This window comes from Thalassobellus sediminis (assembly GCF_044386045.1).
GTDB lineage: Bacteria > Bacteroidota > Bacteroidia > Flavobacteriales > Flavobacteriaceae > Thalassobellus > Thalassobellus sediminis.
The window spans coordinates 1-57,671 of record NZ_JBISCD010000035.1; the positions used below are offsets into that span (position 1 = coordinate 1).

Sequence of the window (57,671 nt, forward strand, 5' to 3'; positions counted from 1 at the left end):
ACAACGGTTGTGTATAAGGATAGTGCGGTTTTGTGTCCGAGGATTTTCCGCAGGAAAATCAGAGTGACTAAAAAAGCACTAACCTTTAGATTTAGGAATAAATTTAAGCATTATTCCTTATACTTTGTTGCCCACAGTAGATTATTTTCAGAGTTTTCTTATTCAGTTTTCAGAGATTGAGTGAGTTCAGTTGTTTTTTTAATCCACAAACTTATTCAATTCCGTTTGAGTGAGAAATTCCGCAACTTGCTAAATTCCGCAAATACTTTAGTTTTTAAATTCAGATTTAGATTCCGCAAACTTGCTAAAAAGTCCGATGTGATTTTTATTCCGATTTGAGTGAGAATTCAGCGCAATTAATTCAGCGTTTTATTCTGCGAAATTTTGTTTTTTTTTATTCCGATTTACTTCCTGCTGAGTGCGTTTCGCTATTGTGGGCAACGGTTGTGTATAAGAATAGTGCGTTTTTGTGTCCGAGGATTTTCCGCAGGAAAATCAGAGTGACTAAAAAAGCACTAACTTCTTGATTAAGAAATAAATTTAAGCATTATTTCTTATACTTTGTTACCTACAGTTGTTTTTTCCGTTTTATAGCAAAAATCAAAGTCGAATTCGGCATCAATTTAATTGATTTCCTGACTTGACTTTTATAGCTATTCTTTAATTCAATTTCTTTAGTTACTCGCAAAATCAGATATTCAGTACTCTTTTCAGATTCGTAAGAGTATTCAAGTCCGTTTATAATTAAGTCACAAGCTCCGTCAATTAGAGACAATTCGTAAAACTCTCCCTTAAATTCAATTCCGAATGAGTTAGCTGAACCATAAGTTTGATAGTTTATTTCCGTTTTTCCGCTTGTTGTTTTTCCAATGTACTTTTTATAACTCAAGTCATATACTTCGTGCTCGTCTTTTTCAATTTCGAGTTTCGCGTAGCTGCCTTGAAAATCTAAAAGAGATTCTTTATTTTCAGAGTCCTCTAAAATTAGAATTCCATTTGCTGTTCCGCTGAAGTTTCCAGATTCTAAATCTTGAAAAACAGAGCCAAATCCGTTTCCATCAATTGCGAATTCTGAATATTGTTGTCCAAAACATTGTAAAGAGACAAAAACTATAAGTGATGCAAGTAATATTCGTGATTGTGTCATAATTGTAGGTAACACGTTATATAATTATTTTTATTGATCATATCCCGCAAATAAGTTAGGATATGATAAGTATTTTGTTGCTGTTATACTGTAAATATAATTAAATTTTCTTACGCTTTAATATAATAAACCTGACGATTTTGTTTCAGGTGTGGTGGTGTTACATTATATATAATCAAAACTAAAATTTAGAGTTTTGCAAATACATTAATTCTATTTTCTATAATATTGGGAAAGCCTTTTTAAAATCGTTTAATTTGCCTACTTGTAATATGGTTTCACTTTTGTTGTTTTCTAAAACAAAAACCATTCTATTTTCATTTAAATTTTACTAAAAAGAATAAAAGGTATAACAGTTATAACTGTTATACCTTTTATAAAATACTATTAATAATTTATTCTAGACAGTATTAAGGAATTAATACACTGCTTATTACATGTATAACGCCGTTTGTAGCCTGTACATTTAATAAATCAGGTACTAACATAGCAGAGCCATTTATTGTAAGATTATTTAAATCTAAATTAAAGTCTCCATTTAAAGTAGTTACTTTACCACTGGTTAAATCACTAGAGTATACACGTGTTTTAACAACATGATACAGTAATATATTTGTTAAACTTTCAACTGACATAGATTCTACAGCTGCTATCGCAGCATCTGTATCAGCAACTTCTAATAGGTTAATAAACGCTTGATTTGTTGGAGCAAATACAGTAAGCTGGTCTAAAGTCGGTTCTTCTCCCATTAAAACACCGGCTAATCCAGCTTTTGTTGCAGCGGCTAATAAAACTGAAAACTCTGGATTATAGCTTCCTGCTGTTTCTACCAGGTTCATAGTAGGTGGTAATAAAACTTTATCTATAGCATGAATTACACCGTTTGTAGCTTGTACATCAGTTATAATTACTTTAGAATCGTTTATATATACCATTGGAGCAGAATCTAAATTTACATTAACAGCTGCTCCATTAAGGGTTGGTACAAAACCATTGCTTAATTGATTGCTAAACGCATAACCATCTACTACATGATAAAGTAAGATTTGCGTTAAAAAATCTTTAGGGATTTCATCTAAACTATTATAAGGTGTAGCTGTTAACAAGTCTAAAAAGGCTTGATTTGTTGGAGCTAAAACAGTATAAGGTCCTCCAGCAGCTAAAGTTTCAGCTAATTCTGCCTTTAATACAGCTTGTACTAAAATAGAAAACTCAGGATCTTTGCTTAAAGCTAATTCTACCAGGTTTAGAGTAGGAATTGATAGAACTTTATCTATAACATGAATTACCCCGTTTCTGGCACTAATATCTGCCATAATTACGTTTGAACTGTTTACAGAAACACCACTATCATTAATATTAATAATAACATCTTTACCTTGAACTGTTGGTACTGGGCCAGAAACTAATTTTGAACTAAACACTGGTCCTCCTAATACATGGTAAAGAAGAATATCTTTAATACCAGGAATCGAGGCTACATTCTTTTTTGTAATTCCAGCATCCATAAAGGCTTTATCTGTTGGAGCAAAAACAGTTAGTCTGTTTTTAGATACTGTACTTGCAAGTTTTGTCTTTGCTAGTGCAACACTTAAAATTTCAAAAGTTGGTTCAGCATTTGAATATTTATCACTTTTGGATTTACTGATAGGTGAAGTTGAAATAGATTCGGTATTAAAATTTGCTAAAACTTCAACAATAGATGGCGTCGTTGCTTCTAAATTTATCGTTTCGACGTCTTCATTATTACATGAAAATGTAAGGAAGGCAACTACTAAAACGATGATAGGTAAATTAAAAAGATTAGGGCGACGGTTTTTAAAAAGATTTTTCATAATATATTGTTTAATGTTTTTAATTATTTGTTAAACATAATTATTTTGTTTAACAAATAAAAATAATTATTAAACAAAACGATAAAGTGTCTTAAAAAAACGCTTAAATGAGTAATTGTCAGGTTGTTATTTTTTATTCACTTTGTTTTAAATGTGTAGTAGATATTAAAAAATAATAATAAATGAAGATTTGTTTTTTTAGACTAAAGCCTCCTTATAAGTTTTAAGGCAACGCTCTCTAGCCATTTTATGATCTACAATAGGAGTAGGGTAAGTAAGTTCTTGAAAATCTGGCAACCATTGTTTTATGTATTCTAGTTTTTTATCAAACTTTTCAATTTGAGTTGTTGGGTTAAAAATTCTAAAATAAGGAGCGGCATCAACGCCACAACCAGCCACCCATTGCCAATTACCAATATTACTTGCCATATCGTAATCGTGTAGTTTTTCGGCAAAATAAGCTTCGCCCCAACGCCAATCTATTAATAAATGCTTGCATAGAAAACTACCAGCAAGCATACGCACACGATTATGCATAAACCCTGTTTTGTTTAATTGACGCATACCAGCATCAACTAACGGATAGCCAGTTTTACCCTCGCACCAAGCTTTAAATTCTGTTTCGTTATTGCGCCAAACAATACGATCGTATTGCGGTTTAAAACTTTCAGTGTGTGTTTGTGGAAAGTGCCATAATATTTGTGTAAAAAACTCACGCCAAATAAGCTCTTGCCAAAATATTTCGTTTTGTTGAGCAGTTGCTTTTTTTACCATGTTACGGATACTTACCGTGCCAAATCGTAAATGCGGACCTAATTTAGAGGTGCTATCTTGTGCAGGAAAGTTTCGGGTGTCTTCGTAGTTTTCTATTAGATTCGGATTAATATTATAAGGTTCGATGGTTTGACTAGATTTAATAAAACCAATATCTGCTATACTCAAATTTGAAAAATCATGATTTGAGATTAGGTTGGATAATAAAGTTTCTGATGTATAAGTTTTAAAATTAAGCCTTCTAAAAGTTTCTTTCCAGCGTTTCATATATGGCGTATAAACTAAGTAAGGTTTGCCATCAGCTTTAGTAATTTCGTTTTTTTCAAAAACAACCTGGTCTTTATAGGTTTTAAAGTTTACATTATGTTCACCTAAAAACGTTTCAATCTCTGAGTCACGTTCTTTTGCATAAGGTTCATAATCATGATTAGTATAAATGCTTTCAATAGTATAGGTTTCTAGTAACTGCTTAAAAATAACAATGGGTTTTCCCAAGAACATAGAAATACCACTGTTGTATTCTTTTTGAAGCTTTTTGCTTATTTTTTGAAGCGTTTCATGTATAAATGTAACCCGGGCATCATCTTTGGGTAATCGTTCTAAAATATTGGAGTCAAAAATAAAGATAGGAAGTACCGGACTTTTAGCTTGCAATGCTTCAAATAGTCCGTGATTATCATTTAATCGTAAATCGCGACGAAACCAGAATATGTTTATAGAGTGTTTCATTTAATATTTACCAAATAATGCTTCTAGTTTTTTTGTTCGGTAGTTGAAAATTTCTTCAAGCTTGGGTTTCACTAAAAAAGGATGAACAAGTTGCCCTAAAATTCCAAAAGGAACTTTATAATCTATAATATCTTCCATTTCTACACCGCCTTCAATTTCTTTTATAAAATGCTTATGATGCCACAGCGCATAAGGGCCAAAGCGTTGTTCGTCAACAAAATAGTGTTTGTCTACGACATGGGTGATTTCGGTAACCCATTTGGTTTTAATACCTAAAACAGGTGTTACAATATACTGTATTATTTGACCAGCAAACATAGGTCTGTCTGCTCCAGATAGAATATGAAATCCCATATAATCTGGAGTAATAGTTTTTAAATTTTTCGGACTAGACAAAAAATCCCAAGCTTCTTGCAGCGTAATTGGAAGATTCTGTTTTTTATGTAGTGTATATATTTTCACTTAAATGAATTGAAATTAATTATTAAATAAAATATAAGCATTAAGCGATGTGGCTATACATAACCAAATAAAGTAGGGTAGTATTAATAAACTTTTTTGCTTTAATACGTTTTTGTAATTGAATAAAAACAATCCAACAACTATAGTTAGTAAAATGATACAAATAAGGCCTAATATTACTAAATGCTGATTAAAGAAAATATAATTCCAAATAACATTAAGCACAAACTGAATACCAAATAATGTTATTAATTTTGTGTTAGGCTGTAGTTTATACAAGTATGCCATATAAACTGAAAAACAAATCATTATAGTACTCCATGCAACACCAAAAATCCATCCTGGAGGTGTCCAAGGTGCTTGATTTAAGTTTTGATACCAATCGGTTCTTGGTCCGTCATTCATAAGTAAGCTTCCAATGGCTAGTGCGCCAAAGTTGATGACTAAAAAAACAATAATGTATTTGAATAATTTCATGAGTTAAAATAGTTTCTATTATTGTTTTAATGTTTCAATTTGTTTTAAAACAGCTTCTGCTTCAGCATATTTTTTATCACTTTCGGCTCTATTAATACTAGATAATTTATGCCATTCTGCCATAAGCGATTTATATTTATCTTGAAGTTTCTCTAATTCTGTTTTCTTTTTAAATAATCCGAACATCGACTTTATATTAGGTGTTTTGTTATTTTATCACTTAAGGGTTTGGTTGCAGAAAAAAAGTAGTTAACCAAATGTCCTTGCTCATCAACTAAATATTTTTGAAAATTCCATTTTACAGAAGAATCTGTATTACCATTTTGCTCCTTTTTTGTTAACCACTGGTATAGCGGATGTTGGTTAATACCTTTAACCTCTATTTTTTCAGTCATTAAAAAAGTAACACCGTAATTTACTTCGCAAAAAGTTTGTATCTCTTTAAATGTGCCTGGTTCTTGATATCCAAATTGATTACATGGTACACCTATAACCATGAGTTTGTCTTTGTAAATGTTATATAGTTTTTGTAAATCTTTGTATTGCTCTGTAAATCCACATTTTGACGCAACGTTAACAAACAAAATATGTTTACCTTTAAAAGAAGATAAGTCTATATGTTTTCCACTTAAATCATTAATTTTAATATCATAAATTGATGATGATGGAACTGTTTGAGCTTTAGATTTTGAGAATATTGAGAACATAATGCTGAGTAAAATAATTTTTTTCATAAGTCTATAATTTGAATGATACAATACCGCAGTCCATTTTTAAAATTTGACCAGAAAGTGATGCTGATTTTTCTGAAATTAAAAACTCTGCCATATCTGCTACTTCATCTGGATTTAAAAACTTTTTTAAAGGATGACGTTCCGTAATGTTTTCAATCATTTTGTCGTTTCTTAATAGTTTTGAAGCTAAATCTGTATTTGTAACAGTAGGCGCTATGGCATTAATGCGAATAGTTGGAGCAAGTTCAGCTCCTAATGATTTTACTAAACCTTCAACTCCAGATTTTGCTGTAGCAATACTTGAATGAAAAGGCATGCCTAATTGAGTAGCTACTGTGCTAAATAAAAGTATAGCTGGGTGATCTCCGTTTTTTAGTATTGGAAGGTATTTTTGAATAGCTTTTACAGCACCAAGTACATTAATCTCAAAATCGTTTTTGAAATCATCAATATTTAATCTAGAAATAGGTTTTAAGTTAATACTACCAGGGCAATAAATAAGTGCATCTCCAACTTCAATATCTGGTAAATTATCTTTGGTAATATCGCAATAAAAGTGAGCTAAATTAGCATGATTGAACTCGGGAGCGGTTCTGCTAATATTTATAACTTTAGAATGGTTAAGTAGTTTTTTTAGTATGGAATTTCCAATGCCCTTACTTCCACCTATAACAATAATTGTTTTCATATGGTTTCAGGGCATGTTTTTATTTTATGGCCTACCCTTTAGCCGTTTTTCAATTTTTTGTTTAATAACTGTTAATCGTTTCATTAGATCCATTATTTTAGGATCTTTTTCTTCTTTATAAATAGTATTTAAACTTAATATTAAATCTTTTACTTCTCTAGACGATTCAATACGCTCACTTGTTGTTTTAAAAGTGTGTTTGCGTTGCTCGAATTCTAAAGCTTTATCAATAATCTCCATAATTTTTTAATCTTTATTCTAATTTTATTTTAATCTGAAAGTAAAATAGTTCCAGAATTTGACAATATAATAAAATCTGAGAGATTATTGATTTTTATGACTATTTATTAAGAAAAAATTAATAATTTATTTTTTTATTTCGATTTTTTTGTGTTTTAAGCAGTTAATGGTGCTCCTTTGAGACGTTTTTCTACTTTTCTTTTTATCACAGTTAAACGTTTCATGAGGTCCATAATTTTTTCATCTTTTTTAGTTTTATAGATTTCGTTTAAATCTAATATAAGAGCTTTTGCCTCACGAGATAATTTTACACGATCGCTAGTTGATAATGATCTCATTTTTGTTTTTTCAAACTCTAGTGCTTTGTTTATTAAGTCCATACTTTAATTATTTATATAGTTTTGTAATTCACTTATTTTTTCAGGAGTATTAAATTGGCCTCCATAATATGTTGTTACTGTAGTAGAAGAATCATCTTTAATACCTCTTGATGATACACATAAATGTTTTGCATCTATAATAACTGCTATATCTTCTGTATTTAAAATGTTTTTTAACTCGCTAGCTATTTGATTGGTCAAACGCTCTTGAACTTGCGGACGTTTAGCATAATATTGTACAATACGGTTTAGTTTAGATAAACCAATTACTTTTCCAGAAGAAATATATGCTATGTGTGCTTTACCAATAATTGGAACAAAATGATGCTCGCAATTAGAATAAAATGTAATGCTTTTTTCTACCAACATTTGATTGTATTGGTATTTATTGTCGAATAAGGCTATTTTAGGTTTATTCCTTGGGTTTAATCCAGAAAATATCTCGTCTATATACATTTTTGCAACACGATCTGGTGTGCCTTTTAAAGAATCATCGGTTAAATCTAATCCCATAACATCCATAATTTCTTCAAATAAGATAGCTATACGTTCTTTTTTTTCGGTATCACTTAGTTTAAAAGCGTCTTTTTTTATGGGAGTTTTTAACCCAGTATATAAGTGTTCGTCTCCAATATCTTCATTAGAAAAACCATTTAAAATATTATTGCTATTTTGCTTTTTTAAAGTTTCTGTATTCATCCTAGTCTTTTTAGTGTGCTGTCTTAATTATTTATTAATCAAAGCACGTTATCGTTTCGAAATTGAGTTGTGCGTTATTTGTTTTTGTCTAGAACATTTAAATCGTCCTTTTTCAAAAGTTCTTAGTTTTTCATGTTTAGTTTTTCTTCCCTGCACCCGTTTGCGCCACATTTTAAAACTATTATGTTTTAGTTCTGTTCGCATTAGCTCTATAACATCTTGTTCTGTTAATCCGAATTGAAAATTGATTGCTTCAAAAGTGGTTCTATCTTCCCAAGCCATTTCAATAATTCTATCTATTTGTAATATTGTTAAATTCAAGAATCTTGAAATTTATATTTGTTATTATACTTAATTTTTTGATTTATCATTTTACTGAAAAACTTTTTATTTTCCTTAAGCATCTGGTTGTTTTTAAAACGGATAAAACGTCCATTTGCATGTATACTTAAACTGTTTGATTTATAAAGAACTAACTGGTAGTATGGAATAACCCAGCTAAAGTTTTTTAAACCTTTATTAATATAAACTATGATGCCTGATTCACGCAGCTCAATATTTGCGTAGTTGGGGTCTGATATAGAATTCATGTATTGTTTTAAATTAAGACTAACATCTTCTATAATCATTCTTTTAGATCCAACCCCTTTCATTTTAAAAGATTTTATAAATGAATAGGGTTTTCCAACCAAATCTGTTATAAGCATCTTGTCATTATCATTAGTATAAGTAGTATCTATAAACATAATATTTGAATATATTCAAATATACAAAATGTTTAACAATATAGCAAAAAAGTTAAACAAAATGATTTATCGAACTATAAGAAAGATTTATTAAGCTTTAACAAGTTTATTAATCATGCCTTTAAAAATAATCCCATGAAAAGGAAGTACACTATACCAATATAGTCGTCCCCAAAGTCCGCGAGGTCTAAAAGTGGCTGTTTGTTTTAGTAGGTTATCTTCTATTTTAAATTCTAGCCACGCTTCTCCAGGAAGCTTCATTTCGGCGTAAAGCAAAAGTTTTTGTTGTTTTTTATTTGCAAAAATAACTCTCCAAAAATCTAGCGCATCACCAGCATCTAAATCTGTTGGACTCGTGCGGCCTCTTCGTAAACCAATACCTCCAAATAGTTTATCAATATAGCCTCTTATTTTCCATAAAAACGTGCCATAGTACCAACCCGTTTTACCACCAATGCTCCAGATTTTATCAATGGTTTTATTTGTGTCTTTTATAGGTCTTTCTTTGTAATCTTTAAAGCAGCCGTAAACAGGAACATTTATATATTTATGCAGATTATTTCTTAATCTACCACTGCTTACCATTGAGTCTTTCCAACTAGAAACGATACTGTTTTGTTCTATTTTTTCGAAAGCAAGTTCTACAGCTTGAATATATGTTAAAGGTTTTACATTTAGTAATTTATTTATATTACTAGGTTTTCCAATAATTTGAATACCCATACTATCAACCAGAGTAGATGCTAATTTGTATGAGGTAGAAGTTACAAAATAAAGCCAATACGATGATAATTTTGGCGTCATTACTGGTACAGTAAGAATATAACGTTTTAAATTTCTAGCTTTTGCAAACTGAAGTAATAACTCTTTATAAGTTAAAATTTCTGGACCAAAAACATCATATGTTTTGTTGAATAATTCCTCGTTTCCAGCAGCTCCATATAAAAATGTTAAAACGTCTCTAACAGCAAGTGGCTGTGTTTTGGTGTTTAACCATTTTGGAGCAATCATAAAAGGAAGTTTTTCTACTAAATCTCTAATAATTTCGAAAGAAGAACTGCCAGAGCCTACAATTATACCAGCTTTAAATATGGTTGTAGCATATTTTTTTGAATTTAAAATTTCTTCAACATTTTTTCTAGAACGTAAATGTTTAGAAAGTTCCTTTTCGTTAGTGATGCCACCTAAATAAATAACCTGTTTGGTGTTTGTGGTTTCTATATATAATTTAAAATTTTTAGCACAACGCTCTTCAAGAGATTCAAAATCTTTTGAAGGATTAGACATAGAGTGTATTAAGTAATAGGCAACATCAATATCTTTAGGGATATTATTTAGTGTATTCGGTTTTAAAAAATCGGCTTCAATAACATAAATGTTTTCTTCTTCTAGATAGTTCTTGTCTGCCCTTAGTTTATCACGAACTAAACAAACAACCTGATGTCCCTCGTTTATTAAAAGCGGGATAAGTCGTTTGCCTATATAACCAGTAGCACCTGTAACAAGAATTTTCATTTATGCATTTGTAATTTTGGTCTTTGGTAACCAAAACGGGTATTGCTTTTAGGAATAGCATAGCCATCTAAACCATTAATTGTGGCTACTTCAGCTTTTGCTAGATCTATAAACCCATCATCTTGTAAAAGATTATCCTTTATGTGTAAGCCAATAATTTTACCGATAACTAATATAGTGTTATTTGCTTTAATATCATACTCTTCTACAAATTGCATTGCTAATTGTACAGGGGCATTATTTACAAAAGGAGCGTAAAAATTGTTTTTATATTCAGAATTTAAATTTGTAACACCAAATTCTGAAACAGAAGCATCATATTTAGCTGATGTATGGTGGGCATCTTCTATAATACTTTTATGAATATGATTTATGGTATAAAAACCATTAGATTTTATATTGTCATAGGTATTTCTAATTACTGTTGTTGGCCTCATAAAGAATCCTAGCATGGCAGGGCTAGATCCAATATGTGTTACAGAACTAAAAACTGCAACATTTTCTATTCCTGCATTAGATTTTGTACCTATAAGATTAGATGATTTATATCCAGAACAACTATTTATTAAATTAATTTTATATAAATGTTCTAGATTTTCAATGGAACTTTCATTTAAATAATTCATTATAAATTGATATAATTATTTATTTTGATGTTTTGAGATTTAAGATCAAACATTAAATTGTAGAGTCCAAAAAAAGTTCTGTTTATATAAATAAAATGTTTAGAGCCACGATTGCCATTCATCTTTTTTAAATCGGTACTTTTAGAATAGCGTTCTCCTAATTCTGCTATTTTACCAAAGAATTCAGCATCCGAAAAATCAAAAGTTTCAGAATGAAAAGGCTGTGTGAATAAACTAAGCATTTCATGAAACATTGCTGTAAAAAACTCAAGTTCTTCTTTGCTATCATCTTCTTTAAGTATTTCTAGTTCGTATAATTTTGAAATAAAAAAATGGCTATTGTTAATATTTTCAGGATTTGCAAGCTCAAAATAAGGTGTGTAAAATTCATCTGGAATAGATTTCATACATCCAAAATCAAGTGCTATTAATTCTGTTTTATTTGATATTAAGAAGTTTCCAGGGTGTGGATCTGCATGTACTTTTTTTAGTTTATGAATTTGAAACATGTAAAAATCCCATAGTGCTTGACCTAATTTATTTGATTTTTCTTGATTGGTATTATAAGTTGTAAATTCAGAAAGGTGCTCTCCTTCCATATAATCCATAGTTATAATACGTTCAGAAGATAAATCTTCATAATAGTTCGGAAACAAAAGGTTGGAAATGTGAGAGCAAGCGAAAGCAATTTCTTTACTTTGCTTCATTTCCAACACATAATTTGTTTCCTCAACCAATTTATTTTCAACTTCTTTAAAATATTTATTAGAGTCTTTACCTTTTATGTTAAACATACTCATGGCAATAGGTTTTACCATTGCTAAATCTGAAGCAATACTTTCCGCAACTCCTGGGTATTGGATTTTCACAGCAAGTTTTATCCCATTTTTTTCTGCAATATGGACTTGTCCAATGCTAGCAGCATTTACAGAAGTTGCGTTGAAAGTATCAAATATGTCATTTGGTGTTTTGCCAAAATATTTTTTAAATGTTTTTAGTACTAAAGGTGGTGATAATGGTGGCACAGAGAATTGTGCTAACGAAAATTTCTCGACATAAGCCTGTGGTAAAATGCTTTTTTCCATACTAAGCATTTGTGCTACTTTTAGAGCGCTTCCCTTTAATTGTTTTAAGCCATCATATATATCGGTTGCATTATTTTTGTTTAAACGCTCTTTGGCTTCCATTTCAGAATTAACCATTTTATCACCATAATACTTAATGTAATTAACACCTACTTTAGCTCCTGTTGAAACCAATTTTGTAGCACGTTGTATTTTAGATGTTGGTATTTTATCTATAGTTTTCATAGGCCTAATTCATTTGAAATTTTTCTTTAAAAAGGAATTTCCCTAAATCAATAACGCTTTTTAATGGGGCAATGTCTAAAACATCAAAACTGGTATTCACAGATTTTTCAATAAAAATGTCTGTTTTTTCAAAAGACGGTGAACTATCATCAATCCAAAATTTCATGGTTAATAATAATTGTATCCACGCTGATTCTTTTAATGTTTTTTGCTGAATTTTTTGAATCTTTTCTTGTTTTATATCCAGTATTTCAATGTCTAACTGGTCTATGTAATTTGTGAATTGATGCTTTAGTCCAGAAAGTATTTTTATACCTTTTAAACTATTTTTATGCTTATCAAGCGCATATATTACATAGCTTCTGTTTGCTGTAAGGTTTTCAAAAAAAGTAAAGTATAAGCTTAGAAGTTTGTTTCTTGCATCGAAAGAGTCATAATCTTCACTTTTATTTAAAGCATTTATGGAGTTATGAAAAAAAGTTTGAAAAATTTCTTTTTCAACAACTTCAAAAGAAGAAAAGAATTCATAAAACTTTGCTTCTTCAAAAGTGTACTTTTTAGAAAAAGCAAAAACAGATTTAGGGTTTTCGCTATGCTCTAATACATAGTCCATGAAAAATGATATTATATCATTTTTTGAAATCGTTTTATTCTTTGCCATAATGATTAATTTACGGTAAAGATACAAAATGTTTAATTTATTTCAATATTTGTTAAACAAAATAATTTATTTTTATATAAATTTTAACAACAATTGTCGTCTTTTACTAGTTTACAACTAGAAACAGCTGTTATAGCTCCTAAGATTGGAGCAGAGATATATAACCATAAATATTGAAAATTCCCTGTAAAAAGAGCGGGAGCAATAGAACGAATAGGATTCATTGAAGCTTTTGTAATCGGGCCAGCAAACATAGCTTCCAATAGAATTACACCTCCAACAGCAATGGCTGCCATAGTACCAATCTCTTTGCTTCCTGTTGAAATATTCATGATTACTACCATTAAAAAGAACGTAAGTAAAAATTCTAATATCGCTGCTTTGTAAGGCGGAAATCCTTCTATTGGAGTCGTTTCTCCTAAGAATTGACTTTCAGGAAATAAAAACCATAATAAAAAAGAAGCAAGTATAGCTCCAATAGCTTGCGCTAAAATATATTGGGGTACTTTTTTCCAAGGGAATTTTTTTGCAAAAGCAAATCCAATGGTTACAGCTGGATTAAAGTGTGCACCAGAAGTTTCCCCAAAAGCATATATCATTGCCATAACTATAAGACCCCAAGTGGCAGCAACACCAACATGAGAAATACTTCCATTAGTAATCTCATTAATAGTCATTGCACCGCAACCACAAAACACCATAGCGAAGGTGCCAATTGTTTCGGCATAATACTGTTTCATATTGGTAATTTTATTCATTTTATATTTTTTCTTAATTATGATGCAGCAAATATACAATGTCTTATTTTAAGCTTTTGTTAACATATAGAAGAAATAGGAGTTGTAAATTTATTGCAACTATTTTAAAACCTAAAAATAACTGTATTATGAAAAAGGTATTATTACTATTATTAGCGTTTACGACTATAAACTTTGTAAATGCACAAATTAAAACACCACAACCGAGTCCGTTTTCTAAAGTGGAACAAAAAGTTGGTTTAACCAATGTGACTTTAGAATATTCTAGACCCAATATGCGAGGTCGTACTATTTTTGGAGACTTAGTGCCTTATGGCAAGCTTTGGAGATTAGGAGCTAATGCAAATACAAAAATTACTTTTAGTACAGATGTTACTGTTGGAGGTACTACTTTAAAAGCAGGATCGTATGCTGTTTTTGCAACACCAAACGAAAAGTCTTGGGAAGTTGTATTTTATAACGATACATCTAATTGGGGTGTACCCAAAACGCTGGAGGAAGCTAAAGTTGTTGCTACTGTTACGGCTGAAGTGTATCCAATGCCAATAAAAATTGAAACGTTTACTATGACTTTTGATGATTTAACAAGTAATTCAGCAGTTTTAGGGATACTTTGGGAAGACGTTTATGTCGGGGTTAAATTTAATGTACCAACTGATTCAATGGTTTCTGCTTCTATTGATAAAGCCATGAATGGTCCTGGTGTAGGAGACTACTTTTCGGCAGCAGTATATTATTTGCAATCTGGAAAAGATATTAAACAAGCCAAAATATGGATGGATAAAGCAATGGAAATGGCTGGTGATAAAGCAGCTTTTTGGCAATTAAGACAACAATCGTTAATTTATGCAAAGGCAGGTGATGTAAAAGGTGCTATTGCTGTAGCTAAAAAATCGTTAGCAGGAGCAGAAGCGGCTGGTAATGCAGATTATGTAAAAATGAATAAAGAGTCTATTGCTGAGTGGAGTGGCATGTAGATTTTTAGATTATTATAGAAATTTAAAACGCAACTTGTATGAGTTGCGTTTTTTTGTTTATGGGCGTTTTAACACGCTTTCACTACTCGCTCCTCCTATGTCGGGAGCTCAAACAGGCCGTTCAATCGTTAACGCACATATTTGCTAACTTCATTTTTTTAGAGTTAATTTAATCTTCATCCTCTAAAAAGAAAATAGCTTCAACAGGCTGTTTAAAAAGTTTAGCTATTTTAAGAGAAAGCACTGTAGAAGGTACATATTTGTTTTTCTCCATAGCGTTTATAGTTTGCCTACTTACACCAATTTTATCTGCTAAATCAGCTTGAGTCATATCATGAATGGCACGTTGCACTTTAATTTTATTCTTCATGACTTCTAGATTTATATTTTAAAAAATTGAAGCGGATGATAAAGAATATAAGCGGTGTGAACATATTGTAAATCATTACATTTAAAAAATCCTCATTATAAACAAATGGTAAAGTAATTAATAGTATTGTATAATTAAATATTATTGCCCAAACCAAAGAGTCATTTCTTAGTTTATAAATGAACTCGTCTTCAATTTTCTCTTTGGTAAAGCCTACTAAAAGTCCACCAATAATTATTAGAGCAGAAATTATTTCATCTAAATATTCTTTAGCGAAGACGTTAATTAATCTTATAATAAAAAGATCTCTTTTTCCATCAGAAATTTGTAGAACTATTCCTGAAATTATTCCTAATAAAAATAAAGCCCAACCAAATTTTTTATACTTGTTTGGTAATAAATAATTTGTTTTCATATGTGTTCGTTTTTAGATTGATTTATGTGATTGATAAATCAAAAGTAAAACAAACTTTACATATAGACAAGTATAATTAACTTAAAGTAATAAAAACCATGCTTTTAATAGTCTAATTTGATAATTTCTCTTACGTCGTCAAGTGCTTTAATAAGGTTTTTACTAAACTCGAAAGTCATAATATCACTTTCCTTTTTACCATCTCTTATGAGTTGGTTAAAGTGCATGGTTTCGTAATTATAGCCAATAGTGTTATAGCCAAAATCTTTTATGTCTTCTTTACCATCTATAATTATAGAAACGGTTGTTGGCATATGAAACATCGTGTTAACCTTTATAGTTCCTTTTTCACAATGAATAATAAGCTCCGTTGGAAGCACTTCTAATAAAGAGCTTTTTAAATGCGCTTTTAAATTATTATTATAATTAAAAGTCATATTACAAGAAGAATCGGCTCCGTTTTCAAAAAATGTAGCATAGGCTTCTATATTATTTGGTACTCCAATAGTAGAAAGCGCTGCAAAAATAGGGTAGATACCTATATCTAATAAACTACCGCCACCAAGATTTTTGTCAAAAAGCCTAGTGCTTGTGTCATATGGACGTTGAAATCCGAAATCGGCTTCAACTTTTAAAATAGCTCCGTAAGTTTTATTTTTTAATGCTTTTATTACAAATTGATAATGCGGTAAAAAGTAAGTCCAAAGGGCTTCCATTAAAAGTACATTCTTTTCTTTGGCCTTGGCAATCATCTCTTCAACTTCTTGGGCATCCATAGCAAAAGGTTTTTCGCCTAAAACTGCAATGCCATTTTCTAAACACAAAAGCGCATTTTCTTTATGTAAGGTGTGAGGTGTTGCAATATATACTGCATCAATGTTTGAGTCTTTTGCTAAAGCTTCATAACTGTCATAAGCTTTGCTAGCTCCATATTTATTAGCAAAATCATCTGCTTTTTCTTGATTCCTAGAAGCGACAGCATATAATTCTGCATCTTTAATAGTTAGTAAATCGGTAGCAAATTCATTAGCTATTCTGCCTAGGCCAATAATGCCCCATTTTATTTTTTTAAGTGGTGATTTTTGTGTCATCTTTTTTATTAATTAGTTGTAGTATGCATGCAATAATAATAACAATGGCGCAACCAACAAAGTTTAACCATAGAAAAGGTAGATTTATATATTCATATAAATCTAAAAGATAGAGGCCAATAACAACTACTTGAGTTATTAATGCGCCGATAAAAACAGCATTTCCTTTTACAAATTTAAAGAAGAACGCTAATAAAAAGATGCCTAGAACATTGCCGTAAAATATGGAACCTATAATGTTTACTAGCTGAATTAAATTTTCGGCAAGATTAGCAACACAAGCAACACCTATGGCAATAATACCCCAAGCAAACGTGAACCATTTAGAGGCCTTAACCATTTGTTCTTCTGTTTTTTCGCTGGTGTTACGTTTGTATAAATCTATAGTAGTTGTAGAGCCTAATGCGTTTAATTCGCTCGCCGTACTAGACATGGCAGCACTTAAAATAACGGCTAATAGTAAACCAATGAGTCCACGAGGTAAGTTGTTTAATATGAAATGTATAAAGACATAATCTTTATCGTTGCTTTCAATTTTTATACCTTCGCTTTCAGACGCTTTATCAATTAAATCTCTGGCTTCGCTTCTTAATTCATCATTCGCTTTATTTGCTATTGTAATATATTTTGAAGCTTCTGGATTATCAGAATTTATAAAAGCTTTAATGATTTTCTGCTTGTCATTAAAAATCGCTTTTTGTTCTTTTTGAAGTGTTTTATAATCATTGGCATATTCAGAATGTAATACCACTTCTGTCGCTGTTGGATTAAAATTAACAGGGGCTTCATTAAATTGATAAAACACAAAAACCATCACACCAACTAACAAAATAAAGAATTGCATTGGTACTTTTAATAAGCCATTAAAAATTAAACCGAGTTGCATTTCTTTAACCGATTTTCCTGACAAATAACGCTGTACCTGACTTTGATCCGTCCCAAAATACGACAGCATTAAAAAGGTGCCTCCAATAATACCACTCCAAAATGTGTAGCGGTTATCTAAACTGAAAGAGAAATCTAGAACTTCCATTTTACCACTTGCGCCTGCAATGTCTAATGCTTTGCTAAATGTAATATCCTGCGGAAGCTTATCTACTATTAAGAAAAATGCAACCAGCATCCCAATAAAAATAACCACCATTTGATGTTTTTGGGTTACGTTTACTGCCCGAGTACCACCGGAAACTGTATAGATTATTACTAAAAAACCGATAACGATATTTAGTGTTAGTAAATCCCAACCTAAAACCACCGATAAAATAATAGCAGGGGCAAAAATGGTTATACCTGCTGCTAAACCACGTTGAATTAAAAATAAGATAGCGGCTAGAGTTCTGGTTTTTAGATCGAAACGATTTTCTAAAAATTCATAGGCAGTATATACTTTTAGTCTGTGATATAATGGGATGAAAACCATGCAAATAACAATCATGGCAATTGGTAAGCCAAAATAGAATTGTACAAATCCCATACCTGAATGAAAAGCTTGACCTGGTGTAGACAAAAATGTTATGGCACTGGCTTGTGTAGCCATTACAGAAAGCCCTATAGTCCACCATTTGGAAGTGTTTCCTCCTTTTAAATAATCTTGTACATTTTTACTGCCTTTAGTTTGGTGCGTGCCATAAGCTACTATAGCTACTAGCGTTACGCAAAGAATTACCCAGTCAATCCAACTTAAAATATCCATGTTTTTAAAAGGATTTAGTTATGATATAGAAAGCAATGAAATAAAGTGCATTGGCAATTAAAACAATAGAGTAAAGTTTTAACCAAGCTTGTTTTGGTGGTTTTTCTTCATTCATAATTAATCGTTTAGGTTGGCTTCTAGTTTTAAATCTTCTTTGCCTATAGAAAGCATATTTGCAAATAGGCGGTAAGCTCCAGAAACACCAGCAGGAAATTCTCTAAAAAAGCTTAATCCTGTATATATATAATATCCTTTGCCATGTTTAGCAACTAGTAAGCTACCATCTTTTGCTGTTTCTCCTTTGTCGTGCATGGATAGAATAGAAGTGAATTCACTTGACCATCCATTAGGAAAATATAAACCACGTTCTTGCGTCCAGCCTTCAAAATCTTGTTGGGTGATTTTGTTTGGATAATTTAAAAGCGGATGCTGCGGATTTAAAAAAGTTACTTCAGCATTTTCGTCTGTAACTCGATCACGAGATAACTTTAAATTATAAGGTGCTATTTGTTCAGTTTTTAATCTACGATTGGTATTGTACTGTACAATCATGTTACCTCCCTGAGACACAAAATCAAATAGAAGTTGTTGCTTAAATTTTAAATCGTCCACAACGTTGTAAGCACGAATGCCAACCACTACAGCATCAAATCTGCTTAATGTTTCGGCATCTAAGTCGTCTGGTTTTAATACACGTACATTATAACCAATTTGTTGTAAGCTTTCTGGAACCACATCTCCTGCACCTTGAATATAGGCAATGTTTTCGCCTTTCTTTTTAATATCTAATCTAACAACTTTGCTTTCGCTAGGAAGTAAAACAGTTTGAAACGGAATGTGTTCGTAATTAATTTCTATAAGTTCTTTGGTGTATTCTTTATCATTAATATGGACAATAGGACCTATATTACCTTCGCTTTGATTTTTAGGAGGAATGACTGTAAATATAAAGGTTTGTTCTTCACCTTTATTAGCAATGTTAATGGTTTGTTTTTCGGGATATATATTCCAATCATTTGGATGACAAACTTCTATATAGCCTTCTAAATTATCATGTCCTGCTTTTACAATAACTTCAATGTCTTTTTGTTTTTCGTTTTCAAAAATGATAACCTTTTCAGGGATTTTAGCAGATGCTTCTGGTATGATTTCAAACGGACGATATAATTCACCTTTGTCGGGTTTTGAATAGCGCTGAACAATGTTTTTTGTGAAAGTAATTGGCGTGTTGTCAATTAAAAGATTAAAATTCACTTTGTAGGCTCTAGGTGTTTCAGGTAAACCTATTAAGTTAGAATGATCTACTTTATACATGCCTAGTGTTCCCTTTTTTGTTAGCCAATACGGTGAAGTAGGTTGCTGTTTGTTATTAATTTTTAACTGCTCTTTGAAAGTGTATTTTGTGTTTTCAGTTAGAGTTATGTTTTTTGAAATTTTTAATTCACTACTATTTTCGATACTTTCTAGAAGGATCGGATAATTACTTCTATTTAAAGCTTCAATATTTAAATTAATGGTTTCGTTTTGCGTTGCCCAATTATTTTCAGCTGAAGCTTCTAAGTACAAGCCAGCACACATTTCTATAATTGATTTTAGTTCTTTTGTTTTTTGAATTTTCCAATAATCGTCTTCAACATTTTGAAGTAATTTGTAGGCCTCTAATAATTGCGGTATATGTGTTGATGGGTTTGTGAAATTGAAATTTTCTTCCACTTTAGATAAAATATCACCAATAGTTTTTCCATCTTTTACTCGGTTCCAAGAGGTGTCAATGCCAGCAAAAATATCTTCTTTATTGGTTAAAGGATCACCTTTTAAAAATTCGATATATTCGTTTTGAGAACCTCGTTGAGATAACCGCCCGAAGCCTTGACTTAAGTGTTGACTACTAGCAATTGATGCTACTTCGTTGTTAGATAATCCTTTTAGATTGTAATAAGTCCCTATGTCAAAATTTAACATATTGCTTTTATCGGCTGCATCAAATTTTTCTTGACTTCCATAGAACCAATAACTTGTGTTAAAGAATAATCGTTTAGGTTGCCACAAACTGGTTTGTTTTAGTTGACCTGGATATGCCGATTTTTTGTTAGCAAGATCAAAAGCTTCAAAACTTAACATCGCCGAACTTGTATGATGTCCATGCGTAGTACCAGGACTTCTATGATCAAAACGATTGATGATAATATCTGGTTTGAATTGTCTGATAACCAAAACAACATCGCTAAGTACTTCTTCTTTATTCCAAATGGTTAATGTTTCATCTGGGTGTTTAGAGTAGCCAAAATCGTTAGCTCGACTAAAAAATTGCTCACCACCATCAATACGTCTTGCCGCAAGTAATTCTTGAGTACGTATAACCCCTAACAGTTCTCTAATTTCAGGGCCAATAAGATTTTGTCCACCATCGCCACGTGTTAAAGCTAAATAACCTGTTCTGGCTTTTAGATGATTAGACATATATGAAATAAGACGTGTGTTTTCATCATCTGGATGTGCAGCTATATATAAAACCGTTCCTAAAAAGTTGAGTTTTTGAATAGACTCGTAAATGTTTGAAGATGAAGGTGTTTTTGGTTTTTGAGCTTGTGAAAGCGAAAAGGTAAGTAATGTTATAATAAAAGAAAATATAACTTTTTTCATGTGTTTAATTTGTTAAACTCAAATATAACAAACTAAAATAGTGGAGTAGTTGGTTTTAATGTTTCTTTAACGTTACAATAGCTTTTGGTTTTATTATTTTATAGCCATTTTTTACGTTTAAAGTAAATAATCATACCAATAAAAAGTACAATCATAACACCCCAAAGTATAAAATAAGAGTATTTATATTGAAGTTCAGGGATATACTCGAAATTCATGCCATAAATACCTGCAATAAATGTTAGTGGAATAAAAATAGAAGCCATTATGGTTAGTACTTTCATGACTTCATTCATTTTATTGCTAATGGTTGTCATGTACATATCCATTAAGCTCCAAATCATTTCCCGGTAGATATCGATGTTTTCAGAAACTTGCACTAAGTGGTCGTAAATATCTCTGTAATACGTTTTTGTTCGCTTTTGAATGAGATGTCCTTCGTATTTTTCAATACGACTGATGACTTCGCGAAGCGGAAAAATGGCACGTCGTACTCTAAGAATTTCTTTTTTTAAATCGCGAATATCTTTATTAATTGATTTATCAATATTTCCTAAGAAAATAGCGGTTTCAAAATCTTCAATTTTATCACCTAAAGTTTCAATAACGCTAAAGTAGTGGTCTATAATAGCATCCATTAAGGTGTAAAGTAGGTAATCTGATTTCAAGTTTCTTATCCTTCCTTTTGCATACCTTATGCGGTCTCTTAAAGAGTCAAAAACATCACCTTCTGCTTCTTGAAAAGATAATACATAATCTTTGCCTAAAATAAAGCTTACCTGTTCAGATTTTATATTTTCTTGTGAATCATAGTAAAGCATTTTTAAGACTACGAATAGATAATCGTCGTATTCATCAATTTTGGGACGCTGAGAAATATTTACAATATCTTCTAATACTAGCGGGTGAATTTGATAATGATTACCTAGTTTCTCAATATCATCAACATGATTTAAGCCATTTAGATTAATCCAAGTAACAGAATCAGAATGTTTAAACCCAAACGTTTCTTCAATATTATTAAGCTCTTTTTCAGTGTGCTGGTCTTTGTTATAATCAATGGCTTCAATAAAAATTTTAGAGCTAGATTTTTCTCCAGTATAGATTATGCTTCCAGGAACTTGTCCTAACTTTTTTTGATAATTTTTACTTCTAGTCTTAGCCATGTTATAACAATATATAAGATTTAAATAGTATCACTACCTTCATCAATAGCATCTTTTTCAACTAATGTAACTGCTTTTTGAAGCATTAAATTATTTGGATAGGTTACGAGGTCTCCGTTTTCTAATCTTAAATGTAATTGAAAGGCTCTAATATCTTCAATAATAGCTGTTACAGGAAAATCTTTATCATGAATTTCTACTTTGTCACCAACTTTATATGGAAAGTTGAAAAATAGAATAATACCAGAAGTTACATTACTTAAAATAGACCAAACGGCAAATAAAGCAAGACCTAGAATTGCGAAAACAGATGAAAAAACAACAGCTAGTTCTTTAAATTCTGCACCAAAAATAAATGCTTCAATAATGATGGCAATTATAAGGAGTGTCACTGTTACATATCTGCGAATAAGCCTTATCCTGGCTTCATTGATTCCATTTTTTCTAGCTACTCTAGTAATTGTATAATGGATAATAAATCTTATAATAAGTAATGAAATTAAAATAATTCCGCTCCAAAGAAATTCGTCCTGGTATTTAATAAAAAACTCCATAAAATTAATGTTTAATACAAAGATACATTCAAATAAAATAACAGATTAATTTAATTGAGTGTAAATATTATTTGTTTGCAAGATCATTTAACGTTTTATAAACAAGATGTACAGGTAAACCCATAACATTAAAATAAGAGCCTTCTAATTTAGTAACACCAATTTGTCCAATCCAATCTTGAATGCCATATGCACCAGCTTTATCATAAGGTTTCGCCGTTTTTATGTAGTATAAGATTTCTTCATCGGTTAAACTTTTAAACGCTACTTTGGTTATAGCATGTAGTGTTTTCTCGTAGGTTTTAGTAGTAAAACAAACCGATGTAATAACCTCGTGAGTTTCGTTACTTAATGATTTTAAAATGCTAAAGGCTTCGTTCTTATCTCTTGGTTTTCCTAATGCTTTGTTATTATGCCAAACAATGGTGTCGCTAGTAATAAGTATATCTTTTTCTTGTAATTCATCTTTAAAAGGCAATGCTTTTAATTGTGCTAAATAATTACTGATTTCAAAATGCGTTAAACGTTTTGGGTATTCTTCTTTAACAGGTTTTAATCGAATTTCGAAATCGAGCCCTAAGTTTTTAAAAAACTCTTGTCGCCTAGGAGATCCCGAAGCTAAAATAATGTGATAGTCTTTAAGTTTTTCGTTTAACATGTTTTAAAGTAAAATATACTTATATAAAAGTAAAGAAAGCATTCCGAAAACCATAACTATTTTTAAGATACTGCTAATATGATGGTATTCTTTTTTTGTTTTTGCATTAAACGATTTGATGCTCGTATAAAGTAGCGGACCAATAATGAAAAGTAAAAAGTAGCCAACAGCTATGTCGTTTTTATAAAGTGAATTTATAATATAAAAAGCGATAGCCATTAAAGGAAAAAGCGATAATACAAATAACAAGTTTGTAGCCCGCACGCGTCCAATAGCAATAGGAAGTGTGTTCATGTCTGCTTTATAATCGCCATCAATATCTTCTAGATCTTTTGCTATTTCTCTTAAAAGATTAATCATGAAAGCAAATATGGCGTAGTCTAATATTATTTTAAAAAAGGTTAATTGTGTTTGTTGGTTTTGAAGTGTTACGGCTGGAAGTAATTCGAAAACACCAACAATTAAAATACTTAATGCAACTAATACAGAAATAACAATGTTCCCTATTAATAGTGTTCTTTTTAAATAGCTAGCATATATATAAAGTAATGCTGAAATAATTACAAATAAAGAAAAGAAAGCACTTTTGCCTACAAAGTTTGATATGTAAAATCCAATACCAACGCCAATAACATTAAAAACGATAAATAGGTTGTAAGCTGTTTTTTCTGAAATGGTTTTGCCAACAATAAGCTTTTCGGGTTTGTTAACAAAATCGGTTTCAATATCGTAAATATCATTGATAATATTTCCTGCTGCAGCAATAAAAATGGTAGCTAATATTAATAATGAAATACCAAAAGCATCTAATGTAGTGTTAACTCCGAAAGGTTCTAAAAGCGCATATTTTATTAATAATTGCACGACGGCAATCATTAATAAGTTTTTCCAACGGATGAGGTTTAAAATGCTACGCATTTATTTTTAAGTTGAAATGAATAGATGAAAGTTAGCCACGAATTCACGAATATTTACTTCTTTTTTTGCTTACTGAGACTAAATACTGTAAACTAAAATCTAATCATACTTCGCATTAAAATTACCATGCCATTTGCCTTGTACTTTAAGTACTTGTTCTATAACATCGCGAGCAGCACCTTTGCCGCCTTTTTTATGAGAAATATATTTTGAAATGTTTTTTATTTCTGGCACAGCATCTTGCGGGCAACAAGGTAATCCAATACCTTTCATTACGGGGTAATCGGGAATATCATCGCCCATGTACAACACGTTTTCAGATTTTATATCGTTAGCAGTTAGATACTCATCTAGCTGTTCAATTTTATTATGAGCGCCTAAATAGATATCTGTAATACCTAGTCCTTTTAAACGTAAACGAACGCCCTCGTTAGAACCACCAGAAATAATACAAATATTAAATCCAGCATCAATGGCTGTTTTTAAAGCGTAGCCATCTTTTACATTCATTTTTCGTAGCATATCGCCATTTGTTAAAACGGTAACAGATCCATCTGTTAACACACCATCTACATCAAAAATAAAGGTGGTAATATGGTTTAAATATTCTTTATAGCTTTTTTCTTCCATGAGTGCGTTGTATAGAGGTTGTAAGTAATTCGTAAATGTCTTTATGGTGGTCGTTTTCTAAAAGCTTCAAGTGCTTTTTTATTGTTTTTTTATCGTTACGCATGGCAGGACCTGTTTGCGATTTAAAAGGCGATAAATCTTGAATTTTTTTAGCGGTTTCTAAAATTAGTGGTTTTAGCATATCGAATTCGGCACCTTCACTTTCTGTAATTTCGTGTCCGATTCTATAGAGTTGGTTGGTGAAATTATTCACAAAAACAGCTGCTAAATGTAGTGTTCTACGTTGGTCGCCATTAACTCGTTTTGTTGGGCTTCCTATGGCAACAGCTAATTCTTTAATAGTTGGATAGTACTCTTTGTTTATTGTTTCTAAGCAAATAGGCACATTAGCAAAATCCATATTGGCGTTTTTACTAAATGTTTGAAGCGGATAAAAAACACCGCGTTTGTGTTTTTTATCAATATCATAAACACTAACGCTTCCAGAGGTATGCACTACCAGTTGGTTTTCAAAAGGAAGTTGCGAAGAAAGGTCTGCTATCGCATCATCACTAACCGCTAAAATGTATATATCGGCTTCTTTAAGTGTTGATAAATCATCAGTTATTTCAACTTTATTTTTATAAGCATCAATAGATTTTAAACTTCTATTAAACCATTGATTTATAGAAATGTTATTTGCTTTGTTAAAAGCCTTAAATAAATGCGTTGCTACATTGCCAGCGCCAAGAATAGTTACTGTAATCATACTGCGAAAATAAGTAAGTATTACGTTAAATAAAAACCTATTAATGTATCTTTGTTTATTATGATTAAAACAGATATTGATTCAAGAGACGATGTGTTTTTACTGGTGTCTTCATTTTATGTAAAAGTTAGAAAAGATCCTGTTTTAGGACCGTTTTTTAATGATGCCATTAAAGATTGGGATACGCATCTAGAAAAACTAACAACTTTTTGGGAATCAAGCCTTTTTATGACTAGAAAATTAGAGCATAAGTATAAAGGGAATCCTTTAGAAGTGCATGCGAAAGTTGATAAAGACCATAATAACTCTATTAACGAACTTCATTTTGGCTTGTGGTTAAACCTATGGTTTCAAACCATTAATGAACTTTTTGAAGGCGATTGTGCCGAAAACGCTAAACGACGTGCCAGAAAAATGGGCACTTTCTTTTATTTGAAAATTTTTGAAGCAAGAGGCGTTTAATATTAAGTTTTTAGTTCTCAGTCTTCCATCTTCTGTCTTTTTTAAACACTTTAACACTTTATAATAAACTTAAATCATTAAATTTGCATTTCCTTAAAAAGGGCTTATATTATGCAAGATAAACTCTCCAAAATTCTTTTTTCTACACGACTTACCGCTATTTTATTTATTGTTTTTGCAGCAGCAATGGCAACAGGAACAATTTTAGATGCCGGACAAGATACTTCGCCAACACCTTATACTAGAAATTTAATTTTTAACGCATGGTGGTTTGAAGCTATTATGGTGTTTTTTGTAATTAATTTTGCTGGTAATATTTTTAGATATCGCCTTTTTAAAAAGGAAAAGTGGTCGACATTAATTTTACATTTAGCCTTTCTTTTTATTTTAATTGGAGCATTTATTACAAGATATGTGAGTTTTGAAGGTATGATGGCAATAAGAGAAGGTGCTACCGAAAATACTTTTCTATCTCAAAAAACATATGTAACAACTTACATTGATGGTGATTACGAGATTGATGGTGTGCCACAACGCTTACCATTAGCGCATGAAGTAGATTTTTCAAAGCGATTAGATAACAGTTTTAGGTACGATGTTAATTATGGCGATCAACCTGTAACGGTTGAATTAGAAAAATTTATTGCTGGAGCGGAAGAAGATATAGTTCCAGATGAAACAGGAGAATCCTATTTAAAATTAGTAGAAGCAGGAGGAAATGGACCACATAATCATTTTTTGAAATTAGGACAGGTTAGCAGTATTCATAATGTGTTAATTGCCCTTAATAAACCAACAAAAGGCGCTATAAATATTACTTATAAAGATGATAATTTAACCATTCAATCGCCATTTGAAGGCGAGTACATGACTATGGCTACTATGGCACAAGGTAAATTGGTTAAAGATAGTTTGCAACCTTTAATATTACGGTCTCGTTATGTAATTGGTAATATGCAAATGGTATTTCCTAAACCAGTTTTAAAAGGGGTTTTTGATATTGTACAAAAATCTAAAATATTAAAAAATGATGAAGATGGTTTAGTTCTTAAAGTAACTACAAACGGAGAAACTAAACGCGTAGGGCTTTTAGGAGGTAAAGGCATGAATAACCCTTTTAAGCAAGTTAAAATTGGCGGTTTAGATTTTGCTTTTAAATACGGATCTAAAGTTTTAGAATTACCATTTTCAATTAAATTAAACGATTTTGAAGCAGAACGTTATCCTGGAACTGAAAAAGGTTACTCGTCATTTTCTAGTAAAGTAACTGTTATAGATGATAAGGCAGACAATTATGATTATAAAATATTTATGAATAATATTTTAGATCATGGTGGTTATCGTTTTTTTCAATCGAGTTTCGATCCAGATGAAAAAGGGACTATCCTTTCGGTAAATCATGACTATTGGGGAACTTTAATAACGTATATAGGTTATTTTATGCTTTATTTTGGTTTAATGGCTATTCTGTTTTCAAAACATTCTCGTTTTGGTGATTTAAAAAAGCAGTTAGAAAAAGTAAAAGATAAAAAAGAAAAATTACTAACTGTTATTCTACTTTGTTTTGCATTAAATGGGTTTTCGCAAGTGCATTCTAAAAATGATGGGCATGATCATTCTGGGCCAACAAAAGCTCAAATTGATTCTGTTTTAAAAGCTAATATAACACCAAAAAAACATGCCGATGAATTTGGACATTTAGTAATTCAGGATCTTAGCGGACGAATGATGCCAGTAGATACGTATGCTTCTGAAATCCTTAGAAAGTTAAGTAAAAAGGAAACTTATGCCGATTTTGATGCGAATCAAGTATTTTTATCTATCCAAGAAAGTCCTCAGCTTTGGTATAATGTTCCAATCATATATTTAAAACCTAAAAAGGCTGATTCTATTCGTAAGTTAATTGGTGTTGAAAAAACTGAAAAATATGTTTCACTTGCTGATTTTTTCACAGACAGAGGTGCATATAAATTAGCTCCTTATTTAGATGAAGCATACAAAGCTCAGGTGCCTAGTGGTTTTCAAAAAGAATTTAAAGAAGCAGATCAGCGTGTTAATTTATTATATAATGCTGTAGAAGGCATGTCTTTAAAAATATTCCCAATTCCTAATGATGATAATAACACTTGGATTTCTGCTTACGATTATAAGTTTGGTAATCAAAAAATTGAAGATTCGCTTTATGGAAGTTTTATAAAAAACGGATTTAAAGCATACTTGTATACACTAAACAATGCTAAGCAAACAGGCGATTTTTCGGAAGCAACAAAACTTTTAGCTGCTTTCAAAAAAACACAACATCAATTGGGTGGCAGTGTTATGCTTAGCGACAACAAAATTGATACAGAGATTTTATATAATAAGTACGATATTTTTAAGAAGTTATTTAGTTGGTATTTATATGCTGGAACTTTATTATTTGTATTGCTGATTTTTCAAATATTTAATGATAAAAACAAAACAATCAATGTCTTTGTTAATGTGTTTAAATGGATTATAGTTGGATTATTTGTTTTGCATACAGCTGGTTTAATTGTTAGATGGTATATATCTGGGCATGCGCCATGGAGTGATGCTTACGAATCTATGATATATGTCGCTTGGTCTACCATGTTGTTTGGATTGATTACAGGAATTAGTAGAATGGACAATAAGAAAGGCAAACGATTTTTTGGATTAAAGTTTGAGCCATTAATTCCTACACCTTCAATGTTTAAGATTAAATCCTCTAACCTTACAATTGCTTCGGCAGCTTTTGTTACGGCAATGATTTTAATGATTGCTCATTGGAATTGGATGGATCCTGCTATTGCAAATCTTCAACCAGTGTTAAACAGTTATTGGCTTATGATTCATGTAGCGGTAATTGTTGCAAGTTACGGCCCTTTTACTTTAGGAATGATTTTAGGCGTTGTGTCTTTATTTTTAATGATTTTCACTACCGAAAAGAATAAAAAGAAAATGGCACTTAATATAAATGAGCTTACTATAATTAACGAAATGGCTTTAACCGTTGGTTTAGTTATGCTTACCATTGGTAACTTTTTAGGTGGTATGTGGGCTAACGAAAGTTGGGGACGCTATTGGGGTTGGGATCCTAAAGAAACATGGGCGCTTATTAGTATTATGATATATGCATTTGTAATACACATGCGATTAGTTCCTGGGCTTCGAGGTCGTTGGGGGTTTAATTTAGCCTCAATTATAGCCTTTGCTAGTATTTTAATGACCTATTTTGGGGTGAATTTCTATCTTGCAGGACTTCATAGTTATGCCAGTGGCGATCAAATTGTGAGTATTAAATTTATTACTATTGCTTGTACAATTGTAGCTGTTTTAGGATTCTTTGCTTATAGAGGTTATACTAAGTATTATAAAAAGTAGAGTAAAGAAGGTCTTAAAATGAATGAATTAGATGAGAAACTAATTAAGTTATTAAATTCTGGTTTCGAACATATTGGAGAATATTCAGAATCTGAAATGAGTTTTAAATTGTCGCCAGAGAAGTGGTCTAAAAAAGAGGCTTTAGGACATCTGATAGACTCTGGAATTATTAATCTTCAACGATTTACTGAAATTCAGTTTGAATCCTTACCTCATAAAATAAGACCATATAAGCAAGATGATTTGGTTATAGCTAATGATTACCAAAATTCAGAAACCAAAGAACTACTTCGCTTTTGGAAATCTATTAATATCAGGATAGCTTATTTATTCAGTATTCAAACCAATGAAACATTAAATTTTAAAATTGTTTTTGATACTGGAGAGATTTCAGATTTAAAATTTTTAATGGAAGATTATGTGAATCATTTAGAGTATCACCTTAATCAAATTTAGATTCAATTAATAAATAATTCGAGAAAGTTAAGAATTGCTATATAGCTAAAATCTACTATCTTAGAAATTATTATAAAGAATAAAAAAATGAAACTATTTAAAGAATTTAAAGAGTTCGCTGTAAAAGGTAATATGATGGATATGGCCATTGGTATTATCATTGGTGCTGCATTTAATAAAGTAATTGATGTGTTGGTAAAAAAAGTATTATTACCACCATTATCATTAATGACTGATGGTGTTAATTTTCAAAATAGACGTATTATATTAAAAGATGCTATAACAGATGTTTCGGGAAAGATTATTACAGATGAAGTTGCAATTGGGTATGGAGCACTTGGAGAAGCGTTATTACATTTTATTATTATTGGTTTTACAGTGTTTGTTATTGTTAAGTTTATGAACAGATTAAGAAATAAAGCTCAAGATACTAAAGACGAAACCGTAGTAACACCAAAAGATATTGAGTTGCTTTCTAAACTTACCGATTTAATGGAGGAACAAAATGCTTTGCTTAAAGTTAAATAATAGTTATGGCAAAAACAGGACGTGATAAAAACACCAAAAACAAAGCAAAACATTCTAAATTAATGGCTCAAAAAAAGAATAAGAAAAAAGCTGAGGAAGCATTAAGAAAAGAGCGTTTAAAAGCTATTATAAATAAAGCTAAAGAAGAAAAGTAAAAGGCTTTATTTTTTATTAGATAGAACTTGTAATGTTTATGTTTTTGTTTCGACGAATTTTAGAAAATAATTAAACCATACTATTATGAGAGTTTTTTATTTACTTATTCTGATTTTAATATCTTTTCAATCATGTTCTACAGCTTCAAATGATGATATGATTTCAGATGAACAATTTGAAATGCAAATGGATATAGATGAGATGCCTGTTAATGCATCTTTTAAAGGAAGTTTCGTATCTGGTGATCATCCAACTTCAGGTTCAGCATTTATAAATGAAGATAGTACAACCTTATCTTTTAAAGATTTTAGTACTGATGACGGCCCTTTATTAGAAGTGTATTTAGCAACTGATACTTCGGCATCAAATTACATTACTCTTGGTGCTTTAAAAGGTATTAATGGCGATTATCAATATGATTTACCCAAAGATGTAGATTATAGAGTTTATGATCATGTTCTTATTTGGTGTGTTACTTTTTCGGTTAATTTTGGGCATGCCGTATTAAAGTAAGGTTTTAATTTTGTCATAATAAATCTCTTTAAAATCTTTAATTTTTAAATTAGCATTTGTGTAATCTTGATTTTTTGAGTGTTTACTATCAAACCCAATGCAAAAAATATTAGCAGCATTGGCAGCAGCTATTCCGTTAGTAGAATCTTCAATAACAATACATTCCTCAGTATTATATCCAGCAGCTTTGGCAGCGTTAATAAATATTTCAGGATGAGGTTTCGATGCTTTTAAATCTGCTCCACTTAATTTTGATTTAAAATATTTATTTAGATCAAAACGATTAAAAATACGATTGATACTTGGCATGGACGCAGACGATGCTAAAATTAAAGTTAAACCATTAGCATGGTAATCTTTTATCAAATCTAAAACACCTTCAATTAAATCGAATGTTTTATCGTTCTCAAAAATGTATTCGTAATGTTTACGTTTTATAGCAACTAACGTTTCAGGGGTTTCTTTTAGGTTAAAAGTATCTTTAACAAATTTGCACACATTTAAAGTAGATTGTCCAGTACAAGATTCGTAAAGTGCATCAGTTACATCTATATTAACTTCTTTAAACATTTTATGATAGGCTTTATGGTGTAAAGGTTCACTGTTAATAATAACCCCATCCATATCAAATATAATTGCTTTTAACATCTTATTTTTTTTGCGAAGATAAAAAATCAAAGTCGTTTCCTAAATTCATTTTATAATTTGTAATGATTAAGTTTGTATCATAAATAGTAGAATTCTAGTTTTAATTAAATAAACATAAAATTATTAAAAGCAACGCAACCTTCCACCCAAGAAACAAGCACAAATTAGGATATGATTTAGATGTTTTATGTGAAAAACACCCTAATTTACTACCTTTTGTGTTTAAAAATAAATACGAAACGAAAACTATAGATTTTGCAAATCCAAACGCGGTAAAAGCTTTAAATACGGCTTTGTTGTTTCAGTTTTATGATATTAAATATTGGGAGTTTCCCGATTCTAATTTATGCCCACCAATTCCTGGACGTGCAGATTACATACACCACCTTTCAGATTTAATTCGAAAACCTAAAATTAAAGAAGATGTCACGATTTTAGATGTTGGAGTAGGAGCAACCTGTATTTATCCTATTATAGGAAATGCAGAATACAATTGGAATTTTGTTGGAACCGATATTGATGAAAAATCATTACAGTGTGCAAATAAAATTATTAAAGAGAATAAATTACAAGACACTATTTCGTTACACTTACAAAAAGATACGTCTCAAATTTTTAAAGGGATATTAAATATAGAAGATAACTTTGTAGCTACTATTTGCAATCCGCCATTTTATAAAACGGAAGCAGAAGCATTAGAGGCAACTATTAGAAAATTAAAAGGATTGAAAAAGGAAATTAATACTGTTGCTAGAAATTTTTCTGGAACACATAATGAACTTTGGTACAAAGGCGGAGAAAAAGCCTTTATACATAATTATTTATATGAGAGTTCTTTGTTTAAACAACATTGTCATTGGTTTACAACATTGGTTTCTAAAAAAGATTTGGTAAAAGGTATGTATGTTTCATTGAAAAAGTTAGGCGCTACAGATATAAAAACTATTAATATGGGACAAGGTAATAAGATATCACGTATTGTAGCTTGGACTTTTTCAGGTGAATAGATATTTTATGATTACGATGTTTTTTTCTTGATATAATTTGTTTTTATATAATAACCAATTTCTATTCTATTTAAATTGATACCATTTATTTTTCTATTTGTGTATCCTACTTGGATATTGTTAGATTTAGAGATATTGAAACCTAATGCACTATAAAACCTGTTTTCGGTTGTTAATTCCTTGTTTAAAGTTGTGAAAAACTCATTGCTTACCCGAATAAAAAGATGTTTGTTTAGTTTGATGCTTGTGCCAAATCGGTAGCGTAAACGATGACAAGTTTTGTTTAATACAGGTGTATTAAGAAACCGTTGTTCTAATCTAAAACGATGATCTATAGATAATTTTAAAATTTTATGTTTATAAGTAATTTGTTCATATAATCTATTTTCAAAAGTATGTTTGGTATTGGTGTTAAAACCACTATCAATGTCTAAGTAAGCATAAGAGATATTTGTAATTAATTTTGGTGATATATGATAGTTTAATCCTGAGCTTAAAAAAATTAAATTAAAATTATCACTAACTTCATAAAGCCACAATTGTGAACACATATGAAAACTAAGTTTTTCTGAAGTTTTGTGTATGCCAGAATATGTAAACCATGAGCCAAAACTTTTTTCAGGGTTAGATTGACAAAAACTAAGAAATGTATTAAAGCAGATTATGGATATAATTAGTAGGCGCTTCATTCTTAAAATCTTGAAAAGAATAAATTAAGGCATCAAATTATATTGATACTTTAATTAAATATTAATAATGTAAAAGGAGCTCCTAAAGAGCTCCTTTTACGGTCAAATAAGAACCTTATTAAAAGTGTTCATGTAAGTGATGATGTTCATCAATTAGTGGGCCTCCTTCAATAATTTGTTCAGATGCTTGTTGAGCAAATTTCTCAAAGTTTAAGTGGAAAGAGTGCGCTAAGTGAATAGCTTTTCCAACATAAGCACCTTTTTGTAACCATGTATTCATTGGATCTAACATTTCTGTTGGTACACCAGGACAATATTTAGGCATAAATAACCCGAAAATAAAGTTTTGTTCGTATTCTACATTATCAAGATCACCATTAAGAATTGCGGTAATCATTGCTCTTGTATACTTTAATTTTATACGAGATCCTACACCATAAGGCCCTGCGCTCCACCCTGTGTTAATTAGCCATACATTAACACCAGCTTCTGTCATTTTTTTACTTAACATTTCACCGTAAACAGTTGGGTGTAATGGCATAAAAGGTTCTCCAAAACAAGCAGAGAATGAAGGTACTGGCTCAGTAATTCCAGCTTCTGTTCCTGCTACTTTTGCTGTGTAACCAGAAATAAAGTGGTAAGCAGCTTGTCCAGGTGTTAATTTAGATACTGGAGGTAATACACCAAAGGCATCACAAGTTAAAAAGAATATATTTTTAGGGTTGTTTGCGTAAAGTGTTTCTTGGATGTTATCTATATGATGGATAGGGTAACTTACACGCGTATTTTGTGTGATACTTCCATCCATATAATCTGGTTCTCCATCTTCTTTAAATACAATATTTTCAAGTATTGCACCAGGTTTAACAGCTCTAAAAATGTCTGGTTCTTTTTCTTCACTAAGGTCAATTACTTTTGCATAACATCCACCTTCAAAGTTAAAGATTGTATTATCAGCAGTCCAGCCATGTTCATCATCACCAATTAATTTACGTTCTGGATCTGCAGATAAAGTTGTTTTTCCTGTACCTGATAATCCAAAGAAAATTGCAGTATCACCTTTTTTTCCAACATTAGCAGAGCAGTGCATTGGTAATACGTTTTTCTCTGTTGGTAAAATTAAGTTTAAAGCAGAGAAAATACCTTTTTTCATTTCACCTGTATAAGCAGATCCGCCAACTAAAGCAATCTTTTGTGTAAAATCTAGTATAGAGAAGTTGCCTTGACGAATACCATAAGCTTTTGGATCTGGACAAACATACCCAGGAGCACAAAGAATTAACCAATCTTCTTCAAAGTTTTCTAACTCTTTTTGGCTTGGTCTTAAAAACATATTGTAAACAAACATGTTTGACCAAGGTAATTCTGTTACAGTTCTAATGTTTGTTCTATATTCTGGATCAGCACAAACATATCCGTCTCTTGCATATATTTCTTTACCAGATAAATACTTAACAATTTCGCTTTTTAATTTATTAAAATTTTCTGTAGAAACAGGTTTGTTAGTTTTACCCCACCAAACTTTATCTGTTGTATAATCATCTTTTACAAGAAAACGATCTTGAGGAGAACGTCCTGTAAATTTACCTGTATTAATAGCAATCGTTCCATTTGCTGTTTCTACTCCCATTTTTTTATCAACGGTAATTTTTTGTAATTCTTCAGGTGATAAATTCCAGTGAACTTCTACGTCTTTTAATCCATACTTTCCTAAGTCCGTATGATTCTGCATTGTTGTTGCGTCTTTCATTGTATTAAATTTTAAGGTTCCTATTTGTATTATTAAGAGCCATGTTATAGGCACTTATATTATTTTTCTTTTTTATTATGAAGTAAAATTACATAGCATATTGCCTAATAATTATGACGAATGTCATACTTTTGAGAGATGCGATATTTTTCAATTATTGTTATATTTATAATAATAAAAATGAAAATAATATTAGCGAATACGTTTTCGTAATGTTGCTTTTTAAGAGATTAAAGTTTTTTGTTAGAATTTATGTTAGACGCGAGTGTTGAATTCTAAGTAGAAATTTAAAAATATTCAAAAAAAAGTGCAATTTGTTAAATGATATACGGATATTTTGCCTTTTATTTAAAATAAGAAGGGAAAATGGAGTATTTGTAATTAAAAACACAATTGATTAATTCGTATAATTATACAAAATAAATATAAGAGATGAAATTAGATATACTTGCCATTGGAGCGCATCCGGATGATGTTGAACTAGGTTGTGCAGCTACCTTAGCAAAAGAGATTGCCTCTGGAAAAAAAGTTGGGATCATAGATTTAACAAGAGGAGAACTAGGTACAAGAGGTACAGCTGAAACAAGAGATAGAGAAGCATCTGAGGCAGCAAAGATATTAGGCATTACTATAAGAGAGAATATGGAATTTGCTGATGGCTTTTTTGTTAATGATAAAACGCATCAATTAGCTATTATTAAAATGTTACGAAAGTATAAGCCAGAAATAGTGATTTGTAATGCTGTAGATGATAGACATATTGATCATGGAAAAGGTAGTAAATTAGTAAGTGACGCCTGTTTTTTAAGTGGATTGATGAAAATTGAAACTACTGATATTAAAGGGGAGTTACAGGGGGCATGGAGACCTAAACAAGTTTATCATTATATGCAATGGAAAAGTTTAGAGCCAGATTTTGCTGTTGATGTTACAGGATTTATGGATAAAAAAATGGCTTCAGTTTTGGCTTATCAAACACAGTTTTATGATAAAGACAGTAATGAACCTGAAACTCCTATTTCTAGTAAAAACTTTACCGATAGCATTATGTATAGGGCAAAAGATTTGGGGAGACTTATTGGAGTTGAATACGCAGAGGGGTATAATGTTGAGCGCTATGTTGCTGTTGATAGTTTGTTCGATTTAAAGTAGTTAGGTTTTTTACAGAAATTATTTTTAATTTCTAGGTAAAATATTAAAAAAAGTCTTTGTAGATAAGAGTGAAATAAATTACATTTGCACACGCATTACAAAATGCGTTACACGGTGGTTGTAGCTCAGTTGGTTAGAGCATTGGTTTGTGGTACCAAGGGTCGCCGGTTCGAATCCGGTCTTCCACCCAAAAAGTAAAAGCCTTTCAAGAAATTGAAAGGCTTTTTTTGTTTTTATGCTTTTAGTGTTTAATTCACTTTTACGCGTTCATCACGATTAGCTAGTTCCCAAGCAGTGTGAAAAATTAAGCGTGTTCGAGTTTCTAAAAATTCATAGTTAATTTTATCTGGCGTATCCGTTGGTTTATGATAATCGGCATGTGTGCCATTAAAGTAAAAAATAACAGGAATGTTTTTTTTAGCAAAATTATAATGATCAGATCTGTAGTAAAAACGATTTGGATCGTTTTTGTCATTAAATGTATAGTCAAAGTCTAAATTGAAGTACTTTTTATTTACAGCCTCAGAAATATCATGTAATTCTTGGCTTAATCTGTCAGAACCTATTAAATATAAGTAATTAGCTTTTTCTTCATGACTTTTGTCTATACGGCCAATCATATCTATATTTAAATTGGCTACGGTATTTTTTAAAGGAAAAACAGGATCTACATCGGCATAATAACGAGAACCATATAGTCCTTTTTCTTCTCCAGTAACATGTAGAAATAAAATACTTCGTTTAGGTCCCTTTCCTACTTTTTCGGCATTTTTAAAAGCTTTGGCTATTTGCATGATTGCTACTGTACCAGAACCGTCATCATCAGCTCCATTATTAATATCTCCATTACCTGATATGCCAATATGATCTAAATGAGCTGATACTATAATAATTTCATCTGGTTTTTCAGAACCTTTTATATATGCTAAAACATTTTCTGAAGCCTTAGCCTTTCCATTAAAAAAAGCTTCTGGAATTTCTTGAAAATAATCACCTTTAGCAATAGGAGAAGGAATATTGTTAGAAACATAAAAATCTTTAATATATTTTATGGCCTTTTTTTGACCAGGTTCCCCGGTTTCCCTTCCTTCAAATTCGTCGGAAGCATAGGTGTAAAGCATTTCTTTTAGTTCGCTTGCAGTAATTATTTTAGCATAACCTACTACATCTGTACTGTTTTTAGATTGTTTTTTGTTTTGTGATGAGCTACATGATGTTATAAAGAGGCTCACGTAAAAAAGGAAAAATAGTTTTTTCATCTGTTAGTTTTTATTAATTAAGATCAGATGTAATTTGTCAATAATAATTTGTGCTTTTCAATTTAATTATTATGACATATTTCATAAGTTTTAGTTTTAGTAGAGCGATATTACAAAAAGCAAAAGAAATATTTATAATATTTCAGTCTAATTTAACAGTTGGTTGTCTTTATCTACAACCAAAGTATGTTCTTGATTTGCTATTTGCCATGCCGTAGCAAAGACGAATTTGGTGCGTTTTTCCAATAATTTGTATTCAATTTTATCAGGTGTATCACTAGGTCTGTGATAATCTTTATGTTCTCCATTAAAATAGAAAATAACAGGAATGCCATGTATAGCAAAGTTATAATGGTCTGATCGGGTGTAATAACTGTTTATTTCACCTTCAACATTATATCTATAATCTAAATCTATATTAAAAAAAGTTTCATTAACTTTTTCAGAAATATAATGTAATTCTTTGCTTAATCTATCAGATCCAATAAGGTACAAATAGTTTTGGTTAGTTTTATGAATGTCGTCAATGCGTCCTATCATATCTATATTCAGGTTCGCAATGGTATTTTTTAAAGGAAAAACAGGATTGTTTACATAATATTCTGACCCTTTTTTTCCAATTTCTTCTGCTGTAAGATGTAAAAATAAAATACTTCGTTTAGGACCGTAACCTTCTTTCTTAGCTAATTGAAAAGCTTGAGCCATTTCCATTATAGCTACTGTGCCAGAACCATCATCGTCTGCTCCATAATTTATTTGTCCGTCTTCATTAATTCCAAGATGGTCTAAATGCGCAGAAATTATTATTATTTCATCAGGTTTTTCAGTGCCTTCAATAAATGCCAAAACGTTTTCAGAGGCATTATATTCATCATTAAAGAAACTTTTAGGTATGGTTTGATAATAATTTGAGCCTCCAAAAGCAGATTCTACACCTTCAGCTATATAATAGTCTTTAATAAATTCTGCTGCTTTTTTTTGGCCTTCTTCACCAACTGCACGCCCCATAAATTTTTCGGATGCATATTTATATAAATGCGTGCTTAATTCTTCTGAATTGATTGTATTTGCATATTTAAAAACAAGAGTACTGTCTTCTAATTTAATATTATCTTTAACATTTTGAATTTTAGTAGTGTACTTTTGTGTAGCACAAGTGCCTATTAATGTAAATATAGAGAGAATCCAGAAGGTTTTCATGTTATAATAGTCTTTTAAGACATGATAGCTTGCTTAGCTTAATTATTTTAGTACTAATTGCAAATATATAACAAAAGAAGAAATTGCCTACTGCTCTAGATCGATATTTTCTAGTTCAGATTCATCAATTTCAAAATCATCTATTTCTATACTCTCTAATTCGTTAATAGATTCTTCTTCTAGTTTAGCTTCTGTTTCTTCTAATCCTTCTGTACTTGCGACCTGTGTAGTTGTGAAAACGGATTTGTAAATAGTTATGGAGAGGGCTGCAATAGTAAGAAAAAAAGTAAATTGAATTATTTTTTTTGCATGCCCTGTTTTTTTAGATAAATAAAAAGCAAACAAGCCAAATGCAAGAGAAAGAATAGCAGGTATAATGGCAAGGTTAGATACAGGTAACACTGCTAGTATGATTGCTAAAACAGAAAATATTATTGCTAAAATGGTAGAAATTTTTTTCATTTAATTAATTTTTTAACCCAGAAACCGATTTTATTTTTAATTCACCATTGCCAACAGGGATTTTAAATTTACCGTAAATAGGAATCTTATTCTCATCTGCTGTTAGCCATAAAAAATTACTATTTTGTCCTTGCAATGCATTTTTTTGATTAGAGCTTATTGCTAGTTTATAACATTCTTTATTTCCAATAGCAGTATTAATGGTTTCTTTTCCTAAAAAGGTTATTACACCTTTAATCTCTTTACTGTCAAAAATAATAGTAATAGTTTTTGTGCTGCCTTTAGACATAGTTTTATAGTCTAAAAGTCTAATATAATACATTGTAGATACAATATCTTTTGTGTTGGAACCTATAGCAACACTTCTCTTTAATTCGTAATTGTTTTTCTTTTTTAGTGTGGAGTTTACTGTTTTGGTTTTGTGACTGAAATTGTATTTTACATTTTTATGATAACCTCCTTCATTAAGGTCTCTATTATATAAATAAGGTGTTAATGTTTTTGGGTTTACATAGCTTTCATATAAATCTCTTATTTTAAAAAAATTATCCCATTTACTGTATGTTGCTGCAGTGCACTTAAGCCTTAAAAGTGTTGCTTTAGATGTTTTAATAGTACTTGTTGCCATGGTAACTTCAGCTAAGTCTGTTAATATTCCAGACATATTGTAAGAGGCTGTATATACTAATTTTTCATTGGTGCCAATAGCATTGTTTTGTGCTTTACTGATTAGTGTTGTGAGTAATATAAAAAGAAATAATATGCGTGTCATATATATATCAAATTTGTAGTTGTTAACGTAAGAGATAACATTTATTGTGCCGAAAATACAATGCTTTAAAATATTATACTAATTTTTTTTGTTTTATAGGTTGTATGAATTTTTTTGAACTGACAATTATCATAGTTTTAAATTACTAACATGGTTATATTTACTTTGTAATCAAATTTTTAGAGACATGAAAAATATATTATTACCAACCGATTTTTCTAAAAATTCTATAAACGCAATAAATTATGCGGTTGAATTGTATAAGAATATACCATGTAATTTTTATATTCTTAATGTGCAAAAAGCATCTTCGTTTATTAGTGATGATATGATGTCTATTTCTCCAGCTGCAACTATTTATAATACTATTGTTGATGCTGCAAAAAAATCAATTACAAATATTATTAAAAAAATTGATTCACGTTATAAAAACGATAAGCATACACTTTATTCTATCGTTGATTACGATAATTTCGTAGACTCCATTAATCAAGCTTGTGAAAAATACGATGTAGATTTAATTATCATGGGAACCAAAGGCGCATCTGGTTTAGAAAAAGTGATATTTGGAACTAATACGGTTCATGTTATGCAACGATGTCATGTTCCTGTTTTGGCAATTCCTGATGGCTGTAAGTTTTCGGGTTTAAATAATATAGCTTTTACTGCAAGTAATTTATTAGCTGCTAATATTAAAACTTTAGAACCTTTAAAAGATTTTATATCACTGTTTGATTCTTCCTTAAAAGTGCTTCATATACCTGATGAAAAACATATTGATCAAAACCAAAATAGTATTTTCGATTTCTTTAAATTTTATTTTAAAAATGTTAAACATGAACTTCTTGAGGTTAAAAAGGGAGACACATACGATGTTGTTCATAAGTTTATTGAAAATAACAATATAGATATGTTATCATTTATGGATGAGAAGCATTCTTTTTTTGAACGTTTTTTTACTAAGCACCCAGTTGAAACATTTGCTTTTAAAATAGATATTCCTTTTTTAGTGATGAAGAAAAAAGATAATTAGTAATTATTATAACTGTTTTTAAAAGAAAAGCCCTAATATTTGAGCGCATATAATTAAAAGAACCATAGCTATAGGATACACTGTTGCATAAGCTACAGATGCAGCATTGGTTTTAGTCATAGTGTCTATAGCTGCTAACCCTGGTGTGCTTGTCATTGCACCTGTTATAGTTCCTAAAAAGATCAATGCATTTGTTTTAAAAAATAACTTAGCTATTATGGCTGCTAGTATCATTGGTAAAAGTGTAATAACACCTCCAACCAAAAATAGTTTTATACCGTATTGTAAATAAGTTTCTACTAATGTAGATCCAGCTTTAGTTCCTACAGAAGCTAAGAATAGCATTAAACCAAATTGTCTTAACAGTTGGTTAGAATTACCACTCATTACCCATAAAACATTTCCAGTTTTACCAACTCGCCCTAAAATCATGGCAACTATTAATACCCCTCCTGTAAGACCTAAATTAAAAGTTATTGAATCCCCAAAGGAAAGGGAGACACCTCCAACTAAAATACCAATTACAATACCTAATGCTAAAGGAAAGAAATTAGTGTCTGAAAGTTTACTTTTATTATCTCCAATTAAATTAGAAATTTGAAGGGTGTTTTCTTTAGAACAAGCAATCATTAGTTTGTCACCCATTTGTAGCTTTAAACTTGGACTTGGAGATAAATCGATTCCACTTCGCCTAATTCGTGTTACTGATGCATTGTAATTGTTTAGTAGATTAAGTTCTCCAAGAGGTGTGTTTACTAACTCGGTTTTAGTTAATAAAAATGATTGAATCATATATTGTCCTCCTAAAGGTATCTGAACATTTACTTCAGGACCAATAAGTAGTTCAACTCTTTTTAATGCTTCTTTGCTACCTACAACTTTAACATAGTCTCCTTTATGTAAAACAGTATCGTTTTGTGGAGTAAATGCTTTTCCTTCATGCATAACTCTTGAAATAACTCCTTTAGTCATAGAACGCACTCTTAATGCTTCAATAGTTTTATTGATAGCGCTTTCATTCTCTACAACAAAATGACTTCTTGTAATTTCTTCATAAAGACTTTCAGTTTTTGCTTCATAAGAAGCTTCTTCTTTTGGTATACTTATTCTAAAAAATTTAGGGTATAATTTTATAAATAAAATAACACCAATAACACCAAAAGGGTAAGCAATACCATATCCTATAGAAGCTAAAGGAGAATGTGTTACATCAATGGCAGTGGCTAGACCTGGTGTGCTTGTTAATGCACCAGCCATTAAACCTATAGCAATGGGTTTTTCTATATCTAAAATTAAAATAGCTAGTAGTGCAATAATGGCTGCAGATAAAACAATAACAACCGACATGATAACTAAATTTTTACCTTGTTCTTTAAAAGAGTCAAAAAAACCAGGACCAGCTTGTAGCCCAATGGTATAGATAAATAGTATGAGGCCTATTTTTTGTAAAATATCAGGTAATGAAACCCCTAAGTGTCCAAAAAATAAAGCAACAAAAATAATAGCTGAAATATCTAATGAGATACCTTTTATTTTAATATTTCCAATAATAAATCCAATACATATAATTGTAAATAATGCTAGATAGTTTGTATTAATAAAATCCATAAATTTTATAATCTTAAAAGAGCAACAAAATTACTTTATTACTAGACATTATAACTGATATTTATCAATTATCAAAAAAAATATTTGTAACATTTAGTTTGTTCTAGCGTCATATTGTTATCAATCAATAAAATCACCATCATGAGAGAAGACAACCAATTAATAGTTATTACCCATTTAAGCCAGTTAATTACATTGTTTACTGGGTTTGGAAGTTTGTTGCTTCCACTGGTATTGTGGCTAACTCAAAAAGATAAAGTGTATCAAATGGATGCACATGGTAAAAATATTATAAACTTTCAATTAAGTTTAATAGTATACTTTATTATATGTATTCCTTTAATACTGTTTTTAGGCTTAGGGTTATTTGGGTTTTTAGTTTTAGGAATTGTATCTATAATTTATCCTATTGTAAATGCGGTAAAAGCAAGTAGAGGAGAAACTCCAGTGTATCCCTTTACTTTTAATTTTATTAATTAAATCTGTTATCTCTTTTAATTTTATTAGTTATTTTGTTAGTATGAGATAAGCAAAACGCTCACCATTTGGTGAGCGTTTTTATATTACAAAAGCAATGGTTTAGTTTGTTTAGTTGGTAAAGTGTTTTTTTTTTTTTGCTTTTGCAGAAATAGATTTTTAGCTATTTAGCATTACAGGCATAACAAGCATCGTAATATGTTCGCCTTCGTCAAGACCATCAACAGGAGTTAAAATTCCTGCTCTGTTTGGCATGCTCATTTCTAATTGTACGTCATCAGAATTTAAGTTGTTTAGCATTTCAGTTAAAAAACGAGAATTGAAACCAATTTGCATATCATCTCCTTGGTAATCACACGTTAAACGCTCTTCAGCTTTATTGCTGTAATCAATATCTTCTGCTGAAATATTTAATTCAGCTCCAGCAATTTTTAAACGTATTTGATGTGTTGTTTTGTTAGAGAAAATACTAACACGACGCACAGAATTTAAAAACTGAGTTCTGTCTATAGCTAATTTGTTTGGATTTTCTTTTGGTATTACGGCTTCGTAATTAGGATATTTTCCATCGATTAGACGACAAATTAGTTCTGAATTATCAAAAGTAAATTTAGCATTCGATTCGTTGTATTCAATGGTTACTTCATCTTCACTTGCTGCTAATATCCCTTTTAAAAGATTTAAAGGCTTCTTAGGCATAATAAATTCTGCAACCTGATTAGCTTTAACGTCTTCACGTGTATATTTTACTAACTTATGAGCATCAGTAGCTACAAATGTTAAGCCTTCTGTTGAAAATTGAAAAAATACTCCACTCATTACTGGGCGTAAATCATCGTTACCAGCAGCAAAAATAGTTTTACTAATAGCTGTAGCCAAAATATCTCCAGTAATTATGGTTTTGCTAGGGTCTTCAAGTGCTACAGCTTTAGGAAATTCGTTTCCATCAGCGTAAGCTAAAGCATATTTACCATGGTTAGAGCTTATTTCAATAGTGTTATTGTCTTCAACAACAAACGTTAAGGGTTGCTCTGGAAAAGTTTTTAAAGTGTCTAATAATAGACGTGCAGGTATAGCTATACTACCTTTACTTTCGCTTTCAACATCTAAAGAAGACGCCATGGTTGTTTCTAAATCGCTTGCAGAGACAGTAAGTTTGGTGTGTTCTAATTCAAATAAAAAATTATCTAAAATAGGTAAGGTGTTAGAACTATTTATAACGCCACCTAAAACTTGTAATTGTTTTAATAAATATGTGCTTGATACAATAAACTTCATGTGATATTTTTAATTTTTTTATTACATATTTCGACTTCACTTAGTACAAAAAATGCAACATTCGTAAATAATTAAGTTAAAAACTTGATTAGTTATAAATGTTTCATAAAATTAACTTCGCTTAAAGAAGTAATACTACCTACAAATATATTCCAAACAGTCTATATTTGGAAACAAACTTATTAACATTTAGTGAGCGTATTTTTTCTTTCTAAGGTAATTAAAAATGAATCCGAATAGAGTTAGTAAACCCAATGGTAATGCGATATTTATAAGCTGCCATTTAGTTTTTTTAGCAGTTATTTCTTGTTTATCTAAAAAGGCAACGGCTATTTCTTTAGAGCGAATGTTTATAAGTCCGTTATCGTCCAATAGGTAATTAACCGAATTCAGTAAAAATTCTTTGTTACCATAGTTTTTTCCGGTCCAGCGATCAAAACCTAATTCTTGAGGTTTATTTCTAACAACATCGTTTTTAATAACGTCTCCATCAGCAATAATAATCATTTTAGTAGTTGAGCTTTTTGTTTTGTCTTCTTGAAGCTTAAACGGTTTTACACGATTGCTATAAACCGAATTAAATTTACCTTCTAAAAGTACAGCAAGTGTTTGTTGGCCTTTATTAAAAAGGGCAGGGTTGGGATTTTCTGTAACGACCTGTAGATTTATTTCTCTCGGCGTGCTTTCAAGTTTTGTTAAAGGAGCCGTTTCTAAAAGAATGGTTTTTTTAATTGTATTTTTTAAGGTGTCTATTTGATTTGCAAAATCAAATTCCACCAAATCTAAATTGTTAACGATTGGGTGATGACTATTTGTACCAGCCAAAGGCGAATAAGGCCATCTTAAATGCTGAAATTGAGAATCGCTACCATCGCCCATAGCAACTGTAATAGGAGCAGAGTAAAGCGAGCTTATCATTACAGGATTAATGCGAACACCGTATTTAAAAAAGAAATCGGTTAAGTTTAAATCTCTGGGAACAGCTAAATTGCTTCCAGTGTCATTATACAAACTATCTTTTTCCATGGCAACAGCATCTATAAGCCAAAGACTTTTACCACCATTCATGGTATATTGATCTAAAACAAGTTTTTCCTTTTCTGAAAAAGCTTCCGTTGGTTTTGCAGATATGATTAAGTCATAAGTATTTAACTCATTAAGTGTTTTTTGTGGATTATTAGAAACACTATCTAATGTAAAAGGCGCTATATAATAATACTCACCAATTTTTTTAACAAAATCGGCTATGTATTTATCTTCGAGTTCTTTATTACCTTTTAAAATGGCGATTTTTTTATGTTTTGGTTTTGTTAGTTTGTTAAATCCGTTAGCAAAGGCATATTCTAAATGCTGAACCGAATTGGTTACTAATTCTTGTTGTGTAGCTCCAATTTTGTTTTTTATAAGAGGAATAACAACGGTTTGATCTTTATAACTCGCTAACGCCCATGGGAAAATAACGGCTTGCGAAGATTTCCCACTTTCTTCTACACTTAATTGCATAGGTGTGAGTCCGCGTGCGCTTAATTGCTGTATGTTGCGTTCTCGTGTTGATTCTTCTTCAAGAGGATTTATAAAATGAAAAATAATATGATTGTTTTTTGTAGAAAACTCTTCTAGTAACTGTTTAGTTTCTCGTTGAAGCCTTCTAAATTCCGAAGGAAAATCTTCGCCATCTAAAAATACATCAACAATGATAGGAGATTCTACATCTTTAATAATATTTGTAGAAGCATCGCTTAGCGTGTAACGCCCATCCTTGGTTAAATCAAAACGTTTAAAAGCTTGATAACTTAAAATATTAATAGCTATTAAAGCAATTATTAGGATTGCTATGTGTTTTATCGTTTTATTCAAAGGTTTTTTCTAATTGATATTGTCTAACTGTTTTAACGGTATTGTTGGTGAATTCTAACTCGATACATTCTTGCATATCATTAAAGGCACCTGGTTTAAAACCTAAATTATAATTCCATTTTTCTGGTGTATTTGCTTTAATAGCATCATCCCATCCATACCATTCGCTGGCACCTAAAATCGCATTAATTTCAGACTTGCTTTTCCCAACTAACAGACTATCTTCAATAATGTTATTTAACATTTCATAGCGAAGTCTAGGGGTTTCTTTCCAGGCTTCGGACTTAAAATATTTTTCATGCTGATAACTACTAAAAATATTTATAATAGGATACACAACATAAAAATAAGCTATTGGTGTTAGTAGGATACTTAATAAAAACGTTAGCCATTTTCGATTGTCTATGGTATTAATAAACAGCCATACCAGAACGAATACTATAATTAATAAAATAACAAAAGTAGGTGTTATAATCATTTCTATTCTTTATTCAAGTTTAACTTTGTAAATGCTAAAAAAAGTATGGTAATACTTAAAAAGTATATAATATCTCTTGTGTCTAGTACGCCACGGCTCATACTTTTATAATGCGAACTCATACTTAATTGTTCTATTAAATTACTTGAAGCATATTCTGCAATACCTTCAAGACCAATATAAAATATAAAGCAAAGGAATACAGCTGTAATAAACGCTACAATTTGGTTGTCTGATAATGTAGAAGCAAATATACCAATGGCAGTATAAGCAGCAATTAAAAAAAGGAGTCCGAAATAAGACCCTAAAGTACTCCCAATATCTAAATTGCCAACAGGTGTTCCTAATTGGAAAACGGTATAAACGTATAATAGAGTAGGTGATATGGCAATTAAAATTAAAATAAAAGCACCAAAATATTTACCTAAAACAATTTGAGAGTACGATATCGGTTTTGTAACTAAAAGCTCAAGCGTACCCTGTTTTTTTTCATCAGAAAAACTACGCATAGTAACCGCAGGTATAAGGAATATTAATATCCAAGGTGTTAATAAAAAGAAAGGAGATAAATCGGCAAAACCATAATCTAAAATATTGAATTCACCTTTAAATAGCCATAAAAACAAACCGTTTAGTAGTAGAAAAATAGCAACTACCAAATATCCAATGGGTGATGCAAAAAATGAGTTTATTTCTTTTTTAAATATGGCGTACATTTAATTTTTTATAGTATTAATTTTAACCAAAGATATTAAACCATGAATAGAAACCCCAGCAAGAATTAGATATAAACTATTACGAGTTATTGGTCTTTTTATTCCCTCTGTAGGTAATTCTGTAAAGAAACCATAAATAACTAGAAAACTTGCTAGAAATATAATAACAGAACCTATTTGCTGTATTGTTTTAACCCATTTAGTATTGGAGAGTTTTAAATGAGCTCCAAGAGCAGCGTTAATAAGTCCAAAAAGTAGAATATATAAATGCCCCGCTCTAAAAAGAGCACGATTCATTAATTCCATATCTTTTAGATGGTTGTAATTATGATGCATGTATTGTCCTGTTAATAGGAAACCAATAACTATTAAAATCCCAAAGAATAAATGAGTTCTTCCTAGCATAAAAAAATTATTTTAAACTTTCTAATTTATCAACACTCCAAGCTTCAGGTCTAATACTAAAAAACGGTTTCGTTTTACTCCAAACGTTTTTAAATAAATCAGATTGTCTGTAAAGTTCTAAATCAGCTTCTGTTTCCCAATAGCTGTATGTAAAAAATATATTTGAATCGTTTTTATCTCTATATAATTCTAAAAAAACAACCTTTAAATGCTCTTATCATCGTTTTCGAATCATCAAAATTTTTAAGAAAAATGTCTATGTTCTTTTTATAAAATCCCATTTTAACAATTCTAACAAACATAGTTAAAAGCTTCTTGTTTTAGTAGCGTTTTGCAAAATATCATTTTCAGTTGTACTAATAGGTTTGGTAATAAAATTAACACTTACAGTATCCATTAAACCAAGTCCCATTAAACTTGAGGCACTTCCTACAGTAGCGCTGTTACTTTTGTAAACTGCAATTTCTAAAAAATTACCAGAATTAAAAACTACTAAACCCCTACCTTCATCTTGTCGTTTTTCATCAGGAATTTCAAAATTAACAATATCACTGTACTTATTATATATTTTTTTGAACTTATAATGTCTTGCCGAAATTTCAAAAGCGCGTCCTTTTTGTATGGTTTCAAAAAAGCTACGTTTAATGTTAGTAACCACATTACCATAATTATCAATATAAATAATACTTCCAATAATTTGAGACTTATCATCATTTACATAAGGTACTATGTTTTTAAGAGGCTTAATATTGCTAATAGTTTTACCAATAACCTCTAGCGTACCGCCACGTGCAATATGGCAAGCCACTTTTACAAAAACATCTAGTACAGGAAAACTGGTTTGTATCTTATCATGAATATTAATTTCAACAATTTTTTCTGGAGCTATTTCAGAACAAATCATACTCATAATACCATTGTTAGCACAAATAAAATAATGATCGTCTAATTTTAAAGCAATGTGTTTGTTTTCGGGGTTTATTTCAGAATCAATACCAATAATATGAATCGTACCTTTAGGGAAGCTATTATATGCGTTTTGTATAATGTAAGCCGCTTCAGGAATACTAAAGGGTGAAACCGAATGTGAGATATCAACAATTTTAACATCAGGTAACTCACTATAAATAGCGCCTTTTGTTGCGCCAGCAAAGTGATCTTTTTCTCCAAAATCGGTTGTTAAAGTTATGATTGCCATTGGCAAAATTGTTGATATGTTTTTAGCGTTAGGTCACTCAAATTTATGTATTTTTGAGTTTCACATGTGTGAGATACAAAACTAATAAATCATTTGGTCTGATAACACATATTTTTAAAAATTAAAACAACGCCTTTGAACGAAATAATTATCGAACTAGAAGAAATCTCTCCAAAAGAGTTTTTTGGAGCACAGAATGTTAATATTGAACTTCTTAAAAAATATTTTCCAAAATTAAAAATTGTTGCACGTGGAAATAAAATAAAAGCTTTTGGAGATGAAGAATTGCTAGAAGAATTCGACCGACGTATTACCATGCTTTTAAAACATTTTGGAAAGTATAATAAACTAGACGAAAATGTTATTGAACGTGTTTTAACAAGTCAAAGTAGCGATGATTATGCCACATCAAAACAAAGCGGCGAAGTAATTGTGCATGGTGTTGGTGGTAAATTAATAAAAGCGCAAACAGCAAACCAACGTAAAATGGTAGAGCTTATGCGTAAAAACGATATGGTTTTTGCCATTGGGCCAGCAGGTACAGGAAAAACCTATACAGGCGTTGCGTTAGCAGTTCAGGCATTAAAAAACAAAGAGGTAAAGCGAATTATTTTAACACGTCCAGCGGTAGAAGCAGGCGAAAATCTTGGGTTTTTACCAGGCGATTTAAAAGAAAAACTAGATCCGTACATGCAACCTTTGTACGATGCGTTGCGCGATATGATTGCACCCGAAAAATTGGCGCATTATATAGAAAACGGAACGATTCAAATAGCACCTCTAGCATTTATGCGTGGGCGTACGCTTGATAATGCTTTTGTTATTTTAGACGAAGGACAAAACACAACGCATGCGCAAATGAAAATGTTTTTAACCCGTATGGGTAAGCATGCCAAGTTTTTGTTAACCGGAGATCCTGGTCAAATAGATTTGCCTCGTCGTACTATTTCAGGATTAAAGGAAGCCTTATTAATTTTGAAAAATGTAGAAGGTGTAGGCATGATATTTTTAGACGATAAAGATGTTATTCGTCATAAACTAGTTAAAAAAGTTATTGAAGCTTATAAAAGCATCGAAAACAGAGATTAGTTTAGTTAGCAGTCTAAACGTTTTAAATAAAATAAAAAATATAAAAAGCTATTCCTGCTTTCAGCTATATCTTTTTGCTTTTAATGGCAAAAAAGGATGCCGCATCGATCAGGGCTAAGACTTTTAGTTAAAAACAATAATAGAAACTAAATTTAGCATTAAGCGCATTCTAAGTGTTTCATAAACAAATAAACTCATAAACGAATAAACAGTTTTAATAAATAATGAGTAATACAATAATAGATACAAATTTTAATTTCCCAGGTCAAAAAAGCCTGTACAAAGGAAAAGTAAGAGCCGTTTATAATATTAACGATGAAGAATTGGTAATGGTTGCAACCGATAGGTTATCGGCGTTCGATGTCGTGATGCCAAAAGGTATACCGTACAAAGGACAAATATTAAACCAAATAGCTACAAAAATGATGGCAGCTACCCAGGATTTAGTTCCTAACTGGTTAACAGCCACACCAGACCCTAATGTAGCAGTAGGGCATTTATGCGAACCTTTTAAAGTAGAAATGGTTATTCGTGGATATATGTCTGGACATGCAGCACGCGAGTATAAATTAGGAAAACGCATACTTTGTGGTGTAGCAATGCCAGAAGGAATGAAGGAAAACGATGCGTTTCCAGAGCCAATTATTACACCAGCTACAAAAGCAGAAATGGGTGATCATGATGAAGATATTTCTCGTGAAGACATTTTAAAACGTGGTATTGTTTCAGAAGCAGATTACATTGTTCTTGAAGATTACACCCGTAAATTATTTCAACGTGGTTCTGAAATTGCAGCTTCTCGTGGTTTAATTTTAGTAGATACCAAATACGAATTCGGAAAAACCAACGACGGTAAAATTGTTTTAATAGACGAAATACACACACCAGATTCATCTCGTTATTTTTATGCTGAAGGCTATCAAGAACGTCAAGATAAAGGAGAGGCTCAAAAACAACTCTCTAAAGAGTTTGTGCGTCAATGGTTAATAGCTAATGACTTTCAAGGCTTAGAAGGACAAACAGTTCCTTTTATGAGCGACGAGTATATTCAATCGGTTAGTGATCGTTATATAGAACTTTATGAAAATATTACAGGTGAAACTTTTGTTAAGGCAGATGTAAGTAATATACAAGAGCGTATTGAAGCTAATGTTGTGGCTTATTTAAAAAAATAAACCTAATGTGAATTGTTTTTTTATTTCGACTTCAGAAGAAATGCATAACAATAAACAAATCAGGTAAGTATGCTTAAAATACAATTAGATTGTTATTGAGAATTATGTGCTTGTTTAATTTTTTTATATAAAGCATTTGTCATTATTTTATTTGTCTTAAAGGGCGATGATAACACTTTATTCTTATTGACCGAATTTGACTTTTAGTGGGCTATATAATTCAATCAATATATTGTAAATACAGGGGTCATTATTAGTTCTTTATGACCTTTTTGATAATTTGTCACGTTGATTTCTAATTGAGAATTTAATGTTTTTTCTTTGTGTATCTCTTGTCCAAAAATGTTCATTATGCTAACGATCGATGGAGAAGTGATACGCTGGATATTTACTTGATTGCAAAATGGATTTGGAAAAATTATAATATTGTTCTTATTTTCTTCTATCTTTTGTGACCTCAATTGTAACTTCATCGGAATCTATGGTACCATTTTTATCGGCTACAGTTAAGGTAATAATATGAATGCCCAAAGCAAGAGAAACAGTTGCTGTTTTTCCTGTGGCAAACTGAGTGCCATTTTTACTCCATTTGTACGACACAATATTATCTCCAAAAGCATAGCTTGCCGAACCATCCAGTTTAATAGACTCAATGCCATCATTATCGTAATCAACGGCTACTTGGTCTGAACCTGCATCAGCCTCAACAAGTGTGTTTTCATCAATTTCCGTAAATAAGTCCAGGTCGACTGACTTACCTAAAAAGGCATAACCATCAACATTAGGATGCAACCAATCGTTTGAATATTTTTTCAATAATTTTTCTATATCATTCGGATCACGAATAGCTTTGTCGAAATCTATGCAGGCATCAAAATTTCCTGGTGTCCTAATCCATGTATTTACATCATTTCGAACAATTTCGTGAGCTGCTGAATAGTGACCACTGCCTTTAAATGGTGTTATTGTAGCACCATAGGCTTTAATATTTCTTGCATGGGCATTGTTGATGATTGTTTTGTATGCATTAATGATAGAAGTTGCAGAGGCATTAGAATAAATATCATTGGTGCCATAAAAAATGATTATCCAGCGCAAACCAGACTGCGCTAGAAGATCTTCTTTGTAGCGACTAATTCCAGAAGTTCTTATCAACGAACCTCCTATACCTAGGTTTAAAACACCAACATTCTTGGTTCGATCATCATTTAGTAACTGCTCAGAAAAAATGTCTGTCCATCGATTTTGCAAACCACCGTGTAATCCAAAACCATCAGTAATAGAATTTCCCAATACACCAACACAACCGGCAGTATTTGCAGCTATAACGTCGATTGTATTAATATGAAACCAATGTGCAGTTACAGTTGCACCACTAAAAGAAGCTGACGATGCGTGATCGCTTGCAAGAATATACGAATCGGTTCGTGATGCTACATGACTTGTTATGTCTGAGGAAGAAACTACCTGTCCATAATAAATGGTTATTGCTACACGCATATTTGGAGTTAACGGAAAAGCAATAGGATCTGAAACTACAGAAGAGTATGGATCTATTGTTATGGATGAACTTCCATTGAATTTTAAAGAGGTAATTGTCGCAGCATCAACTGCACTCCCTCCTTGCGAAACTGCAACATTTACAACGTTCATTGTAACAGGTGTTGAGCAGGTTTTGTTGGAAAGCTTTAAACGTAATGTATCTCCACCAATTGATACTCTTATAACTTGGCGTAATGTATTATTGGCTAAAAAGGGAGCGGGAGGGGTGTTATTTGAGCCTGCTGCATAATTTGCACAGCTCCAACTTCCAACCCATATATCTGATTGAGTTTCATTTGAAGTTTGACAAATGCTAACCCTATTTACAGTAATGATTAGAATTATGGTGAGAAAGATCTTTTTCATATTTGATTTATTTTGATATTAGAGTATCAGAGTATCTGTGTTTCAACGAATGTCACATATAATAAATTCTAATTCCCATAACATTTACTCGATTGCTAAAAGAAAGTGTGGATATTCTGATTAGGGAAATGAATGCTAACGATTAGGATATGAACCTGTTTCAATATTTTTCCATGTTAATTTCTTATAAAAAAAGCATCTTCTTGTAGATGTTTTTAATAGTTGTTAACATAATTTAGTAGTAAGGTCTTTTTGTGTTTATTTTTTAGTAATACGTTTTATTATTGTGTGTTCTGCATTTATTATTTTGACAAAATAAATTCCAGATGTTAAATGGCTAATATCTATAGTATTAATGTTTTTAGGCAGTTTTTTATTAATCATTACTCTACCAGTATTATCATATAAATATAAATTTGAGTTAGTTCCAAAATTAGTATCCATTTTAATAGTTATGTTATCTGAAGTAGGGTTGGGGTAAATTTTTAAATCTACAGTGTTTGCTACATCATTTGTACTTGCTGTAGGTGCGTTTCCTAAACGTGTTAAATCAAATCTGTCAAACACCATTATATTTCCTGTGGTATTTGGGTGCTGTCCAACAACTTCAAATCTTAAATTTAAATCTTCAGTTCCTAGTTCAATATTACCAAAGTCATTTTCATAATAAGTGTTTACATTTTCATATAAATCTTCGGGAGGAAACGTTGCTTTTCCATCAACATATACTTGTAAAAAACCACGATTAGGTCCGCTTTTAAAAATGGCAGATACATTATAGATACCTGCTCCAGGAGATGGTATTGTATATTCTACAAAATCTCCTATAGCGTTAGCTTCTAAAGCTGTTGCAAAACCACCGCTAGCAATGGTTTCGTTAAATGTATAATGAGGAGTTCCTGTGGTAAAAGAACTTTTAATAGTAAGGTTTTCTACTTCATATGATGTTATGGCTGCATCGTTTGTAGCAGCTGTAACATATATGGCATAAGAGCTTTTTGGAGCCATTTGCGGTAATGTTAAAGTAACAGCGTTGTTTGATATAACATAATCGTTAGCAATTACTACTTCAGGATTTGTAAGTACCATAGCGTCAGAAATTAATTCTACTCGTATATTAACTTTACTATTAGTAGTTAAATAATCTGGTATATTATTAAGTGTTAAAGAGACATCATGCGCAGTAAAGTAGTTTCTTGTACCAATTAGGATAACAGATCTTTTCATAGCGTCATCTGAACTTGCGAGAGCATCAGAGTTTGCTCCAATAACATTTACGCCAACTTTTCTTCCTGTCATGTCTTTATATGCATTATAATTCCACCATAATCCTCTTGGTGTAACAGGATTGTCGTAAGTAGCCATATCTGCTAGTGTTGCTACAAACTGTGGGTCTTCTCCTGTACGCGACCAACATGCATGTAATCCAAATTCAAAACCATGTTTAACGGCTCGTTCCATGGAGGCTAGGTAATATACATTAACACCTGGTATAGAAGTAAAGTCATTAGAATAAGATTGTCCTTGGTATTCTGTTACTGCCATGGGCATAGGATTTATTCCATTGTTTAGCATCCATGTTTTTAATTCTAAACAATGTGCTTCTACATCTAAAGGGTCTGGAGATAATTCATGCCATGCTAGTACCTCTGGTATGCAATTGTTTGTTTTGCAAAAATTTAAGAATTGTTTCATAAATTCAAAATTATAAGCGTGGTCTTCAGGCGCTTGAATTCGTGCTTCTGGATTTATAGATTTTACTGCTTTATAGGCAACATCGTGAGCTGCAAAGTATCGCTGTCTATTAGTACCACTATTTCCCCATTGTAAACGTGGTTCATTCCATGTAATCCATGAATAAACATCAAGATTCCTTGTTTGAGCCTCGTTATAAATATCTTTACAAATGGTAGCCCATGCATCAAAAGTTCCTGTATCTGGGTAAAATTGACCTGGATCTCTATGATAATACAAGCCTATCATTAATTTGGCACCAGTTGCTATAGCTCTGTCGTAAATAGGTTGCTCAAAATAACTGGGTAGGTTTGGATAATAATCTGCGCCTCTTATAGCATTAATTTTTAAGCCATCAATTAAGTATTGAGAAGGAACAGCGTCTATGCCATGTAACATACCACTAGCTACTTGGTTTGATGCGCCTTCATCAATATTATAATCTATTGTAATTATTGATGAGGTTTGTGATGATATACTAGAAAAAATAAGGCAAAATAGTGATGTAAAAATTAATGCTAATTTCATAGTTTAGTTTTGATGGCTCTTAATTAAAGTTGGAAAAAATCTTAATTAAGTTTAACAATGAAATTTAATTTAAGATTTATATTTACAAATTAAGAGTTAATAATTAAATGTTAACAGGTGTAAATTAGTGTAAAAAGGGGTACGAAATGGTTATGTAGATGTTTGTATGGTAATTTTTTAGCTTCTGTAAAAGATATTAAGAGTTTTAAATATTTAAGAGCGTGTTTTAGTAAATGTTATAGCTTATTAAAAAAAAACAAACCAAATGTGAGTTATTGTGTCATTTCTACGAAATGAAGAAATTACATAAAGTTAGTAAATATAATAAAGATGCGATATCTCAATCGTACCTCATTTCGACATGACAATAAATAGAACACAAAGTTGAAAATTATACGCATAAAAAAAAGCTGTCTTTACTATAAAAGACAGCTTTTTTTTTTATGTGTATTTTGTAATTTTTTAATGTAAATCTGTCCAATCATGAATATTATTAGCATTATAAGTTCTAAAGCAAAAATCGCTCGATTGTGCAGCACCATTGTAGTAGGCATCTCCACCGCTATAGGTGTCTGAAGAATCGCGACCCCATCTTGCACTATCAGGACCATTAGAAGAAATGCAAGAAATTGTATATTGGTTACCAGCAACTAATGTTACTCCTGAAATTGTAACGGAATACCATGTATAGTTTCCAGAAACTGTTGGCATAGCTTGAGTGAAAAGGATGGTGCCAGATGTTCCAGCACCATCTCTTAATGTAAAGGTTATGTTATTGTCAGCTAAGAAAGATTCCTCCAAATAAACGTCAACTTGTGTTAAAGCTCCAGAAAACCCTGCAGTAAAACTTTGTGATGAATCATCCATTAGTCTGTCATCGTTCTGGGTTTCTTGTGATTGGTCTACACCATTTCCAGTTGCAGCTCTATAACCTTGAAACTTGTTAGTATCGGTGTTATAAATTACCATACCAGGAACTGCCGTTAAATTATCACGTTCGGTTTCATTTAGTCTAGGTAATAGTAAAGCGCCTGTTGTAGAGCTTATGTCTACAGCAGCACTGGCATTAGGCGTATCTGTACCCACTGCAATTTGGTTAACATTAACAATACTTTTTTCATTAGCATCGTTACTTTCTGTTAAAACGTCTTCTAGGTTTTGTGTTTCGGTTTCTAACTTAGCATCAAGAGCCGTTTGTAAACCATCTGTTTTGGCAATGGTTAAGTCGCCATCAGCAATCGCGTCTTGTTTCGAATCTAAAGCAGTTTGTAAACCGCTAGTACGAGCAATTGTTAGGTCGCCGTCACCAATGTTAGCTTGTTTTGCATCAAGAGCTGTTTGTAAATTTGTTATTTTATTTATGGCTATAGTACCAGAAATGTTACTTTCAGTTACAGAGGTTAAATAGCCATTATCACTAACATAATTATCAACTTGAGTTTCGGTAAGTTGAGTATCTGTAGTTTGGTTAGTCCATGTATAGGTTCCAGAACCATTTGTTTTTAAAACTTGTCCATCTGTTCCTCCGGTTGGTAATTCAGTTACATCGTTTCCGTCAGCACCAGTATCCCCTTTGTCTCCTTTTGGTCCAGTTGCACCAGTATCCCCTTTGTCTCCTTTGTCACCTTTTAGTCCTTGTTCACCAGTATCGCCTTGATCACCTTTATCACCTTTTAGTCCTTGTGCACCAGTATCGCCTTGGTCTCCTTTATCACCTTTGTCTCCTTTAGGTCCAGGGGTTGAACTACCAGATGTTTTGGCGTACAAAGCATAAGGTACACTCATTAATTGGCTTGTGCTTGTTATATTATATGCACTTCCTCCAGTAGGATCTATTTCAGTTTTAATAAAATAGGTGTTTGCAGACCAGTCTATGGTTGTGAAATCGTCACTAGATGTTCCGTTGCCAATTTCAATAGAAATTAAACCGTTAGCATTCGTGCTTGGGTTTTGTGTTTCGGTATAAACAGCAGTTCCACTAGCAGAACTTTGTAATATGCTAATTTGTATACCAATAGGTTGGTTGGCTAAAATTTCGTCGCTAGAATTTCTAATAATAGCTTGATAACTTAATTTTTCCGGTGTTTGTGCTTCAATAGAAATTG

The 57,671-nt window shown here is 31.2% G+C and carries 60 protein-coding genes, 1 tRNA gene and 1 pseudogene (1 of these 62 running past the window's edge); 14 read left to right on the plus strand and 48 right to left on the minus strand.

Annotated features, from left to right (window positions below):
* Positions 1–568: 568 nt before the first annotated feature.
* The 18 genes from ACH5TW_RS00810 to ACH5TW_RS00895 form a co-directional block, all read right to left on the minus strand.
* Positions 569–1,147: a hypothetical protein gene (locus ACH5TW_RS00810; protein ID WP_439334575.1), complete on the minus strand. Its 579-nt coding sequence runs from the start codon at positions 1,145–1,147 to the stop codon at positions 569–571.
* Positions 1,148–1,557: 410 nt separating this feature from the next.
* Positions 1,558–2,982 carry a fasciclin domain-containing protein gene (locus ACH5TW_RS00815; protein WP_439334576.1) on the minus strand — a complete coding sequence of 475 codons (1,425 nt, stop codon included), beginning with the start codon at positions 2,980–2,982 and terminating at the stop codon, positions 1,558–1,560.
* Between the two features lie 198 nt (positions 2,983–3,180).
* Complete coding sequence (locus ACH5TW_RS00820; RefSeq protein ID WP_439334577.1) at positions 3,181–4,485, minus strand: cryptochrome/photolyase family protein; 1,305 nt, start codon at positions 4,483–4,485, stop codon at positions 3,181–3,183.
* Entirely contained in the window at positions 4,486–4,947 is a 462-nt protein-coding gene (locus tag ACH5TW_RS00825; protein ID WP_439334578.1) for an SRPBCC family protein, read from the minus strand.
* Between the two features lie 15 nt (positions 4,948–4,962).
* Positions 4,963–5,424, minus strand: a complete 462-nt coding sequence (locus tag ACH5TW_RS00830; protein WP_439334579.1) for a TspO/MBR family protein — start codon at positions 5,422–5,424, stop codon at positions 4,963–4,965.
* 18 nt (positions 5,425–5,442) lie between these two features.
* Positions 5,443–5,610, minus strand: a complete 168-nt coding sequence (locus ACH5TW_RS00835) for a Lacal_2735 family protein (RefSeq protein WP_439334580.1) — start codon at positions 5,608–5,610, stop codon at positions 5,443–5,445.
* 5 nt (positions 5,611–5,615) lie between these two features.
* On the minus strand, positions 5,616–6,158 hold the full coding sequence (locus tag ACH5TW_RS00840) for a glutathione peroxidase (protein ID WP_439334581.1): 543 nt from the start codon (positions 6,156–6,158) through the stop codon (positions 5,616–5,618).
* A 4-nt stretch (positions 6,159–6,162) separates the two neighbouring features.
* The gene (locus ACH5TW_RS00845; RefSeq protein WP_439334582.1) at positions 6,163–6,846 is read right to left on the minus strand and encodes an SDR family NAD(P)-dependent oxidoreductase; all 684 of its coding nucleotides are present in this window, start codon (positions 6,844–6,846) and stop codon (positions 6,163–6,165) included.
* 24 nt (positions 6,847–6,870) lie between these two features.
* On the minus strand, positions 6,871–7,086 hold the full coding sequence (locus ACH5TW_RS00850) for a hypothetical protein (protein WP_439334583.1): 216 nt from the start codon (positions 7,084–7,086) through the stop codon (positions 6,871–6,873).
* A gap of 155 nt (positions 7,087–7,241) precedes the next feature.
* The gene (locus tag ACH5TW_RS00855; protein WP_439334584.1) at positions 7,242–7,466 is read right to left on the minus strand and encodes a hypothetical protein; all 225 of its coding nucleotides are present in this window, start codon (positions 7,464–7,466) and stop codon (positions 7,242–7,244) included.
* 3 nt (positions 7,467–7,469) lie between these two features.
* Complete coding sequence (gene folE, locus ACH5TW_RS00860) at positions 7,470–8,165, minus strand: GTP cyclohydrolase I FolE (protein ID WP_439334585.1); 696 nt, start codon at positions 8,163–8,165, stop codon at positions 7,470–7,472.
* 48 nt (positions 8,166–8,213) lie between these two features.
* Positions 8,214–8,486, minus strand: coding sequence for a TIGR03643 family protein (locus ACH5TW_RS00865; protein WP_439334586.1), 273 nt, complete (start codon positions 8,484–8,486; stop codon positions 8,214–8,216).
* Positions 8,483–8,911, minus strand: coding sequence for a hypothetical protein (locus ACH5TW_RS00870; protein ID WP_439334587.1), 429 nt, complete (start codon positions 8,909–8,911; stop codon positions 8,483–8,485). Before ACH5TW_RS00870 ends, ACH5TW_RS00865 begins: the two co-directional genes overlap by 4 nt.
* 90 nt (positions 8,912–9,001) lie before the next feature.
* A complete protein-coding gene (locus ACH5TW_RS00875; RefSeq protein WP_439334588.1) occupies positions 9,002–10,426 on the minus strand; it encodes an SDR family oxidoreductase in 1,425 nt (474 codons plus the stop codon).
* Complete coding sequence (locus ACH5TW_RS00880) at positions 10,423–11,052, minus strand: flavin reductase family protein (RefSeq protein WP_439334589.1); 630 nt, start codon at positions 11,050–11,052, stop codon at positions 10,423–10,425. Before ACH5TW_RS00880 ends, ACH5TW_RS00875 begins: the two co-directional genes overlap by 4 nt.
* The gene (locus ACH5TW_RS00885; RefSeq protein WP_439334590.1) at positions 11,052–12,362 is read right to left on the minus strand and encodes an ABC1 kinase family protein; all 1,311 of its coding nucleotides are present in this window, start codon (positions 12,360–12,362) and stop codon (positions 11,052–11,054) included. Before ACH5TW_RS00885 ends, ACH5TW_RS00880 begins: the two co-directional genes overlap by 1 nt.
* A 4-nt stretch (positions 12,363–12,366) precedes the next feature.
* Complete coding sequence (locus ACH5TW_RS00890; RefSeq protein WP_439334591.1) at positions 12,367–13,023, minus strand: TetR family transcriptional regulator C-terminal domain-containing protein; 657 nt, start codon at positions 13,021–13,023, stop codon at positions 12,367–12,369.
* Between the two features lie 83 nt (positions 13,024–13,106).
* The gene (locus tag ACH5TW_RS00895) at positions 13,107–13,781 is read right to left on the minus strand and encodes an MIP/aquaporin family protein (protein WP_439334592.1); all 675 of its coding nucleotides are present in this window, start codon (positions 13,779–13,781) and stop codon (positions 13,107–13,109) included.
* A 128-nt stretch (positions 13,782–13,909) separates the two neighbouring features.
* Between ACH5TW_RS00895 and ACH5TW_RS00900 the strand changes: the two genes are divergently transcribed.
* A complete protein-coding gene (locus tag ACH5TW_RS00900; protein ID WP_439334593.1) occupies positions 13,910–14,758 on the plus strand; it encodes a DUF2911 domain-containing protein in 849 nt (282 codons plus the stop codon).
* Positions 14,759–14,927: 169 nt separating this feature from the next.
* On the opposite strand, the gene ACH5TW_RS00905 is transcribed toward ACH5TW_RS00900, so the two are convergent.
* The 11 genes from ACH5TW_RS00905 to ACH5TW_RS00955 form a co-directional block, all read right to left on the minus strand.
* Positions 14,928–15,128 carry a helix-turn-helix transcriptional regulator gene (locus tag ACH5TW_RS00905; protein WP_439334594.1) on the minus strand — a complete coding sequence of 67 codons (201 nt, stop codon included), beginning with the start codon at positions 15,126–15,128 and terminating at the stop codon, positions 14,928–14,930.
* Entirely contained in the window at positions 15,118–15,543 is a 426-nt protein-coding gene (locus ACH5TW_RS00910) for a hypothetical protein (protein ID WP_439334595.1), read from the minus strand. Before ACH5TW_RS00910 ends, ACH5TW_RS00905 begins: the two co-directional genes overlap by 11 nt.
* A 104-nt stretch (positions 15,544–15,647) precedes the next feature.
* Positions 15,648–16,634: a Gfo/Idh/MocA family protein gene (locus ACH5TW_RS00915; RefSeq protein WP_439334596.1), complete on the minus strand. Its 987-nt coding sequence runs from the start codon at positions 16,632–16,634 to the stop codon at positions 15,648–15,650.
* Positions 16,612–18,327, minus strand: coding sequence for a sodium:solute symporter family protein (locus tag ACH5TW_RS00920; protein ID WP_439334597.1), 1,716 nt, complete (start codon positions 18,325–18,327; stop codon positions 16,612–16,614). Before ACH5TW_RS00920 ends, ACH5TW_RS00915 begins: the two co-directional genes overlap by 23 nt.
* Positions 18,328–18,444: 117 nt before the next feature.
* A complete protein-coding gene (locus ACH5TW_RS00925) occupies positions 18,445–20,970 on the minus strand; it encodes a PIG-L family deacetylase (RefSeq protein WP_439334598.1) in 2,526 nt (841 codons plus the stop codon).
* A 98-nt stretch (positions 20,971–21,068) separates the two neighbouring features.
* Positions 21,069–22,136 (minus strand): magnesium/cobalt transporter CorA, encoded by a 1,068-nt coding sequence (corA, locus tag ACH5TW_RS00930; RefSeq protein ID WP_439334599.1) that lies wholly within the window; start codon positions 22,134–22,136, stop codon positions 21,069–21,071.
* A 20-nt stretch (positions 22,137–22,156) separates the two neighbouring features.
* Complete coding sequence (locus ACH5TW_RS00935; RefSeq protein WP_439334600.1) at positions 22,157–22,690, minus strand: mechanosensitive ion channel domain-containing protein; 534 nt, start codon at positions 22,688–22,690, stop codon at positions 22,157–22,159.
* 67 nt (positions 22,691–22,757) lie between these two features.
* Positions 22,758–23,348, minus strand: a complete 591-nt coding sequence (locus ACH5TW_RS00940) for a Maf-like protein (RefSeq protein ID WP_439334601.1) — start codon at positions 23,346–23,348, stop codon at positions 22,758–22,760.
* Between the two features lie 3 nt (positions 23,349–23,351).
* The gene (locus ACH5TW_RS00945; RefSeq protein WP_439334602.1) at positions 23,352–24,266 is read right to left on the minus strand and encodes a geranylgeranylglycerol-phosphate geranylgeranyltransferase; all 915 of its coding nucleotides are present in this window, start codon (positions 24,264–24,266) and stop codon (positions 23,352–23,354) included.
* Positions 24,267–24,365: 99 nt separating this feature from the next.
* Positions 24,366–24,896 carry a KdsC family phosphatase gene (locus tag ACH5TW_RS00950; protein ID WP_439334603.1) on the minus strand — a complete coding sequence of 177 codons (531 nt, stop codon included), beginning with the start codon at positions 24,894–24,896 and terminating at the stop codon, positions 24,366–24,368.
* Complete coding sequence (locus ACH5TW_RS00955) at positions 24,877–25,644, minus strand: Rossmann-like and DUF2520 domain-containing protein (RefSeq protein ID WP_439334604.1); 768 nt, start codon at positions 25,642–25,644, stop codon at positions 24,877–24,879. Before ACH5TW_RS00955 ends, ACH5TW_RS00950 begins: the two co-directional genes overlap by 20 nt.
* Positions 25,645–25,704: 60 nt before the next feature.
* Here ACH5TW_RS00955 and ACH5TW_RS00960 point away from each other — a divergent pair, with 60 nt between their 5' ends.
* The 6 genes from ACH5TW_RS00960 (at position 25,705) to ACH5TW_RS00985 (ending at position 31,143) form a co-directional block, all read left to right on the plus strand.
* Entirely contained in the window at positions 25,705–26,106 is a 402-nt protein-coding gene (locus tag ACH5TW_RS00960) for a group III truncated hemoglobin (protein WP_439334605.1), read from the plus strand.
* A gap of 111 nt (positions 26,107–26,217) precedes the next feature.
* Positions 26,218–29,490, plus strand: a complete 3,273-nt coding sequence (locus ACH5TW_RS00965; protein ID WP_439334606.1) for a cytochrome c biogenesis protein — start codon at positions 26,218–26,220, stop codon at positions 29,488–29,490.
* A gap of 18 nt (positions 29,491–29,508) precedes the next feature.
* Entirely contained in the window at positions 29,509–29,946 is a 438-nt protein-coding gene (locus ACH5TW_RS00970) for a DinB family protein (RefSeq protein ID WP_439334607.1), read from the plus strand.
* Between the two features lie 87 nt (positions 29,947–30,033).
* Positions 30,034–30,474, plus strand: coding sequence for a large conductance mechanosensitive channel protein MscL (gene mscL, locus ACH5TW_RS00975; RefSeq protein WP_439334608.1), 441 nt, complete (start codon positions 30,034–30,036; stop codon positions 30,472–30,474).
* A 5-nt stretch (positions 30,475–30,479) separates the two neighbouring features.
* Complete coding sequence (locus ACH5TW_RS00980; protein WP_439334609.1) at positions 30,480–30,629, plus strand: hypothetical protein; 150 nt, start codon at positions 30,480–30,482, stop codon at positions 30,627–30,629.
* An 85-nt stretch (positions 30,630–30,714) separates the two neighbouring features.
* Positions 30,715–31,143 carry a DM13 domain-containing protein gene (locus tag ACH5TW_RS00985; RefSeq protein ID WP_439334610.1) on the plus strand — a complete coding sequence of 143 codons (429 nt, stop codon included), beginning with the start codon at positions 30,715–30,717 and terminating at the stop codon, positions 31,141–31,143.
* On the opposite strand, the gene ACH5TW_RS00990 is transcribed toward ACH5TW_RS00985, so the two are convergent.
* The gene (locus ACH5TW_RS00990) at positions 31,135–31,791 is read right to left on the minus strand and encodes an HAD family hydrolase (RefSeq protein WP_439334611.1); all 657 of its coding nucleotides are present in this window, start codon (positions 31,789–31,791) and stop codon (positions 31,135–31,137) included. The genes ACH5TW_RS00985 and ACH5TW_RS00990 overlap by 9 nt on opposite strands.
* A gap of 122 nt (positions 31,792–31,913) precedes the next feature.
* Between ACH5TW_RS00990 and rlmF the strand changes: the two genes are divergently transcribed.
* Entirely contained in the window at positions 31,914–32,798 is an 885-nt protein-coding gene (rlmF, locus tag ACH5TW_RS00995) for a 23S rRNA (adenine(1618)-N(6))-methyltransferase RlmF (RefSeq protein ID WP_439334678.1), read from the plus strand.
* An 11-nt stretch (positions 32,799–32,809) separates the two neighbouring features.
* Here rlmF and ACH5TW_RS01000 read toward each other — a convergent pair whose 3' ends face one another.
* Together ACH5TW_RS01000 and pckA are read right to left on the minus strand one after the other, a co-directional pair.
* On the minus strand, positions 32,810–33,487 hold the full coding sequence (locus ACH5TW_RS01000) for a DUF2490 domain-containing protein (RefSeq protein WP_439334612.1): 678 nt from the start codon (positions 33,485–33,487) through the stop codon (positions 32,810–32,812).
* Positions 33,488–33,605: 118 nt separating this feature from the next.
* Positions 33,606–35,237 (minus strand): phosphoenolpyruvate carboxykinase (ATP), encoded by a 1,632-nt coding sequence (gene pckA, locus ACH5TW_RS01005; protein WP_439334613.1) that lies wholly within the window; start codon positions 35,235–35,237, stop codon positions 33,606–33,608.
* A 432-nt stretch (positions 35,238–35,669) separates the two neighbouring features.
* Between pckA and bshB1 the strand changes: the two genes are divergently transcribed.
* A complete protein-coding gene (gene bshB1 / locus ACH5TW_RS01010; protein WP_439334614.1) occupies positions 35,670–36,389 on the plus strand; it encodes a bacillithiol biosynthesis deacetylase BshB1 in 720 nt (239 codons plus the stop codon).
* A 113-nt stretch (positions 36,390–36,502) separates the two neighbouring features.
* Positions 36,503–36,578 (plus strand) — tRNA-His (locus ACH5TW_RS01015).
* A gap of 59 nt (positions 36,579–36,637) precedes the next feature.
* Here the strand turns inward: ACH5TW_RS01015 and ACH5TW_RS01020 are convergent.
* The 4 genes from ACH5TW_RS01020 to ACH5TW_RS01035 all read right to left on the minus strand — a co-directional run bounded on the left by ACH5TW_RS01020 (position 36,638) and on the right by ACH5TW_RS01035 (position 40,082).
* Entirely contained in the window at positions 36,638–37,648 is a 1,011-nt protein-coding gene (locus tag ACH5TW_RS01020; RefSeq protein ID WP_439334615.1) for a M28 family metallopeptidase, read from the minus strand.
* 147 nt (positions 37,649–37,795) lie between these two features.
* Positions 37,796–38,848 carry a M28 family peptidase gene (locus ACH5TW_RS01025; RefSeq protein ID WP_439334616.1) on the minus strand — a complete coding sequence of 351 codons (1,053 nt, stop codon included), beginning with the start codon at positions 38,846–38,848 and terminating at the stop codon, positions 37,796–37,798.
* An 87-nt stretch (positions 38,849–38,935) separates the two neighbouring features.
* Positions 38,936–39,310, minus strand: coding sequence for an FUSC family protein (locus tag ACH5TW_RS01030; protein WP_439334617.1), 375 nt, complete (start codon positions 39,308–39,310; stop codon positions 38,936–38,938).
* Positions 39,311–39,314: 4 nt separating this feature from the next.
* Positions 39,315–40,082, minus strand: a complete 768-nt coding sequence (locus ACH5TW_RS01035; protein ID WP_439334618.1) for a DUF3108 domain-containing protein — start codon at positions 40,080–40,082, stop codon at positions 39,315–39,317.
* Positions 40,083–40,269: 187 nt separating this feature from the next.
* Between ACH5TW_RS01035 and ACH5TW_RS01040 the strand changes: the two genes are divergently transcribed.
* Complete coding sequence (locus tag ACH5TW_RS01040) at positions 40,270–41,115, plus strand: universal stress protein (protein ID WP_439334619.1); 846 nt, start codon at positions 40,270–40,272, stop codon at positions 41,113–41,115.
* 18 nt (positions 41,116–41,133) lie between these two features.
* Here the strand turns inward: ACH5TW_RS01040 and ACH5TW_RS01045 are convergent, their stop codons facing one another.
* Positions 41,134–42,723 (minus strand): aspartate:alanine exchanger family transporter, encoded by a 1,590-nt coding sequence (locus ACH5TW_RS01045; protein WP_439334620.1) that lies wholly within the window; start codon positions 42,721–42,723, stop codon positions 41,134–41,136.
* A gap of 141 nt (positions 42,724–42,864) precedes the next feature.
* Here ACH5TW_RS01045 and ACH5TW_RS01050 point away from each other — a divergent pair, with 141 nt between their 5' ends.
* The gene (locus ACH5TW_RS01050) at positions 42,865–43,203 is read left to right on the plus strand and encodes a DUF4870 domain-containing protein (RefSeq protein ID WP_439334621.1); all 339 of its coding nucleotides are present in this window, start codon (positions 42,865–42,867) and stop codon (positions 43,201–43,203) included.
* Positions 43,204–43,359: 156 nt separating this feature from the next.
* Here the strand turns inward: ACH5TW_RS01050 and dnaN are convergent, their stop codons facing one another.
* From dnaN to ACH5TW_RS01085, 7 genes and pseudogenes are all read right to left on the minus strand, one after another.
* Positions 43,360–44,478 carry a DNA polymerase III subunit beta gene (gene dnaN / locus ACH5TW_RS01055; protein WP_439334622.1) on the minus strand — a complete coding sequence of 373 codons (1,119 nt, stop codon included), beginning with the start codon at positions 44,476–44,478 and terminating at the stop codon, positions 43,360–43,362.
* Between the two features lie 189 nt (positions 44,479–44,667).
* Positions 44,668–46,335 carry a gliding motility-associated ABC transporter substrate-binding protein GldG gene (gldG, locus tag ACH5TW_RS01060; RefSeq protein ID WP_439334623.1) on the minus strand — a complete coding sequence of 556 codons (1,668 nt, stop codon included), beginning with the start codon at positions 46,333–46,335 and terminating at the stop codon, positions 44,668–44,670.
* The gene (locus tag ACH5TW_RS01065) at positions 46,328–46,813 is read right to left on the minus strand and encodes a hypothetical protein (RefSeq protein WP_439334624.1); all 486 of its coding nucleotides are present in this window, start codon (positions 46,811–46,813) and stop codon (positions 46,328–46,330) included. Before ACH5TW_RS01065 ends, gldG begins: the two co-directional genes overlap by 8 nt.
* Positions 46,814–46,815: 2 nt before the next feature.
* Positions 46,816–47,529: a gliding motility-associated ABC transporter permease subunit GldF gene (gene gldF, locus ACH5TW_RS01070; protein WP_439334625.1), complete on the minus strand. Its 714-nt coding sequence runs from the start codon at positions 47,527–47,529 to the stop codon at positions 46,816–46,818.
* Positions 47,530–47,934: a hypothetical protein gene (locus ACH5TW_RS01075; RefSeq protein ID WP_439334626.1), complete on the minus strand. Its 405-nt coding sequence runs from the start codon at positions 47,932–47,934 to the stop codon at positions 47,530–47,532.
* 7 nt (positions 47,935–47,941) lie between these two features.
* A pseudogene (locus tag ACH5TW_RS01080) lies at positions 47,942–48,236 on the minus strand (putative quinol monooxygenase).
* A gap of 2 nt (positions 48,237–48,238) precedes the next feature.
* A complete protein-coding gene (locus ACH5TW_RS01085; RefSeq protein ID WP_439334627.1) occupies positions 48,239–49,132 on the minus strand; it encodes an SAM hydrolase/SAM-dependent halogenase family protein in 894 nt (297 codons plus the stop codon).
* A gap of 135 nt (positions 49,133–49,267) precedes the next feature.
* On the opposite strand from ACH5TW_RS01085, the gene ACH5TW_RS01090 reads away from it, so the two are divergent.
* Together ACH5TW_RS01090 and ACH5TW_RS01095 are read left to right on the plus strand one after the other, a co-directional pair.
* Complete coding sequence (locus ACH5TW_RS01090) at positions 49,268–50,221, plus strand: PhoH family protein (protein WP_439334628.1); 954 nt, start codon at positions 49,268–49,270, stop codon at positions 50,219–50,221.
* Between the two features lie 224 nt (positions 50,222–50,445).
* Positions 50,446–51,396, plus strand: a complete 951-nt coding sequence (locus ACH5TW_RS01095) for a phosphoribosylaminoimidazolesuccinocarboxamide synthase (protein ID WP_439334629.1) — start codon at positions 50,446–50,448, stop codon at positions 51,394–51,396.
* A gap of 224 nt (positions 51,397–51,620) precedes the next feature.
* Here the strand turns inward: ACH5TW_RS01095 and ACH5TW_RS01100 are convergent, their stop codons facing one another.
* From ACH5TW_RS01100 to ACH5TW_RS01115, 4 genes are all read right to left on the minus strand, one after another.
* On the minus strand, positions 51,621–51,869 hold the full coding sequence (locus ACH5TW_RS01100) for a T9SS type A sorting domain-containing protein (RefSeq protein WP_439334630.1): 249 nt from the start codon (positions 51,867–51,869) through the stop codon (positions 51,621–51,623).
* Positions 51,829–53,304, minus strand: a complete 1,476-nt coding sequence (locus ACH5TW_RS01105) for a GDSL-type esterase/lipase family protein (protein WP_439334631.1) — start codon at positions 53,302–53,304, stop codon at positions 51,829–51,831. The genes ACH5TW_RS01100 and ACH5TW_RS01105 overlap by 41 nt, the downstream gene beginning before the upstream one ends.
* A 258-nt stretch (positions 53,305–53,562) precedes the next feature.
* Positions 53,563–55,566 carry a T9SS type A sorting domain-containing protein gene (locus ACH5TW_RS01110; RefSeq protein WP_439334632.1) on the minus strand — a complete coding sequence of 668 codons (2,004 nt, stop codon included), beginning with the start codon at positions 55,564–55,566 and terminating at the stop codon, positions 53,563–53,565.
* A gap of 462 nt (positions 55,567–56,028) precedes the next feature.
* A protein-coding gene (locus ACH5TW_RS01115) for a phage tail-like protein (RefSeq protein WP_439334633.1) crosses the window boundary here: on the minus strand, positions 56,029–57,671 show its 3' portion. The gene runs 40 nt beyond the window's last position; 1,643 of the gene's 1,683 nt are visible here — the last part of the coding sequence; its start codon lies off the right edge, out of view; the stop codon is at positions 56,029–56,031.

What these genes read in the sequence shown, in the direction of transcription:
- ACH5TW_RS00810 (WP_439334575.1), bottom strand. Translation starts at nt 1,147, where the DNA reads ATGACACAATCACGAATATTACTTGCATCACTTATAGTTTTTGTCTCT.
- ACH5TW_RS00815 (WP_439334576.1), bottom strand. Translation starts at nt 2,982, where the DNA reads ATGAAAAATCTTTTTAAAAACCGTCGCCCTAATCTTTTTAATTTACCT.
- ACH5TW_RS00820 (WP_439334577.1), bottom strand. Translation starts at nt 4,485, where the DNA reads ATGAAACACTCTATAAACATATTCTGGTTTCGTCGCGATTTACGATTA.
- ACH5TW_RS00830 (WP_439334579.1), bottom strand. Translation starts at nt 5,424, where the DNA reads ATGAAATTATTCAAATACATTATTGTTTTTTTAGTCATCAACTTTGGC.
- ACH5TW_RS00835 (WP_439334580.1), bottom strand. Translation starts at nt 5,610, where the DNA reads ATGTTCGGATTATTTAAAAAGAAAACAGAATTAGAGAAACTTCAAGAT.
- ACH5TW_RS00840 (WP_439334581.1), bottom strand. Translation starts at nt 6,158, where the DNA reads ATGAAAAAAATTATTTTACTCAGCATTATGTTCTCAATATTCTCAAAA.
- ACH5TW_RS00845 (WP_439334582.1), bottom strand. Translation starts at nt 6,846, where the DNA reads ATGAAAACAATTATTGTTATAGGTGGAAGTAAGGGCATTGGAAATTCC.
- ACH5TW_RS00850 (WP_439334583.1), bottom strand. Translation starts at nt 7,086, where the DNA reads ATGGAGATTATTGATAAAGCTTTAGAATTCGAGCAACGCAAACACACT.
- ACH5TW_RS00855 (WP_439334584.1), bottom strand. Translation starts at nt 7,466, where the DNA reads ATGGACTTAATAAACAAAGCACTAGAGTTTGAAAAAACAAAAATGAGA.
- folE (WP_439334585.1), bottom strand. Translation starts at nt 8,165, where the DNA reads ATGAATACAGAAACTTTAAAAAAGCAAAATAGCAATAATATTTTAAAT.
- ACH5TW_RS00870 (WP_439334587.1), bottom strand. Translation starts at nt 8,911, where the DNA reads ATGTTTATAGATACTACTTATACTAATGATAATGACAAGATGCTTATA.
- ACH5TW_RS00875 (WP_439334588.1), bottom strand. Translation starts at nt 10,426, where the DNA reads ATGAAAATTCTTGTTACAGGTGCTACTGGTTATATAGGCAAACGACTT.
- ACH5TW_RS00880 (WP_439334589.1), bottom strand. Translation starts at nt 11,052, where the DNA reads ATGAATTATTTAAATGAAAGTTCCATTGAAAATCTAGAACATTTATAT.
- ACH5TW_RS00885 (WP_439334590.1), bottom strand. Translation starts at nt 12,362, where the DNA reads ATGAAAACTATAGATAAAATACCAACATCTAAAATACAACGTGCTACA.
- ACH5TW_RS00890 (WP_439334591.1), bottom strand. Translation starts at nt 13,023, where the DNA reads ATGGCAAAGAATAAAACGATTTCAAAAAATGATATAATATCATTTTTC.
- ACH5TW_RS00895 (WP_439334592.1), bottom strand. Translation starts at nt 13,781, where the DNA reads ATGAATAAAATTACCAATATGAAACAGTATTATGCCGAAACAATTGGC.
- ACH5TW_RS00900 (WP_439334593.1), top strand. Translation starts at nt 13,910, where the DNA reads ATGAAAAAGGTATTATTACTATTATTAGCGTTTACGACTATAAACTTT.
- ACH5TW_RS00905 (WP_439334594.1), bottom strand. Translation starts at nt 15,128, where the DNA reads ATGAAGAATAAAATTAAAGTGCAACGTGCCATTCATGATATGACTCAA.
- ACH5TW_RS00910 (WP_439334595.1), bottom strand. Translation starts at nt 15,543, where the DNA reads ATGAAAACAAATTATTTATTACCAAACAAGTATAAAAAATTTGGTTGG.
- ACH5TW_RS00915 (WP_439334596.1), bottom strand. Translation starts at nt 16,634, where the DNA reads ATGACACAAAAATCACCACTTAAAAAAATAAAATGGGGCATTATTGGC.
- ACH5TW_RS00920 (WP_439334597.1), bottom strand. Translation starts at nt 18,327, where the DNA reads ATGGATATTTTAAGTTGGATTGACTGGGTAATTCTTTGCGTAACGCTA.
- ACH5TW_RS00925 (WP_439334598.1), bottom strand. Translation starts at nt 20,970, where the DNA reads ATGAAAAAAGTTATATTTTCTTTTATTATAACATTACTTACCTTTTCG.
- corA (WP_439334599.1), bottom strand. Translation starts at nt 22,136, where the DNA reads ATGGCTAAGACTAGAAGTAAAAATTATCAAAAAAAGTTAGGACAAGTT.
- ACH5TW_RS00935 (WP_439334600.1), bottom strand. Translation starts at nt 22,690, where the DNA reads ATGGAGTTTTTTATTAAATACCAGGACGAATTTCTTTGGAGCGGAATT.
- ACH5TW_RS00940 (WP_439334601.1), bottom strand. Translation starts at nt 23,348, where the DNA reads ATGTTAAACGAAAAACTTAAAGACTATCACATTATTTTAGCTTCGGGA.
- ACH5TW_RS00945 (WP_439334602.1), bottom strand. Translation starts at nt 24,266, where the DNA reads ATGCGTAGCATTTTAAACCTCATCCGTTGGAAAAACTTATTAATGATT.
- ACH5TW_RS00950 (WP_439334603.1), bottom strand. Translation starts at nt 24,896, where the DNA reads ATGGAAGAAAAAAGCTATAAAGAATATTTAAACCATATTACCACCTTT.
- ACH5TW_RS00955 (WP_439334604.1), bottom strand. Translation starts at nt 25,644, where the DNA reads ATGATTACAGTAACTATTCTTGGCGCTGGCAATGTAGCAACGCATTTA.
- ACH5TW_RS00960 (WP_439334605.1), top strand. Translation starts at nt 25,705, where the DNA reads ATGATTAAAACAGATATTGATTCAAGAGACGATGTGTTTTTACTGGTG.
- ACH5TW_RS00965 (WP_439334606.1), top strand. Translation starts at nt 26,218, where the DNA reads ATGCAAGATAAACTCTCCAAAATTCTTTTTTCTACACGACTTACCGCT.
- ACH5TW_RS00970 (WP_439334607.1), top strand. Translation starts at nt 29,509, where the DNA reads ATGAATGAATTAGATGAGAAACTAATTAAGTTATTAAATTCTGGTTTC.
- mscL (WP_439334608.1), top strand. Translation starts at nt 30,034, where the DNA reads ATGAAACTATTTAAAGAATTTAAAGAGTTCGCTGTAAAAGGTAATATG.
- ACH5TW_RS00980 (WP_439334609.1), top strand. Translation starts at nt 30,480, where the DNA reads ATGGCAAAAACAGGACGTGATAAAAACACCAAAAACAAAGCAAAACAT.
- ACH5TW_RS00985 (WP_439334610.1), top strand. Translation starts at nt 30,715, where the DNA reads ATGAGAGTTTTTTATTTACTTATTCTGATTTTAATATCTTTTCAATCA.
- ACH5TW_RS00990 (WP_439334611.1), bottom strand. Translation starts at nt 31,791, where the DNA reads ATGTTAAAAGCAATTATATTTGATATGGATGGGGTTATTATTAACAGT.
- ACH5TW_RS01000 (WP_439334612.1), bottom strand. Translation starts at nt 33,487, where the DNA reads ATGAAGCGCCTACTAATTATATCCATAATCTGCTTTAATACATTTCTT.
- pckA (WP_439334613.1), bottom strand. Translation starts at nt 35,237, where the DNA reads ATGAAAGACGCAACAACAATGCAGAATCATACGGACTTAGGAAAGTAT.
- bshB1 (WP_439334614.1), top strand. Translation starts at nt 35,670, where the DNA reads ATGAAATTAGATATACTTGCCATTGGAGCGCATCCGGATGATGTTGAA.
- ACH5TW_RS01020 (WP_439334615.1), bottom strand. Translation starts at nt 37,648, where the DNA reads ATGAAAAAACTATTTTTCCTTTTTTACGTGAGCCTCTTTATAACATCA.
- ACH5TW_RS01025 (WP_439334616.1), bottom strand. Translation starts at nt 38,848, where the DNA reads ATGAAAACCTTCTGGATTCTCTCTATATTTACATTAATAGGCACTTGT.
- ACH5TW_RS01030 (WP_439334617.1), bottom strand. Translation starts at nt 39,310, where the DNA reads ATGAAAAAAATTTCTACCATTTTAGCAATAATATTTTCTGTTTTAGCA.
- ACH5TW_RS01035 (WP_439334618.1), bottom strand. Translation starts at nt 40,082, where the DNA reads ATGACACGCATATTATTTCTTTTTATATTACTCACAACACTAATCAGT.
- ACH5TW_RS01040 (WP_439334619.1), top strand. Translation starts at nt 40,270, where the DNA reads ATGAAAAATATATTATTACCAACCGATTTTTCTAAAAATTCTATAAAC.
- ACH5TW_RS01045 (WP_439334620.1), bottom strand. Translation starts at nt 42,723, where the DNA reads ATGGATTTTATTAATACAAACTATCTAGCATTATTTACAATTATATGT.
- ACH5TW_RS01050 (WP_439334621.1), top strand. Translation starts at nt 42,865, where the DNA reads ATGAGAGAAGACAACCAATTAATAGTTATTACCCATTTAAGCCAGTTA.
- dnaN (WP_439334622.1), bottom strand. Translation starts at nt 44,478, where the DNA reads ATGAAGTTTATTGTATCAAGCACATATTTATTAAAACAATTACAAGTT.
- ACH5TW_RS01065 (WP_439334624.1), bottom strand. Translation starts at nt 46,813, where the DNA reads ATGATTATAACACCTACTTTTGTTATTTTATTAATTATAGTATTCGTT.
- gldF (WP_439334625.1), bottom strand. Translation starts at nt 47,529, where the DNA reads ATGTACGCCATATTTAAAAAAGAAATAAACTCATTTTTTGCATCACCC.
- ACH5TW_RS01075 (WP_439334626.1), bottom strand. Translation starts at nt 47,934, where the DNA reads ATGCTAGGAAGAACTCATTTATTCTTTGGGATTTTAATAGTTATTGGT.
- ACH5TW_RS01085 (WP_439334627.1), bottom strand. Translation starts at nt 49,132, where the DNA reads ATGGCAATCATAACTTTAACAACCGATTTTGGAGAAAAAGATCACTTT.
- ACH5TW_RS01095 (WP_439334629.1), top strand. Translation starts at nt 50,446, where the DNA reads ATGAGTAATACAATAATAGATACAAATTTTAATTTCCCAGGTCAAAAA.
- ACH5TW_RS01100 (WP_439334630.1), bottom strand. Translation starts at nt 51,869, where the DNA reads ATGAAGTTACAATTGAGGTCACAAAAGATAGAAGAAAATAAGAACAAT.
- ACH5TW_RS01105 (WP_439334631.1), bottom strand. Translation starts at nt 53,304, where the DNA reads ATGAAAAAGATCTTTCTCACCATAATTCTAATCATTACTGTAAATAGG.
- ACH5TW_RS01110 (WP_439334632.1), bottom strand. Translation starts at nt 55,566, where the DNA reads ATGAAATTAGCATTAATTTTTACATCACTATTTTGCCTTATTTTTTCT.